This is a genomic window from Sunxiuqinia rutila (assembly GCF_050589705.1).
Classification (GTDB): domain Bacteria; phylum Bacteroidota; class Bacteroidia; order Bacteroidales; family Prolixibacteraceae; genus Sunxiuqinia; species Sunxiuqinia rutila.
Window position 1 is genome coordinate 1 of sequence record NZ_JBNGOT010000012.1, and the last position, 57671, is coordinate 57671.

Annotated in this window: 35 protein-coding genes; 1 reads left to right on the forward strand and 34 read right to left on the reverse strand. The window is 41.8% G+C overall.

The annotated features are described in order from the left end of the window. The 26 genes from ACRD6K_RS14835 to ACRD6K_RS14960 all read right to left on the reverse strand — a co-directional run. Nucleotides 1–674: IS256 family transposase (locus ACRD6K_RS14835; protein ID WP_430973874.1), on the reverse strand; the 674-nt coding region annotated here is incomplete at its 3' end. Beyond that, a complete protein-coding gene (locus ACRD6K_RS14840; RefSeq protein ID WP_430973875.1) occupies nucleotides 668–1147 on the reverse strand; it encodes a sulfatase-like hydrolase/transferase in 480 nt (159 codons plus the stop codon). The genes ACRD6K_RS14835 and ACRD6K_RS14840, both read right to left, overlap by 7 nt. Nucleotides 1148–1188: 41 nt before the next feature. Continuing rightward, the gene (locus ACRD6K_RS14845; RefSeq protein WP_430973876.1) at nucleotides 1189–2574 is read right to left on the reverse strand and encodes a sulfatase family protein; all 1386 of its coding nucleotides are present in this window, start codon (nucleotides 2572–2574) and stop codon (nucleotides 1189–1191) included. Between the two features lie 37 nt (nucleotides 2575–2611). After that, a complete protein-coding gene (locus ACRD6K_RS14850) occupies nucleotides 2612–3982 on the reverse strand; it encodes a sulfatase family protein (protein ID WP_430973877.1) in 1371 nt (456 codons plus the stop codon). 12 nt (nucleotides 3983–3994) lie between these two features. Next, the gene (locus ACRD6K_RS14855; protein ID WP_430973878.1) at nucleotides 3995–5089 is read right to left on the reverse strand and encodes a glycoside hydrolase family protein; all 1095 of its coding nucleotides are present in this window, start codon (nucleotides 5087–5089) and stop codon (nucleotides 3995–3997) included. 294 nt (nucleotides 5090–5383) lie between these two features. Further along, complete coding sequence (locus ACRD6K_RS14860; RefSeq protein ID WP_430973879.1) at nucleotides 5384–6841, reverse strand: sulfatase; 1458 nt, start codon at nucleotides 6839–6841, stop codon at nucleotides 5384–5386. Between the two features lie 202 nt (nucleotides 6842–7043). Beyond that, nucleotides 7044–8474, reverse strand: a complete 1431-nt coding sequence (locus ACRD6K_RS14865; protein ID WP_430973880.1) for a sulfatase-like hydrolase/transferase — start codon at nucleotides 8472–8474, stop codon at nucleotides 7044–7046. Nucleotides 8475–8683: 209 nt separating this feature from the next. Beyond that, nucleotides 8684–9781, reverse strand: coding sequence for a cellulase family glycosylhydrolase (locus tag ACRD6K_RS14870; RefSeq protein WP_430973881.1), 1098 nt, complete (start codon nucleotides 9779–9781; stop codon nucleotides 8684–8686). Between the two features lie 25 nt (nucleotides 9782–9806). Continuing rightward, nucleotides 9807–10889 carry a glycoside hydrolase family 43 protein gene (locus ACRD6K_RS14875; protein WP_430973882.1) on the reverse strand — a complete coding sequence of 361 codons (1083 nt, stop codon included), beginning with the start codon at nucleotides 10887–10889 and terminating at the stop codon, nucleotides 9807–9809. 24 nt (nucleotides 10890–10913) lie between these two features. Beyond that, entirely contained in the window at nucleotides 10914–11894 is a 981-nt protein-coding gene (locus tag ACRD6K_RS14880) for a glycoside hydrolase family 43 protein (protein ID WP_430973883.1), read from the reverse strand. 19 nt (nucleotides 11895–11913) lie between these two features. Next, nucleotides 11914–12939 carry a family 43 glycosylhydrolase gene (locus ACRD6K_RS14885; protein WP_430973884.1) on the reverse strand — a complete coding sequence of 342 codons (1026 nt, stop codon included), beginning with the start codon at nucleotides 12937–12939 and terminating at the stop codon, nucleotides 11914–11916. 3 nt (nucleotides 12940–12942) lie between these two features. After that, on the reverse strand, nucleotides 12943–14997 hold the full coding sequence (locus ACRD6K_RS14890) for a beta-L-arabinofuranosidase domain-containing protein (RefSeq protein WP_430973885.1): 2055 nt from the start codon (nucleotides 14995–14997) through the stop codon (nucleotides 12943–12945). A gap of 92 nt (nucleotides 14998–15089) precedes the next feature. Next, nucleotides 15090–16076, reverse strand: coding sequence for a family 43 glycosylhydrolase (locus ACRD6K_RS14895; protein ID WP_430973886.1), 987 nt, complete (start codon nucleotides 16074–16076; stop codon nucleotides 15090–15092). A 163-nt stretch (nucleotides 16077–16239) separates the two neighbouring features. Beyond that, a complete protein-coding gene (locus ACRD6K_RS14900; protein WP_430973887.1) occupies nucleotides 16240–16941 on the reverse strand; it encodes a DUF3823 domain-containing protein in 702 nt (233 codons plus the stop codon). A gap of 12 nt (nucleotides 16942–16953) precedes the next feature. After that, nucleotides 16954–18837: a RagB/SusD family nutrient uptake outer membrane protein gene (locus tag ACRD6K_RS14905; RefSeq protein ID WP_430973888.1), complete on the reverse strand. Its 1884-nt coding sequence runs from the start codon at nucleotides 18835–18837 to the stop codon at nucleotides 16954–16956. A gap of 20 nt (nucleotides 18838–18857) precedes the next feature. Continuing rightward, nucleotides 18858–22235, reverse strand: a complete 3378-nt coding sequence (locus ACRD6K_RS14910; protein WP_430973889.1) for a SusC/RagA family TonB-linked outer membrane protein — start codon at nucleotides 22233–22235, stop codon at nucleotides 18858–18860. Between the two features lie 192 nt (nucleotides 22236–22427). After that, nucleotides 22428–23507: a FecR family protein gene (locus tag ACRD6K_RS14915; RefSeq protein ID WP_430973890.1), complete on the reverse strand. Its 1080-nt coding sequence runs from the start codon at nucleotides 23505–23507 to the stop codon at nucleotides 22428–22430. A 159-nt stretch (nucleotides 23508–23666) separates the two neighbouring features. Then, nucleotides 23667–24221 carry an RNA polymerase sigma-70 factor gene (locus ACRD6K_RS14920; protein ID WP_430973891.1) on the reverse strand — a complete coding sequence of 185 codons (555 nt, stop codon included), beginning with the start codon at nucleotides 24219–24221 and terminating at the stop codon, nucleotides 23667–23669. A 279-nt stretch (nucleotides 24222–24500) separates the two neighbouring features. Then, nucleotides 24501–27002 carry a glutaminase family protein gene (locus ACRD6K_RS14925; RefSeq protein WP_430973892.1) on the reverse strand — a complete coding sequence of 834 codons (2502 nt, stop codon included), beginning with the start codon at nucleotides 27000–27002 and terminating at the stop codon, nucleotides 24501–24503. A gap of 516 nt (nucleotides 27003–27518) precedes the next feature. Next, a complete protein-coding gene (locus ACRD6K_RS14930) occupies nucleotides 27519–28508 on the reverse strand; it encodes a DUF4973 domain-containing protein (RefSeq protein ID WP_430973893.1) in 990 nt (329 codons plus the stop codon). Nucleotides 28509–28529: 21 nt separating this feature from the next. Next, nucleotides 28530–30584 carry a RagB/SusD family nutrient uptake outer membrane protein gene (locus ACRD6K_RS14935; protein ID WP_430973894.1) on the reverse strand — a complete coding sequence of 685 codons (2055 nt, stop codon included), beginning with the start codon at nucleotides 30582–30584 and terminating at the stop codon, nucleotides 28530–28532. A gap of 11 nt (nucleotides 30585–30595) precedes the next feature. Then, entirely contained in the window at nucleotides 30596–33706 is a 3111-nt protein-coding gene (locus tag ACRD6K_RS14940) for a SusC/RagA family TonB-linked outer membrane protein (RefSeq protein WP_430973895.1), read from the reverse strand. 25 nt (nucleotides 33707–33731) lie between these two features. Beyond that, the gene (locus ACRD6K_RS14945) at nucleotides 33732–35114 is read right to left on the reverse strand and encodes an IPT/TIG domain-containing protein (protein ID WP_430973896.1); all 1383 of its coding nucleotides are present in this window, start codon (nucleotides 35112–35114) and stop codon (nucleotides 33732–33734) included. Between the two features lie 716 nt (nucleotides 35115–35830). Further along, the gene (locus tag ACRD6K_RS14950; protein ID WP_430973897.1) at nucleotides 35831–36772 is read right to left on the reverse strand and encodes a FecR family protein; all 942 of its coding nucleotides are present in this window, start codon (nucleotides 36770–36772) and stop codon (nucleotides 35831–35833) included. A 61-nt stretch (nucleotides 36773–36833) separates the two neighbouring features. Then, a complete protein-coding gene (locus ACRD6K_RS14955) occupies nucleotides 36834–37421 on the reverse strand; it encodes an RNA polymerase sigma factor (RefSeq protein ID WP_430973898.1) in 588 nt (195 codons plus the stop codon). 93 nt (nucleotides 37422–37514) lie between these two features. Beyond that, complete coding sequence (locus ACRD6K_RS14960; protein WP_430973899.1) at nucleotides 37515–39065, reverse strand: glycoside hydrolase family 43 protein; 1551 nt, start codon at nucleotides 39063–39065, stop codon at nucleotides 37515–37517. Between the two features lie 445 nt (nucleotides 39066–39510). Between ACRD6K_RS14960 and ACRD6K_RS14965 the strand changes: the two genes are divergently transcribed. Beyond that, a complete protein-coding gene (locus ACRD6K_RS14965; protein ID WP_430973900.1) occupies nucleotides 39511–41322 on the forward strand; it encodes a glycoside hydrolase family 2 protein in 1812 nt (603 codons plus the stop codon). A 774-nt stretch (nucleotides 41323–42096) separates the two neighbouring features. Here ACRD6K_RS14965 and ACRD6K_RS14970 read toward each other — a convergent pair. The 8 genes from ACRD6K_RS14970 to ACRD6K_RS15005 form a co-directional block, all read right to left on the reverse strand. Then, entirely contained in the window at nucleotides 42097–43476 is a 1380-nt protein-coding gene (locus ACRD6K_RS14970; RefSeq protein WP_430973901.1) for a hypothetical protein, read from the reverse strand. Nucleotides 43477–43584: 108 nt separating this feature from the next. After that, the gene (locus ACRD6K_RS14975; protein ID WP_430973902.1) at nucleotides 43585–45390 is read right to left on the reverse strand and encodes a family 43 glycosylhydrolase; all 1806 of its coding nucleotides are present in this window, start codon (nucleotides 45388–45390) and stop codon (nucleotides 43585–43587) included. Beyond that, nucleotides 45390–46184, reverse strand: a complete 795-nt coding sequence (locus ACRD6K_RS14980) for a carboxylesterase family protein (RefSeq protein ID WP_430973903.1) — start codon at nucleotides 46182–46184, stop codon at nucleotides 45390–45392. Before ACRD6K_RS14980 ends, ACRD6K_RS14975 begins: the two co-directional genes overlap by 1 nt. Before the next feature lie 47 nt (nucleotides 46185–46231). Further along, nucleotides 46232–47797 (reverse strand): sulfatase family protein, encoded by a 1566-nt coding sequence (locus ACRD6K_RS14985; protein ID WP_430973904.1) that lies wholly within the window; start codon nucleotides 47795–47797, stop codon nucleotides 46232–46234. A 63-nt stretch (nucleotides 47798–47860) separates the two neighbouring features. Next, nucleotides 47861–50182 (reverse strand): beta-glucosidase BglX, encoded by a 2322-nt coding sequence (bglX, locus tag ACRD6K_RS14990; RefSeq protein WP_430973905.1) that lies wholly within the window; start codon nucleotides 50180–50182, stop codon nucleotides 47861–47863. 107 nt (nucleotides 50183–50289) lie between these two features. Then, complete coding sequence (locus ACRD6K_RS14995; protein ID WP_430973906.1) at nucleotides 50290–51765, reverse strand: RagB/SusD family nutrient uptake outer membrane protein; 1476 nt, start codon at nucleotides 51763–51765, stop codon at nucleotides 50290–50292. 100 nt (nucleotides 51766–51865) lie between these two features. Then, complete coding sequence (locus tag ACRD6K_RS15000; RefSeq protein WP_430973907.1) at nucleotides 51866–54880, reverse strand: SusC/RagA family TonB-linked outer membrane protein; 3015 nt, start codon at nucleotides 54878–54880, stop codon at nucleotides 51866–51868. Nucleotides 54881–54898: 18 nt separating this feature from the next. Then, the gene (locus tag ACRD6K_RS15005; RefSeq protein ID WP_430973908.1) at nucleotides 54899–57469 is read right to left on the reverse strand and encodes a glycoside hydrolase family 2 TIM barrel-domain containing protein; all 2571 of its coding nucleotides are present in this window, start codon (nucleotides 57467–57469) and stop codon (nucleotides 54899–54901) included. Between the last annotated feature and the right edge of the window lie 202 nt (nucleotides 57470–57671).

A 57671-nucleotide genomic window follows, 5' to 3' on the forward strand; every position in this document is an offset into this window, starting at 1 on the left:
TGTACTCCCCGGTTTTGAAGATCGGTCAGCACGCTAAGCCAGAATCGCGCACTTTCGCTCTCCGAAATATACATTCCTAACAAATCTTTCTGCCCGTCCATGGTATGCCCCAAGATGATATAAACCGCCTTGCTGATGACCTGCCCATTCACCCGAACTTTAAAGTGCATCGCATCCAACCAAATAATGGCGTAAACGGCTTCTAAACGACGTCCCTGCCATTGCTGAATCAAAGGAATAACCTTGTCGGTAATGGCACTTAACTTCCCCACCGAAACATCCATGCCATACAGATCAAGCAAATGCCCCTGAATGTCGGCATAACTCAGCCCCTTGGCATAAAGCGACAGGATGCGGTTTTCAAAAGCTTCTCCAATAACAGTCTGGCGCTTGCGGATCAACTCCGGTTCAAAATCACCGTTACGGTCACGTGGAGTTTCCAACTCAAAACTCCCCTGATCGGTTTTGATCGTCTTGCGGTTATGCCCGTTACGACGATTCGACTCTTCTGAATCCTTTAAATGATTATCCAGCTCGCCATCTAAGGCCCCTTCCAGAAAATCTTTAAATAAAGGCAATAAAACATTATCCGGACCACTCATCCCTTTGCCGGACTTAAGCCCTTCAAGCGCCTCTTTTTTGAACTTCTCGTAATCAAACTTTTCTTTTACCATATCATGTAAATTTTAAAACATTCATTTTTGTTTACATGACACAGTTTGTTGAACACTCTCCCCAAATGCCATTTTCCAGTCATCAATGTCTGATAACCATTCAATTTTAGCATTTCAGCTATCGTTACACACTCCTTATTCAAATACCCCTGATATCCAGGCAGCCCGTAGTTGTGCTGAGTCGGATTATTTGGCGTATTAGTCATATGTCCAATGCCGGTTTGGTGTGGATAAAGCCCAGTCATTAAGGACGCACGCGTCGGACAACAGCGCGCTGAGTTGTAAAACTGTTTAAAACGCACGCCCTGACTGGCCAATTTATCAAGATTCGGAGTTTGAACTTCGCCTCCATAGCACCCAATGTCCGAAAAGCCCATATCATCGGCCATAATCAAAACAATATTGGGCTTTTGAGCGGCAGAAACACTCAGCGTCAAGGATGAAACCAGTGTCAATAATGCAAATTTATTCATAGTTCAGGATTCTTTATATTTATCGATTGGGCTTCATCTCATTACTTTCCGGCTTTACTCTGAGTATTCCAATGTTGGTGTTCTTTAGCTTCCATTTCTGTTCTCTGTCCATGGTCATCGCAATAGTCCATCCACTCCCTCAACACTTTATCCATTCTCTCAATAATCGGTTTACTTTCCGGGCTCTCGGCCAGGTTTTTCATACAGTATTTATCCTTTTCCACGTCATACAACTCCACGCCAGGGCGATGCTGGTATCTATTGGTCAACCACCTGGCATTTGGGTCAGTCTTTGCCTTTTCTTGCCAAATTTTAAACAAACGACCGGCTGATTCCGTGTTTTGAAAAGTAGCTTCGGGTGTCAAGTTCACGATGTATCGATATTTTTTGTCAGCAACAGATCGAATTCCGTAATAGTCACTTCCACTGTAAATTCCACGGGTTGTTTGCAGCGAAAAAGTATACTGTTTATGCTCTGCTGCATTTCCTTTCAGGATGGGTACAATACTCCTCCCATCCAACTGAGTCGTAGGTTCTAGACCTGCGATATCCAGAAAAGTGGGCACAATATCAACATATTCGACAATTGCATCTGATTCAGTCCCCGATTTAACCACCTCCGGCCACCGAACGATATAGGCAGAATGAACGCCAGCATCATAACACGTCCATTTTGCAAATGGGAGACTGTTGCCCTGTTCACTTAAATAAACCACTACCGATTTATCTGCTATTCTGTGATTATCCAGCGTTTTAAGCAAGGTTCCAAATTCATTATCCATATAATTAATTTCAGCCAGGTACTTACAAAACAGCCGGCGGGTTTCCTTTGTATCAACGTAATATGGAGGAAGTTCAATTTCATCTGGATTAAATAAATCCGAGTTTCCCTTATTCCATGGGGTGTGAGGCTGATTAGTGGCAACAACCAGACAGAACGGTTGATTACTCGATTTACATACTTGGATAAAAGAATCAACCGCAGCAAAATTCAGGTCATTACTCTTTGTAAGGGGAGCATGTAAATCCCATGGAAAAACGGATTCTGGTTTTACATGCGACTTGCCGATCAAAGCGACCTGATAGCCTGCCGGCTTCAAATGCTGAACAATACTCAACGTACCTTCTTTCGCCATCGTATGATTTGGATAGGCACCGGTTCTTACAGGCCACAAACCGGTTAACAGGTTGTGTCGGGTGGGCGAACACATCGGAGCTGCCTGAAATCCATTGGTAAACCGCATTCCCTCCGCTGCAAATTTGTCAATATTAGGAGTTCGAGAATCTTTACTCCCGTAACAACCGATGTCAAAATAAGTACAATCGTCGGCCAAGAATAAAATAAGATTCGGCTTTTCTCTAGTTTGACCGAACAAGGACAATATAGAAAACGCAGCAATTGTTGTTAGTGTTGATTTTTGTTTCATCCAAAATAGAATTAAAGTGAAAACTTGTTCTGTTGAGTTAATGGATTCCTAATTCATGAGGTGTCGGTCCGGAAATAGGATAAGGTGTTTGGAAGGCCTTTCTGCTATCGCCTTGTTGATCCATCCATTCCTCAAGGATTTGACGCATTTTGTTTATTTGGTCCTGATGCTCATCGCTGTCAATCAGGTTTTGTTGCTCCATTGGGTCAACCTCCAAATCATAAAATTCCTCCGCTGGACGAACATAGTATTTATGAATAATTGCTGCCGCCCGATCGTCATATTTTGCAGCTTCATCCCAGGAATCCCAATAAGCACCAGCATTAGGTTTCCTCAGGATATCAGAATGGTTGGAATGATAATTTTCAGGATACAGGTTTAAAATGTATTTAAACCGATGGTCACGTATGCTTCGGATTGGATAAACATTCATTTTTCCATCACCACTGTGGGTTGTAAAAATATATTCCCTGAAATGATCTGTTTTCCCTTCCAGTACCTTTTTAAATGATTTTCCATCCAGACCAACAGGCATCTTACTTCCAGTCAGATCAAGCAGTGTCGGAAAAAGGTCAATCCAACTAACCATGGCATCTGTTCGGGTGTCAGGCTTAATATGCCCCGGCCAAACTACAATTAACGGAACCTTTATCCCGGCATCATACAGATTCCATTTCCCAAACGGCCATTGACCTCCATGATCAGCTGTATATATGAAAATAAAATTGTCTCCAAATTGATGCCTTGCTAATTCGTAAATCTTCCCCATCTCCTGGTCCGCACCTGTGATGTCAGAATAATATCGTGCCCAAAGGTTTCGTGTTTCAGGCGTATCTATGAAATAAGGCGGTAACTTCAGTTCATCGGGTTCATAGAGTGTTTTTGAAGTCCAAGGAACATGAGGACGTCTATCACCAACCATTAGACAAACTGGTTCATCCATTTTAACAGAATCCACGTAGTTCGTGACATGGTTTGCCAGACCAGTCATTCCTGAATGATAAAAGTCAAAACCACATTCCCAATTCATTTTCATATGAGCAACTTTTCCAAAAGCCAGGACTTTATATCCCTCTTCCTGAAGCTGCTGAGTCAGCACAGGAATTCCCGGCTTAGGATAGGAGTGATTTGCCTCTGCTCCATTGCGGGAAGGCATCAAGCCAGTTAACAGAGCTGCACGGCTGGGAGCACAGGCCGGTGAAGCAATAAAGGCATTATCAAAAACAATCCCATTTTCTGCAAGACGATCCAAATTGGGAGTATTCAGGACCTCAGCCCCATAGATAGAGGCATCCAATTGGCTTTGATCATCCGTTAGATAAATGACAATATTGGGACGGTTCTTGGCATAAGCATCTAACTTAAACAACGAGATCGTTACCAAGGAAGCTGTGACCAATTTATACATAGTATCTAATTTCTAGTTTAAAACAATTGATTTATCTCTATCACAAACAACCTGCCCGTTTAATACCTCAAGTTCTGCCATTTGCAAAACACTTCTTCGATTCATGGTTGGTTGTTTAAAAATGGGGACCCGCTCCTTGCCTTTTTTCTTTTCTAAATCATATCGGCGCCAAGGTTCGACATGATAAAAAATGAACGCCCTCCCATCTTTTACTGCGACACTGCAATGTCGTGCCATGGTCGTATCAAACTTGCGTGAACCACCTTCCTTTAAGATTGTCCCTTCGAATTTCCAGTCTTCACCATCAGCTGATTTGTACACAAACAAACCATTATGTGGGTCCGTAATCAACCAATAGCTATTCTCCCAGTAGAAGATATAAGGCGCTTCTTCAAAATCAGCCCCTGTTGCAGCAACATTAAAAACATCGCTTTGCGAAAAACCAAGGTTTTCCCAATGTTTAAAATCAGAGGAAACTAAATGGTATAGTTCATTTTTAGAAGCACCTCTCTTCTTTCCCTTAAACCAAACATGAACCCAATCCCCTTTCTTATATACCGTTGCATCTAAGGCGGTAATTGTTGAATCATGCATATCTCCTACCTTTTGCCAACCATCAACAGGATTATCAAGTGTCGTTTTATAATGAACGATTCTCCCCGGACCGCCCCAAGCTCCTTGGGTTGGCAGAGTATCTGGTTTGTAGGTAACAAACATGTGTAAAAACTCATTATCGGAAATAATGGCTGGTGCCCAAAAAGTTTCACCGGCATCTTTATCGCCACCAACGCCATCGAATTTACAATAACCCTCAAAATTCCATTCAATGAAATCGACTGATGAAATCACCCCAATTGGCGTACCCAAAAATGTATTTTCCTGATTCCCTTTTCGAGCAGTATAATAAATAAAGTATTGCTGGGCTGATTCATTCCAGGTAACCTCGGGGTCACAAGATCCATGATAATTAGGATCAATAAAAACAGGAGCAGGAGCCTTCAATTCGAGATTATCCGGATGGGCAGATTGAGCAAATAACATTTTTCCATATAGAAAACAGCATAAAGATAAAATGAAGACTCGCGCATAAGCTGGTTTAAACATCATTTCTTGGTTTAGAGTTTTTATGATTTATTTGTTCGAGTCAAATGAATAATTTCAGTACACGAACCATCTGTTCGTCTCTCCGTTTCAATCTTGTTTCTGGAGGTTCACCAACCAGAATTGAGGGTTTGCTCAGATCTTCACTTATATCAAATAGATAGAGATTCAATCCATATACAGCTAGGAATTACCCGAACTGAGAGCTAAATAAGAACTAGACTGTCCTTTTCCTAAACGCCAGGGATATCTGCCCTTCGACCTTAAAGCCCCAAGCATGTATGATCAAGCTAGTTTCTGCTATCTCTTATTTTTTCGAAATTGCCTTTTGCCTTCAGGATGGGTAGCCAAAATAGCTTTCAATTCTGCTGCTACCTTTTTGTTCTCACCATAAATATTCTTTGTTTCCAGTGGATCATTCAAATAATCATACAATTCATACCCCTTCTCCGCTTCTGAATTATTATTACTGGTCCATTCAACGAGCCGATACTGTTCAGTTCTGATGGCACGGCCCAGATATCCGTCTTTCGGAAATGCATGATAAGCATGATCCCGGATACGCTTATTCGTATCTTTTAGGACAGGTACCATGCTCATTCCATCAATAGGTTGAGGACCTTTAGGTTTATCCAAACCTGCCAAGTCCGAAAGAGTTGGGTAAATATCAACAGTCTCTGCAATTTGATTAGTGGAAGTATTTGGCATAGCAACACCTGGTGCCACCATAATCATAGGAATGATATTGGCCTGTTCGTAATTAGTATGCTTAGTCCAATAACCATGATCTCCCAAGTGCCAGCCATGATCACCCCAAAGAACAATAATCGTATTTTCAAGCATGTCCAAACGTTCAAGTTCATCCATTACCCGACCGAGTTGAGCATCCATATAGCTCATCGAAGCATAATAGCCATGGATCAACTTTCGGATTAAGGAGTCAGCATAAACATATTGGTCTGAAGGAATGGGCTTAAACTGGTTAATTTCGCCCCCTCTTTTGGTAGCGTATCGAGGTGCTCCTTCCGGGTCTTTTTCATACTCAGGCATTGGCAATTCTTCGGGATTATACATGTCCCAATATTTTTTAGGAGCACTAAATGGCAAATGAGGTCGGGCAAATCCAATGGCTAAAAAGAAAGGCTGTTCTGGTTCTTTCTTTAATTCACGTAATCGATCAATAGCATGTCTGGCTACGCGTCCGTCGGCATAGGCATCATCAACAACATCAGGTGATTCCCAAGCCGCTCCCCGAGGCAATTTCCAATTCGGTGGAAAATCTTCGTAATATAAGTTGGTATTTTCAAAATATGCTTCTTCTCTGGTTAGCTCCCGGTTTGTACTTTCGGGCACCAAATATTCAATCACCTTTTCTTTATAATGAGGGACACTCCAAGATGCTTCATCGTTGGTATTGCCATGCCCTATATGAAACACTTTTCCCATCGATTCCGCATGGTATCCGGCATTCATGAAATGTTGCGGCAGGGTGACTGCATCAGGGTAAGCATCGCGAAACTCGGATCCGAAATGGTACAGACCTGTACTTGTTGATCGGGCTCCCAGCATAATATTGTAACGTGATGCCATACATACTGCCTGGTTACAATAGGCTTTATTGAAACGCACCCCGCGGCTTGCGAGTTTATCAATATTTGGACTAATCGCAACCGGATCGCCATAGCAGCCTAAATTTGGTTTTAAGTCATCAACCAAAAATAGAATAACATTTTTACGACTTTCATTTGGTTGTGCCATGACCTGCTGACTATGCCCAACACTTAAGCTACAAAGTAAAACTGCAGCCCCAAGTGGCTTTTTGCTGCTAAAAAATAATTCCTTGTACATCTTCATATTGTATTTCTCTATTAACTTTTCGTTTAAATTCATCCTTTTCGAGCAATCCCATATTTAATGAATCAGGAGATTTAAAAGTCTCCTCCCAATAGTATCACTCCTTTTAAAGTTTATACTTCGTTTTATCAATATCATGTGGGTAATGGTGATACCAATCAAGCAATTTTCTTTTCAACTCAATCGTTAACTCAGGCATCTTTTCTACCAGATTGTCGGATTCTCCAATATCCTGCATCAAATTATATAGTTGGATATTCGTACCATCTATGTCCATTAGCAATTTGTAATCGCCAGAACGAATTGCCAGATCCGGATTATTTTCTCCATCATATCCGGGTCGATCAGGAGGTCTGATCCAAAAAATAGGCTTCTTCCTGAGGATTTCTTTTTCACCCTTCAAAACGCTCAACATACTCTGTCCATCGTATTTAACATTCTGGTTTGGCTCTGCGCCTGCCAGCTCCATAAAAGTCAGAGGCAAATCAATGGCTGCCATCACTGTCTTTTCATTAATGGTGCCCGCTTCATTTTTGTCAATTTCATCCGGCCACCAAACGATGAAAGGTTCCCGAATGCCACCATCGTACAAATAGGTTTTAAATCCGCGCAGAGGTGCTGCATTGTTGACTGCCATATCAGGCCCGTTGTCACTGGTAAAAACAACCAATGTGTTTTTAAATAAGTCCGGATCTTTCCTGAGAAAATCAAATAGCCGCCCCATTTGGCGATCCATTTCTTGCATAACCCCCTGAAAGCGGGCCTTTGTACTTAAGTCACCTCGCAAGGCAAGTGGTGGTTCCAAAGGCGTATGTATATCATCAGGCCATAAGTTTATGTAGAAAGGTTTTCCGGCCGCTTGCGCATGTTTAATGGCCTCAAGAGTTCGATCAACAAAAATTTCGGTGAAATTTTCCCGCTTGGCCCAATGAATTTCTCCTTTTCCAAGCGCTGCCGACTGCTTTTCAAGCCCGCGGGTACTGTCTTTTAAATTGAGGGTTTCATAAGTAGCCAGATATCGCTCACCCAATCCTTCAAATTGAGTAACCGATTCATCAAATCCATACTCAGTGATCATCGGAACATCAGCTATATCTCGCCCTCCCCCCATATGCCATTTACCTATATGAGCGGTGTAGTAGCCTGCAGCTTTTAAATTCCGGGCCACTGAAGGTGCTAAGGGATTCAAACAATGATTCATCCCACGCTCTTTGTTGTCCCTCTTTGCACTAATATATGAAGTCACCCCCCACCGGGAAGGATATTGCCCTGTAGTAATAGCAACACGTGAGGGAGAGCAAATGGGTGAATTCACATAAAACTGATTGAACCGAATCCCTTCTTGAGCCAAACGATCGATATTAGGAGTTTGCACTTCCTCATTGCCATAACAACCTAAATCGCCATAGCCCATGTCGTCGATAAAAATCAGTAAAATATTCGTTTTCTCCTGGGCAAAGCAATAAATGCTATTCAGTCCTAAGAGTAAAAACAGAACCAACTTATTCCAAATGATTCGTGTCATCTTTTTCATCATATATCTTCTTTTCGTATTAAAAATACCAGCTTTTATTTATTCCTTATTAACTGACTTTAATGCAAGCAGAGGACTAGTCAATATAAATTTCACTCCACCTCCGGCATTCTGGTGTATCGATCACACATAGAATTAGGAACCGATGAACTGCAACACCAGCAAGTAGCAATCACCCTAAAATGAATAACATTCCCTCCTTTATTTTAACCTTACTTTTCGAGTGTTAAGCTTTTAATCAAGTCTACCTCCTCTTGTTTATATGGAGTCCCATCGGGATGAAAGATCTCATGAAACCATAGAGGGGGCTCTGAACCATCTGGAATTGGCTCGCCCCAGGAATATTTGGTATTTGATTTTCCTGCTACCAATCCCCAGTTAATGGCCCCGACATTTTCCTTTTTCAAAATCGGCATAATATTCTGAAATAAGCTATTGTTGCGACGAGCCATGTATTCGGTACAAACCATTGGACGGTTATAGTTTTTCAAAGAATCAATTGCTAATTGATGCTTATCCGGCCCTTCATAATTATGGTAGGTTATTACATCAGAATTTTCAAGCTGAAATTTATTTAATTCTGAAAGGGATAAGTTCCAGACACCAACAGACAAGGGCTGTGAAGGACGAATTCCCCAAGCCCATTCAAACACTTTTTCAAGCAACGGCATGGATTTGTTGCCATATCCTGAATTACCGGGTTCATTGTATAAGTCCCACATCACAACCCGATGATCGTCCTTAAACGAGGTAAGAATATCTTTCACATAAATTTCAAGGGTGGCTATCAGCTCAGGCTGCTCATGAAGCAGGTCTCCCGGATCACGTACCCAGCCAGAATTATGAATGCCTGGTTTTGGATCAGGTTGCTTTCCGGCTTGGTAAGTGGCATTCCAACAATCATCAAAGAATACAAAAATGGTTTTGATTCCATGGCTGTCTGCAATCTCCAAGTACTGGTTCATGCGATCTTTCATCCCTTTCTGATCCACTTTCCATACAACATGGTGTAAGTATACCCGCATGCAGTTCATTCCTATATCTTCAGCCCATCCCAACTCACAATTAATGGTTATCGGATCAAATGTTTCTGCCTGCCATGTCTCCAGCTGATTAATTGCTGTGCTGGGATTGAAATTACAGCCACGAAGCCAGCCATGTTCTTTCCCCCAAGCCTTTGCTTGCTCTGCCGTCCATGTCTTCTTCACCAAATCCTCGGCTGTTTGTTTGTTCTGTTTTGCCTCATTTTGACATGCCAGTAAGAGCAACACCCCGGCCAGCAGCATAAAAAAAGAAAGTGTTTTCATCATGTTTAGATTTTTGTATTGACTAATTTTATTCCTTCTCAGCCGCTTCAATTTCCACCTCACCCGAAGGACGATCAATTTCTTTTCCTTCCGGAACAGGGGTTCCAAACATAGGTGTTCCATCTAAATTCCAGGTGAAAGACTGCATGCGTACATTGCGATTCCAACCGGGTTCGGTTGTTTTTTTAGAGTGATAAATGATCCAGTCTTCAGTGCCATCGGGGGACTTAACAAAAGAAACATGTCCTACCCCATACACCTGAGCCGTTCCTTCGAAAACCGGGCCTTTTTTTGTCCAATTGGCCGGATCTAACAAATTACCATCCGGATCATTCAATTGTAACATCCCCTGTCGGTACTCTTTTAGCCACGACTCACGGCAAGAATATACCACAAACACCTGATTGCCATTTTTAAGAATTTGTGCCCCCTCATTCAAATTTAGCGGACCACCGGTTTCCCAGTCTTCCTCCGGCGAAGAAAGCAAAACGCGCGTGCCTTTAAGCGTATAGGGGTTCTCCATTTCCTGGATGTACAAATGTTGTGGAGTAGCGTCTGTATCGCACTGTTCTTTCCAGCCCGACCAAATGGCAAAAAGTTTTCCTTGGTGTTCCAAAACGGTCATGTCAATTGCCCATACATTGCTCTCTAGGTTTTGGGGGTTATCACCAGTATATAACATCCCCATGTCTTCGTAATCGCTAAAAACATCGTCTGTTTTAGACCGTAATACACCTGTGCGCTGATGAATAAAGGGAGGCCCCGAAAAACCGGCAGCATAATAAACATACCAATGTCCTTCAATAAAGTGAATCTCGGGTGCCCATACACAGTTACTATTCCAACCACTGGCTGGGGCTTGCCAAATCCGCTTTAACTCCCCTTTTCGAGTTAGGTATTTAGACCGTGAAACAAAAATCGCGTTATTCGCAGAATAACAATACACATAATCATCATTCTGCTGAGTCATCCAGGGATCAGCTCCATCCCATACCGGGTTTGCAAAAGTGCTTTTCACTTGCTCTTCAGACGCTTCAATATCTGAAGCACTGCATCTCACGAATGAGAAAAGCACCAATAAAACGATAGTGAGAAAATTCGTTCTAATCATATTATTCGATTTTCTAAATTGATTCTATTCTTCGCTTAAAACAGGTGTTTGATAATTTTCATCAATCACCATCACTTCCTGTCCGTTCTCTTTTTCAAAACGTACTGTACTGATATACATGTGGCGCGGATGAATCTGATTCTGGCTGTTATGCGCATGAAACACAATTCGCAGATTTCCTTCCTTGTCGGTAAACATAGCACTGTGCCCCACACCAACTAAGTCTCCCGGTTTTTGAAGAATAGGATTCTGAGCATATTTTGTCCATGGTCCTTTGATGTTTGTTGCAGTGGCAAACCCAATCCCATAAAACGGACTTTCATAACTATTAGCTGAATAGGTCATGAAGTAAGTGTCTCTGTGCTTAATCACAAATGCTCCTTCGTTCACCCGGGGCCAAACTTCTTCCCAACTTTGAGAAACATTGATGCATTGGGACATGGTTTCAGCTTTAATCTCAATTAAGTTGTCTTTCAGTTCAGCCATCCAAATGTTCAAGCCATCATTGAAACGATCAAACAGAAGATAAGGAGATCCATCGTCATCAATAAAAAGGCTATTATCAATGCACTTTTCGTCTTCAAGCATGGGTTTTAGTATTTGCTGTTTGAAGGGCCCCAGCGGAGAATCGCTGATGGCCACGCAAATGTGCTCATCAGCCGAATAGTACATGTAAAATTTGCCATTGACCCGATATACTTCAGGAGCCCAAAACCAACGGTCAGCCCACACATCTGACTTATGTAAAGCCAGTCCTTCGTGAACACCAACTGGCCCCTGCCAGCTTTTCAAATCACTGGACGAATACACCTCAATACCATCAGTTCCATTTGTTCCATAGGCGTAGTAGGTTCCTTCCCAAAGCATGATAAACGGATCGCCCAAGGGAATCTTCCTTGTTTTTTCAATTTTATTCCTGATCGGGCTACAATAAGAAGAACTACCCGAGAATAGTAGTGAGAGCGTTACCAGAAAAAGGGATATTGTAAAAAGTTTCTTCATCATTTCAGCTTTAAAAGATCACCTAATCCATATTTGCCAAATAAAAATGAAACGGTTGGTTCCGATCCTTCACCTCCAATTTGCCATCGTTGACCACTAATTCTGCCACTTGAATGGAGGAACGTTTCTCGGCATAAGGATATTTCCCATCGGCATCCAGTGTAGCAGCAGAATGCTTTTCCCTTCCAGGATGCGTGAAATAGAAAATATATGCCTGATCATCTACAACCAAGACGTCGCCATGCGCACCGCTCGGAGTATCATCCGGTCGGCTGGACGAACCTGCCAAAATTGGCTCTCCTTGTTTCTTCCAGTTTTCCAAATCATCCGAACGATAAACGCCCATCCCTGACCACTGATCCGTCACCATCCAATACCATCCGTTAAATTCGAAAACCTTGGGGCCCTCATGTGCCCGGTCAGCAATCACCGGCTTATCGCGCCAGGTCCAGTTGAACAAATCATCACTTTCAGCCAGCCACGACTGGTTGTTGTCTTTATACCACATTTTCCATGTTCCGGATTTATCCTGAAAAAGTGTGCCATCAATTACATTATCCGATGATAGTGAAAGAAGCCCTTCATAGTTCCAGTCCCAAGCGTTCTCACTGGTATAATGGGCCATTCGTGCTTCTTCGCTCCAGTGATTACGCACTCCTTTGATATAGGCCAGGAAGAGGTGATATTTTCCATTGGCATAAACCACATCAGGAGCCCAAAAAGTATTCTTGCCCCGCTCAAACTCCAGGTCAAGGGTTCCTCGATAAACCCAGCTTTTCCCATGGTCGGCTGATGAAGCAATCGCTATGCTGTTTCCATAACAGTAGGCAACATCAGCCGTATTTTCATTGGCCCGTCGCTGGGTATACAACATCCACCATTCTTTTTCATGCTGATTCCAAAAAACGACAGGATCTGCAGAGCCATCATACACCGGGTCTCTAAAAAGCGGGGCGGGAGCTTGTTGAATGTTTTGGGCCCAACCATCTGAAAAAGCGAAGCTGAGCAAAAAAAAACTACTGATCAATATCTGAAGCAAGTGATTCATCTCCTAATTATTTAAGAATGGAAAAGCTGAAATTCGTAAGCGCGCAGCCCCCATCGGAACCAAGGTAATATCTTCTACAGGTTCACTGGTCTTTACCGGATACCTTGGCTGAACATCAACCAACCCGTATTGATCAATTTGCCAGCCAAGGAGCTGGCGCCCTTTTGCCTGAATCTCGATTGGCGTATTCTCCAACGAGAAGGGATAATCATTGTCAGGCCATTCTTTGCGAACAATTTTCAATGAACTTTCCAAGTTCCTCTTATCAAGTATCAGCCCGTAATTCCATGGACTTTGTGGAGTAATCGTATAGGCAGGCCATTTCTCAGGATCGGCATCCTTTTGCCATTTCGAATCACCGATAGCTGATTCGATACTACTTATTTTTCTGTATTCTTCATCAATTTTCAGAGAAAAGGTAAGTGGCCCGTAATCGACCGAAACGCTGTTTTGATTCACGGCCCAAGTACGCGAGGATAAATTCATTGGTAAGTTTAGGGTGAGTTGGTCTCCATCAGTCCATTCACGATCGATTTTAATGTATGAACCGGCCTTCGTATTTACCTTTACTGATTTTCCATTCAGTTTAAGTGAAGCATTTTCACACCAGCCAGGGATACGCAGATAAAATGGGAACTTTACATTTTCCTCCATAGTCAGACTAAACCGAATATCTTCTTCAAACGGGTATTTGGTTTCCTGAGTCAACGTAATTTCAGTTCCATTACCAACTTGAGCTGTAGACACACTTGAGTTATACATTATAGCCGCTAAGCCATTGTCATTACTGGCCATCACCAAGTTCTGCAGATAATACGGCAAAGCATGTCCATGATTATGCTGACAACAGCGACTACTAAAGGGATTCATAGTTAAAAATGGTCCTCGATTATCAATACCAGGATGATGGTTTTCGGCATCAGCGGTTACTCCATTGGGGCAAGTGATATAGCGCAGTGATTTCATATCACTGGTAAAAGCAGCCGTAAAACTATTAAATAAAACATCTTCACAGTTGTCCGCCCAGAGAGGATCCCCAGTTATGCGCATTAGGATGCCGTCAGAAGTCATTTGTTCTGCAAATCCGCAAGTTTCAGTTCCCTGGCGTGGGTCGATGTACCCCATGCGTGCATTTTCATCTGAACCAAACATGCCCCCGGGCACCTGCCCAAACGTGCGACGAATCAAATCGTGAACATTGTAGGTTGCTTGAAAGTGAGCTGAGTCGCCCGACTGCATAAACCAAGTAGCAGGCTCACGAAAACACTGGGCAATATTCACATTGTGCCAGTTGGGTAAAGTTGATTTCCGGGTCCAGTCTGCCGTATTGCGATGGATCTTTTCTGCAAGTTTGAGCAAAAAGGGATCGCCGGTACGATTGTACAACCAATATACACTATAAAGGTTGTCGCCTCCCCGGCTGTTTTCCCAATAGCTTGACAAAAACGCTTCGTCAGGGACTGTCATTTCAAACTTAAAATAGTTGGTCATAAAATCGATGACACGCTGATCTCCTGAGTATTCGTAATAGTTCTGCAAAGTAAACAACACGATCATATTCGACCAGTAGTCCAGGTGTCCACCTCCTACCCTAACTTTCGGACCAAACCAGCCATCTTCCTGCTGACTTTTCAGGATAGCTTCAATCCACACCATTGCTTCTTCCTTCATTTTTGAATCATTAAAGATGAAAGCCATATCTGCATAACCACGCAGCCAGTAGGGGACTTCTTCCCAACCGTGATCACCTCCTTCAGATAACCACGCATTATTTTCTTTTTCAAGCCAGGCACTAATCTCACCCAAGTGCCCACAAAGTCCTTCTTTTTGCAACTCCATCAATTTCAATATCCACCCTTTGGGTTGAATACTTCCCATAGGCAATTTGATAAAGTGAGCGGATTGCAATGGAGCTCGATTACTATGATAAAAATCATTTTGCTGCTTGAGGTCCGGATGAGCAACAACGGTTATTTGCCCTTCAGTAACTTGTTTCTGACAGGAAAAACTAATTAAAATAGCTATTAAAAAGACTATGGAACGAACGATTTGTTTCATGTTTAGTTTGATTTAAAGTTTTCTCTAGTTACTATCTAATTTAAATACCATGACAAGCACCTAAGTACTCATTGTATCTTCCTATTTCGTAATCAATCTTTCAATTTTGGTCCTGTTTCTGTCCATAAAACTTCTTTCTTTGAAATCTTCCAGCTTTTTCCAAAATCATCATTTCCCTGAAAAAACAAATAAGTACGACCGTCCTTATCTTCAAAAATATGCGGATGTCCAGATTCGCAAGAATTCCATGTCCCAGGATCCCCATTGGCCAAAAATGGTTTATTACTCAGTCGCTCCCAATGAACTCCATCTCCGCTTACAGCAAGTCCAACCTGCTGAGGTGCATTATTGTATGCTCCAGCATAAAACATATACAAACGATCACTGCGCTGAATAATAGAGGCCCCTTCTACACAGCGTCCCTCCCACGGATACTTTGGGGCAAGAATTGGCTCAGTAGTCAGTTGTGTCCAGTCTTCACGATTAAAGTTCGTATTTAACGGAGCTGCAGCTACTCCTTGCATCTGAATAGTCATGCTGGTGTCTCGAGTCGCGAAGTAGAGTAAATAATTATCATTGAATCGAATCACTTCAGCATCAATGGCGCGGCCGCAATTCCAATCGCCTGTTGGGCGAAAGACCGGATTGGTTGGATTTCGTCTGAAGTGAATTCCATCGGAGGAAACTGCATGGCAAATTGCATCATTCTTCCAGTTACCATACGTTTGATAGAACAGGTGGATTTCATCATCAATAACAAGCGCCCCAGGCGCACACAACCCTTTTTGCTCGTAATCGCCATCAGGGAGTATCTCACCAACTTTCTCCCAATCGGTCAAGTTAGAACTTTGGGCAATCCCAATCGCCCATCCATTTGTTGTATCATTATTTCCCTCAAAAGGAGGAATAGAGAAATACATGAAGTACTTGTTATTAAACCTGACAACATGTGGATCTTTGGAGAAAGGAACTCCCCGTCTGCTAGTATCTCCAAACATCATGACATTTTGGTCTTGAGCACTCCCGTATTGGAAAACAAAACAGGAGAATACAACAAATAGAAACAGTAATCTTGACATGCTCATTATTTTATAGTTTTTCCGAACTTTTATGCATTAAGCTATTTCACGCCAGATTCAGGGATAAGTCAATATAACACAAACAGTATTGCTTGATGAAAGTACACGAAAGGGCCATCCGCGATATTTAAATCCGAATGACCCTCTTATCTCAATTTCTAAATTATAAATCAATTTTCTGAACCGCAGAGAAGATCATATCTTCAACACCTGCGATCTTCAAACCTACCCGTGCATAAACATAGTTCTGGATTGGAGTAAGTTCTGGTACAGTCGCGCTCATGCTAATAGAGCTGGGGTTTGCTATGTCTCCGCCACCAATTTCAGCACGGGCCACAAAGCCACGGAAGTCCACAAACTGGGTTTTACCGATGTACAGATTGACACGCTCAATGTCGCGGGCACCCGCATCCGTAATGATTTTCTCTGCTTGAAAAGTCGCTGTGACATCACGTCCGCTTGCTGAAAATTGAGCATTGCGAATCATATAATAAGGCTCAACTTCAATATCCAGGTTCATATCTCCACGCAGATTAACCAGAATGGTATCTGAACCCGTGGCTGAATTCACAACATTGCGCCAAGGTCCTTGAGCATAAGGAATAATCAGCTTGTAAGTTCCATCGAACAAAAGGGCCGAGAAAGAGCCATCCTGATCAACCGTGACATCGATGGGAACATCTAACTGCCATCCCGGTTCCCACAATTGAAATGTTACATCATTGTAACTAACATTTATGGGGTCGCCATTATACACAATGGTTCCCTGAAGCTTTGATTCCGGGGCATCGTAATTATCCCACTCACAGGAAGTAAGAAAACCGACTACGACTCCCAATAATATGATTAATTTTATTTTCGTCATCTTTCTATGTTTTTATTGGTTCGGGTTCTTAACAATTTGTGGATTGTTATTTCTGATATCATCATTGATAAATGAATAGTAGTTGCCTAAACGGAAACGATCAGCTCCAGTAACCTGACTGGGAATAACCTGCTTAAAGACATACTTTTCATTGTTCGGACTACCTGGTTCATAATATTTGTATGGCCACAAACCAAATACACGGGTACTTACTTCGTCTGCTTTCCAAGGTTGCTCTGTCAATGGTGTTTTTTCTCCATTCCAGACCACATGAGCCAAACGCCAGCGTTTCATATCCCACAACTGATGTCCTTCAAAAGCGAGCTCAACTTTACGTTCATGAGCAATGCGGTCAAAAGACACATCAGCTGCAGTCAGGTCTATTGCAAATCCAGCGCGACGACGTATTATATTTAAGTACTCTGCAGCTGTATCGTCATCACCCAATTCAAAAGCAGCCTCCGCAGCGTTCAAGTACACTTCGCCCAGACGGTAGCGTACCCACCAGCGATCACTTTTCAAACCACGTTGTCCTGATCCAGTTGCCGTATCCATAAACTTACGAACATAGAACCCGGATTGGGCACTAAACTCACGACCATCAATAGGGCCATCAAAACCAACTACCTGACGGGGAGTGTCTGTTCCGGGAAGTTCTTTCCGCTGACCAAATTCATCGCCTGTAACAATAGTACCATCCGCCAAAATATAGCCAGCCCAAATGTCCAGGTCTTTTCCTTTAAATTTTGAGCCGGGCAACATGACTGTTCCTGCCAAGCGGGCATCACGCCCCGCAAACATATCCATCGGATTATCAAAATAGATGTAATCATCGCCATTCATGGTCTCAAAAGGCTTAAAAGTATTATCCAGCATCTCAAATGACTGAACCAAGTTTAACGAAGGATTGGTACGACCGCCTTCCAAATCTTCGGCACCTGACCATGGCTGGTTCCATAGAGTCCATTGGTTAGAACGTCCATCTGCACGCTCACTTTGCACATAATCGCGTACAAAAATTACTTCTGGATTATTGGCTTTATCGATAAACAAACTGGAGAAATTTTCAGACAAATCTTCCTTTTTATTATACAGCGAATAAGGACCATTCTCGATTAACTCTTCGGCTGCATCCAATGCAATAGTATAATAGCCGTCAGCCATGCTCACCGGAATGCCAACCTCTCCACCCGGTAGCGAAACACTGGGCGTACTAACCCCATATTTGGCAATGGAAGCTGCGTAAAGCGCCACCCGTGATTTCATTGCCAATACTAAACCTTGTGTAGCCCGGCTCTTAATATCAACATTATTGGGCAGGTCATTCTGAATATCTTCCAATTCACTGATAATGAAATCATAGATTTCAGACTCCTTTGCACGTGGGTGTTCCAAGTAAGAAGCATCACCGCTAAAATCATAGGTTAAAGGTTCCAGAATTAATGGAACTCCTCCCATACGTTTTACCAACTCAAAGTAATTGACGGCACGGAGGAATCGGCCTTCAGCAATAAAACGTGCTTTTACTGCCGGATCCAAGCCATCAGTCAGTTCTGAGCTTGCTTTTTGAATATACAAATTAAGTTCGCGGATGTAACTATAATTCCACAGGCCCCAGTCACCATAGCCCCAGTCGTTATTTTTATGCCGCCAGTAATCCCCAAAGTTGGAAGCAAAGGCTTCGTCAAAATCAGCATATGTCCACCAGCTATTCACAGACTGGTATTCAGGAATCCGAAAGTACAAATCAGCTACAACAGACAAAATAAGACTTTCATCTTTCCAGACCTGATCATCCAACAGGATGTTGGTCGGTTCCCTGTCCAGAAAGTCATCATCGTTACATCCCCAGGTGAAGACAAACAACAAGATTAGTATATAACTCAATTTTTTCATGTTCAATTTCATTTTTTAGGTTAGAAAGAAAGGTTAACACCAATATTGACCATTCGATTTTGTGGATATTGTAACCCATTAGGCTCCATCACCTCAGGCTCTACTCCCAGTTTTTTCAGGTTATCAATAGAGAACAGGTTGTAGGAGTTAACATACAAACGGGCTTTTTGCATGCCCACTTTCTGTACCAGATACTGTGGAATGGAGTACCCCACTTCTAAAGTTCTTAAACGAATGTAACGAGCATTGGTCAACCAAAAAGTTGATTGCTTATTGTAGTTATTGTGCCAACCGGTATTAAATCGTAAAGCCGGATATTTGCCCGAGAGCCATGGACTATTCAAATCAAAAGGATCTTCACGGTGCCAACGGTCATCGTAAAACTGGCTCAACAGGTTACCTGTATTTTGATAGGGCCAGCGAATTTCCCAATTTTGATTGTAGGAATAGGCAGAGCCTCCAGAGAAATCTGCTTTCAGATCAAAACCTTTGTAATCGGCACTAATATGAAAACCGAAGTTTACAATAGGGTTCCGATCCCTTGGGAAACCAATGGGGCGTTCGTCTAAACCGTTGATCCGTCCATCACCATTCACATCTTTGTAAATCAAGTCACCCGGCAACATGGTGCGGTTTCCTTCTCCATCGTTGTTAATGGGATAGTTATTGATTTCTTCAAACGACTCAAATTGGCCGATCACTTCATATCCCCAGAAAATACCTGTCCATCGATCTTCAGATGAGTTCCGGTAATGATCCCAGGAGTTTCCAAAACGAGGCTTATAAGACTCCAGAAATTTTTCACGAGCAAATGAAATATTTCCGCCAACGGTATAGTTCAAATCGCCAGTTTTTCCATTGTAAGCAATCGATGTCTCAGCTCCCATTATTGCATCACTGTTGACGTTTTCGTCCGGTAAAGAATACCCCACTTCGTTGGGAATCAAAATATCATACTTACGGCCACGTAAGCCTTCGCGTTTCCGGTAGAAATAATCAACCGTACCGCTCAATTTACCATTCATAAACGAATAATCGGCACCAATGTCGGTAATGGTACTGGTAAACCAGGAAATGGAAGTAACAGGAACACCTCTGTCACGGGCTCCGGTAATAATCTCACCATCCATGACCACCGCTTGCGAAGCGTAATCATAACCTGTCAGATAGGCAAAATTCCCAATAAATCTGTCATCACCAGAACCAATTCCCATATTAACGTTGTCATCACCCAGTTCTCCGTAAGAAGCGCGTAATTTCAAGTCCAGACTACTCTCTCCCAGTAGGTTTTTGGCAAAATTTTCATTGGTAATTCGCCAGCCTATTGATCCGGAAGGGAAAAACCCCCAACGTTGGTCTGATACAAATTTCCAGGAGGCATCTTCGCGACCAGCGAGTTCCAGGTAATATTTATTGTCATAATTGTAATTGAAACGTCCGATATAACCAATACGAGCACTCTCTTCATCAGAATCATTGTAGGTATCCATATCCGGAAACTGAAGCAATGGCAAGGCATTGGTTTTTGGTACGGCATGAACCCAAACATCCAAATCGCGTCGTTCAATCCGTTCGTTTACAAAAGTAGCAGCAATGCTATGCTTTCCGAAGTCTTTGACGTAGTTGATTTGTCCTTGCAAAACGGTCTCCAGTACTTTATGTGTTCCACGCTCCCTCCAAGGATTTAGGTTCTGAAAGGTAATCCGGTATTCATCCGTTTCCGGGAAATAAGAATAAGCATCATAAGTGTATTCATGACCATTCATTAAGCGATCAGCAATGTAATGAGAATAAGTCCCTTTCACTGTTAAGCCATCTATTGGAATATCATACTCACCGGTGAAATTCAGTTGCAATGCTCTCCAGTCTTCAGTCCAGTAACCAGACTTCTCTTTGGTTAGCAATCCCCAGTTTTCGGCCATGTGTCCAATGTTATTAATGTATTCCGGATTATCATTGGCATATGGTCGTTCCGTCGGGCGGTTGCGGAACAAAGCAAAACGAGGTGCCCAATAGTCATCACCACCAGGGACACCCGGGTTATCGCGAGTTTCAATACGACCATTAATCGAAACACCAACTTTTATACGATCGGTAATCCTCGCGTCAATATTAGACTGGAAATTGGTTCGTCCAAATGTAAATTCACGCCCCAACATAGAATTCTGATCCAGACGTGTAACTGATAAATAGTAGTTGATTCTATCAGATCCACCCGAAGTACTAACGTTAATGGAAGTTTGTGGAGAGTTTGGCTCGATAATGAAATCATACCAATCGAAACTCTTATAACCATATTCCGTTCCTGCCTTCCACTTGTCCAATTCGTCTGGTGTAATGTTCGTACTTCCATCCAGGTTCATTTCAGCATAAGCTTTACCAAGCATCCATTCATAAGCACCTACTGTTTCCGGGAACCGGGTCCAATTTTGCCAGCCGGTATAAGCATCTACATTAATGGTATTTTTAGTGCCAAGCTTTCCACGCTTGGTAGTCACTACCACTACCCCATTTGCTGCCCGCACCCCATAGATTGCAGCGGAAGCATCTTTCAACACCGTAATACTCTCAATATCATTTGGAGAAAGGTTATTGAACTGTCCGGCATCCTTTTGAATGCCATCAATAACATACAAGGGGTTCCCCATATTACGAATCTGAATCGTAGCACTGGCTCCTGGACGTCCATCCGGCATACGGAAAGTTACGCCGGCAATTTTACCGGCTAGGGCTCCCGAAACAGTAGTTGAATGTACCCTGTCCAGATCTTCCGCAGTTACACCGGAAATAGCCCCGGTTAACGACTCTTTCTTTTGAACACCATAGCCAACAGCTACCACTTCCTCCAGTCCAATAGAAGATTCACTCATGGTAATATTAATCACACTTTGACTGCCCACTTCTACTTCCAGGGTCTCCATTCCAACAAAAGAAAAAACAAGCGTTGTCACTCCGTCATCCAAGTTAATGTCGTAGCTACCATCCACATCAGTAATGGTTCCCTTCGTTGTTCCTTTGACTACAACAGTTACTCCTGGCAGTGGTTCTCCACCTTGGTCAACCACCTTTCCAGTGATCTTTTTCGCCTGGGCAATTTGGGTAGATGTTAAGACTACCAAGTCATTCTCCAGAATTTGATAACTAATGTTTGAACCTTTAAAAAGTTTGTCCAAAACTCCCCTAACATTCTCATCTTTAACTGTGAAATCAACGATCTTATCAATGTTCGTAAAATCATCATTAAAGAAAAAACGAAAGCGACTTTGGTTCTCAATCTCAGTGAAGACTTCTCTGATGGATTTTCCACGATAATCGCCATCGAACTTAGCATTCTGCGAATATACAGAGGCGTTTACCTGGACCAGAAAAGCCAAAATAAAAATGGCTGTTAGTTTCATTACAAGCAATGTTTTTTTAAGCTTCCCCCTCGCAGGGAAAACAAATCCAACTCGATTTTTTTTCATACATTTGGTTTGTTAAATGGGTTACAATAGATGCGTGCAGCAGCGACCAACTTATGCCGCATCAATTAAAATTTAACTCAATCATTTTTCAAAGGGAATAGATGGGCTTATCTGTTCCCTTTTATTTTAATTCTTTTTAAAATTTCTGGTTCTTTTTAAATCTTTGTTTATCGTTACTGTTTTTCCTTCTATTTTGTATGAAATCGGCGAAGTAATGGTAATCACATCCATTACTTGTTGCAATGTTTCATCCTGAAGAGTTCCTGAAAATTTGTAATCCGCAACCTCGCTCGACTCAAATTCAAAAGTATAGTCATACTTTCGACCTAAAGTGACAACCAGGTCTTTCAAGGACTCACTCTCAAAGATTAGCTGATCATATTTCCAGCCAATGAGCGAGCGTGTATCCACATTTATCAAAATAACCATCCGCGGATCACCATTTTTTATGGCATCTTCCCTGCTTTTGTAAAACGTAGCTTTTGAATTTGGATTTAAAAACACCTGCTCGCCAATCTTTTCTGTTTCGTGATTCAATTTCACTTTCCCATTGACTAGGATTGTCTCAATCGTTTGCTCCTCTTCATATGCCTGAACGTTGAATTCGGTACCAATGGCCTCGACAATAAAGCCATGTGCATTCACTCTGAACGGAAGTTGCTTATTTTTAACAACCTCAAAATAACCTTCGCCAGTTAATAAAACATTCCGCTCATTCTTATTAAAAGCTGTAGAGTATCTCAGCGTACTTCCGGCATTGAGCCAGACTTTAGAACTGTCTGGTAAAATAACTTCTGATTTTGCTCCAAGAGGAGCTGAAATTTCACAGTAGAATGTAGGTTCTGGCTCACCTTTGCCTTTAAAATTGCTTACCACTATGCCACCTATCAGAAATGAAAAAATAACAACTGCAGCAATTTTCAGCACTCTTAAATAAAGCGGAATCAAACGACCTCTTGATGCCTGTTGCTGAATTTCTATCTGCCGCTGAACTTTTTGGTAGGTTGCTTCGCTAGAAAAATGACCACTTGTAGAAAAGTTGTTTTCTTCCAAACTCTGAAGCATTTGCTTTTTAAGTGCAACAGCCGATTGCTCCTTTTCAAAAAAAGCTTCCAGTTCGTATAACTCCGACAAAGAGCACTCCTCTTCATAGAATTTCTCAAGCAACTGGTTAAACCGGGGGTCTATGTATAAATTCTTCCTCATTGTGCTAATAGTACAAGAAGCCTTTATAGAACACTCAAAAAAAAATTAAAAAAATTACATTATTTTTTTCACGAATCAGATTGGCTAAAATGATTACAGGAAATATGGAGTTGTCTATGAATTTTTGATACCCCAAAATACGAAATGCAAAACAACACCTTAACAGAATTGAAGAATACTGTTACTAACACAAAAAAGAATAAAAAGATACTCCCCTTTTAGATTCTCTTTTAAAAACTTGGTGGTCCGGTAAATTTGATTTTCAACTGTCCGAATTGATAAGCCCAGCTGCTTTGCAATCTCTGGGTTTGATAATCCATCAATACGGCTTAATTTGAAGACATTTCGTTGCTGTGCTGGTATTTTTTGCAGAAGTAAACCAATTCGATTATCCAATTCACTGAATAGTAGTTGAGATTCAGGGCTATCTCCAAAAGAATAATTAGAATTCAAAATATATTTTTCATACTTCTGCTTTACAACCTGATGCTTCATATGATTAAATACCCTATTGACGGTCATCTGATAGAGAAAGCTTTTAAATGATTTGTCTTCGTCAATATCTTCCCGTATTTCCCAAATACGCATAAAAACATCCTGCACAATTTCCTCTGCTGTAAAAGAATCTTTCAGATAAGAAAAAGAAAATTCAAAAAGTCTTTCACTATAGGTTACAAAAATCTCATGAAAGGCCTTGACATCTCCCCTCTTCATCTTCAGAACCAAATTCCGATTGATATTTGAAGCGTTTTTTGACAATTGTTAGACTGTTAAATTAGAAAGCAGCCACAAAAATAACAATAAATAAATCAAATTAATCATAACTCATCCCTCCCCTATGAAAAGCACCATAAAGTCGATCAATTTGTATGGTACTTAATACAAAACACAATAAGTGCTCGCAGCATCCTTCTGCCAACAAGCTAAAGCCGCCAACAAAAGAATAGCTGCAAACACTATTACTACTTACTACTACTCTTATTTTATTAAATCTTACTTATCCAATAATTTTATAAAATATCCGCCAACAACTGAACGAGCCTGAAACCCGACCTGCTTAGCACTAGGGGTTTCATACCAATCCGACATTGGGACCCGATCTGGTGTTTCGGTTACAAAAGCATGCAAGGGATCAATAAACTTTTGAAAAGTTTCCTGATCATTTGCCAGAGTTGCTGTCCAAACAATCCAATCCGACTTCGTGTAAGTTCTACGGTTATCCAAAGGCAGACCATACTTATTTTGCTTGGTTAAATAATAAGCCACTTCAGTTTGAGCTACCTCTGAGGGGAAAATTCCAAGATCCATAATTTTATCCCATACCAGATTATACTTTTGGCTCCAGGTTCCGGGCTGGTCAAATGTCAATCGATAATGATCTCCATCGTCTGCCATTTTCATCCATTCCTGCGCCATTCGCTTTGCTTCTGTAGTATATTTTTTTGCGATCTCTTTCTTCCCTAACATCTCTGCTAAACGACCATAGCTGGCAATCCCCATAATCGCTTTTACCGACAGGTTTACATTATGAGCAAAGTGACCTGCAAAATCATCTGTGCACAATTGGTTGTCCGGATCAAGTCCATTCTCCAACAAATAATTGGACCAGGTAGTCAGTGCTTCCCAATGCTCTGCAGCATAATCAGCATTTCCTTCCATTTCGGCAATGGCCGCAGTTAAAATTACCATATTACCTGATTCCTCAACCGGCATATCGCCACCATAGGTTTGCCCATTGGCCAACGGATAGGTACCCACATCATGAGCAGCAAAAGGTTTATTCCACTTGCCACTTTCGGTATAATAAAAAATCGGATTTAACATCCCTTTCAGCAACTCAGGATTATATTTTAAATACAGCGGGGCAGACGGATAGGTCACATCAACAGTACCAATGGAACCGTTGCTGAAGTTTTCTTTTGACAAAAACAAGATGTTACCTTCCGTATCTTTTACCAGTTTGTGAGCTGCAATACTTTGGCGAAAAGCCAACACACAAAGATCGGCATAGTTTTTACCACCTGCAGTAAGAGTCTCTTCCCACAACTGGTTATCAAACTCAGCACAGCGGTTCATTACCTGCGTATATTCAGCAGAGGCTGCCTGTAATGCATCATTTATTGTGAAGTTACCATCTTTGGTCCACCAACCTTTCAGGTTGTCTCCAAAGTACTGAATTGATTCCAGATCATCATAGGCAAGCATCACATAACCAGCTTCCGTTTTAGAGCCAACTGCTCCAATATCATCAACATAAACCATAGCAGGCATTTGCTTTACCGGTCGTGTAATCATGCTACTAACGCCAGAGACTTTTCCTTCTGCTTCAAAATTATGCTTTGAAGTAAAATAGTCCTCAATGGACACACTCGCATTTTCCCGCTGATTGGTTGCCAGGTAAACATATCCCCAATCGATACGAATATTATCTCCCTTCTTCTCCAAAACAGGCTGCTCAGTGGTTCCCGCTTTTACATAATCAATAGGTCCGGTCTTTCCCTTAACAACTTCCACTTCCTGAGCAGGCACATTTACAGCCCATTCCGGAGTAGCTTCAATATAAACCTGAACGTCATGTTCAGCCCCATCATTCGAAACCACTTGATAGTTAATATAATTCACTGGACGCGATAGTAAATCCAAATCATTTGGTAATAAAGGTGAAACAAATTGAAGATTCAAATTAACAGGGCCGCAGGCAAACTCATAATGAGTTTGTGTGGCAGATAATGAGACACTTGTTTGAGTTGCTGTTTGCCTGAAAGTATTCTTATCAGAGCTCTGCTGGAAAATCCCAAAATCAACATAGCCGCCACCTGTGCGATTATGACAATGTGCAGCAATAACATTTTTCTCCCCAAGTTTCAATAAAGAACGATCAATTTTTAAAATTACATTGTTATGCCATTCATAAGCGGTTTTAACTAACTGTTCTCCGTTTAAATACAACTCAAAAATATCGTCATGCGAGTAAATCAGGTAAACATCTTCATCTGGAATATTCGCAGGAATAGTAAACTCCCGACGAACCCAAATATCCTTTGTATCCCAGACCGTTCCGAGCGATGGCATTTCTCTGGTGCCAAAAGCACCATTACCAGTCATCCATGAGGCATGATTAAAATCGACTTGTTCCCACCCTTTTGCGGGTGCTTTTTTTGTATATTGTCCTTTCCATGGCTCATAGTTTGCCATTGGCACAATGGGTATCCAAGGTACATTTACCTCTCCCAGAAAACGATATACTTCCCCATCAACACGAACGGCTCCTATCAGGGAATGTGTCTTTCCTGTCCAGTGTTTTACAGGTTCATCATACAGTTTATCAGTCATTGACCATGCACTAGTGTATGGATCTATTGTAATCAGTGGATATGCCGGAGCTCTAAACTTTGTCACTGTGGGTACTTGTAATACTGCCTTCGGTTGCGAACAAAAAGAAAATGTCAGCCCTAACAATAGAATTACAAAAACAAAATATTGTTTTTTCTTCATCTCAAAATTGATTTTTATTCTTTAAATACGTTTTTCATGTCTTTAGTAGCCTACTGCATCCAATACAGCTTTTAAGAAATATCTACTCATTCGTTCTTGAAAAAAACAACAAAAGCAATCGTTTCATTCATAAACTAGAATTCATATAAGAATCCTGAACGTTATCATTACGGACCTGTTTTTTGATCATGTCAAATGAAATTTCAATAATAATTTTCGTCCAACATCATTCTAACTCTCAAGAGATTGATAAAATACAGAGAACTCATCACCTAAGGCTCTTGACAATAAGAAATAGCTAATCCCAATCATCGAAGCAATCCGTTCTGGTAAATATGAAGCTGGATCAATAAAAATTCATCTTGAAAAGATTACGCATTAGAAGGCTTTCTTGAAGAACACACAACTCGATTCACCAACATAAATGCAAACAGAGAACATTTCAAACAGACAAAAAAAGGATGTTGCTGTACGCAAGCAGCAACATCCTTAATTGATTAAAACAATTTTCTTTTATCACCACTCAATGGCCTGGTCTTCATCAGGGATTTGAGTATTAATCTTACGTTCCAGAATCAGAGAACCACGGACCGTATAGGAAATCGTTGCGTTTGGTACTGACGTATAGTCCGTAAAGCTATAGTCTATCTTACTAATGGTAACATAGCGATGCAACAAATAAGGACGAGTAGCATCCATTGTTTCTTCCACGGTAAATACCGGAGTACCATATACCTGAAACTCCATATCCGGATTATCAGCAGTAAGTGTTACTCGCTTAGTCTGCTCATCGAACGAAGCGTAAATCTTATAATTACGTCGATCAGTGCGGTCTTCATCTACGGTACCTGCATAAAAGAATACAGTATTCTCATCAACGACGTGGACTGGAATTTCGCTTTTCACAATAGCAGCGTCGTCTTCGTAGCCTCTAAGATATGTCTTTAAAGCCGTCCCACTATAGATTCCCGAATAATCATTGAAAGGCATCACACGAAGCAACGCTTTTTTATAATGCTTCCTTGGATGAGCAATATAATCATACGATGGATCATCCACTACAGTCAAAGGCAGCATCCACTTGTCAACCAAATCAATATCCTGCAATGAAAAGTTAATATTCAGCAGAGAGGTATTCTCTCCTGCTTTGACATCAACATAGTCTGGCATTCTAAAATATTCACTTTGCAGTTGCCTGTAATAAAGCTCAGTACGACTCTGAAACTGCTCCATATTCAAAGCTTCCAAGGTATCCGGATCAACTGTCACATGAACAGTCATATTTTGGTCATTGGTGGTCGAACCGCTAACAATTACTGGTAACCGATAGGTTGAAATGCTATCTTCTCTGTAGCGAACATAAATACGCGTAACGCCTTGCTCGTTTAGCGGAGCTTTAAACGAAACGTAACGCTCGTATTGTTCATCTGTCCATTCATCGTTGCACGAAATGCACAGCATAAATCCGGCAAGAAGGCACAACAACATAATATATCTCTTTTTCATATGCTTCTATCATTTTTAAAATTAGTCATTATAAGTCCATCCCGGATTTTGAGTAAGACGTTTGTTACGTTTCAACTCGCTATGCCTAATTGGCCAGAACCACATTTTACGAGAAAAAGTTGACTGAAGTGTCCATTCAGGAACCGGCGTATGAAACAAATCCCTCTGATCGCTGGTCATCAACACATTGCACCCATAAATTGGCAAAGACTCTTCAACTGGAGCATCCTTCCACCGACGCAGGTCATAGTAACGCTGCCCTTCGCCCAGAAGCTCGATTTGACGTTCGCGTTTTATTGTTTTCCGGAACTCCTCTTGGCTGGCATAAACCTCATTCGGATAATCTGGCACACCACCGCGAATCCGGACAGGGCGAATCCCCTTTTTCATCTCATTAACATCGCGACTAATCGTGTATGTCGTGCTACCATCCCAAGAAGGAATATTGTACGAGCCGGTCAACTCGTTTAAGGCTTCAGCATACATCAATAGAATATCTGCATAACGAATCGCTGGCTCGAGTTTCGGCACAATACGACTAATATTCCCATCCCGATAGGTATCACGTGGGTGTACAAATTTCATTACACCAATGCCGGTACGGAGCCAAAACATGGTATTGGTGTAGCCGTTACCGTCACCTCGGTAGTAAAACACTTGCTTTTCCTTGTTCCAGCTATCCGGCTCATTTTCCAGGTGCCAAACACTTCCATTGTAAGCTACAGATGCGTAAAAACGAGGTTCACGATTGGCATATTGCAAAGAAACGCCTGCCTTCAAAGGCTTATAAAGACCATTATCCACATCTTCCTGCGTCACATAACCGGATAAGCGCTCACTTCCGTCTCCACGTCCAATTTCTTTATCTTTACCTGGAGCATCAGTTCCGTCATTCAAGTAATAGGCATCAACCTGCTTTTGGGTCAGGCCATGTGTGTTCCATCCGTTTGCTACCCTAGGCAACTGATGGGCCACCATCGCCTGCCCTTTTTCTCCTCCATTGTCTCCACGCGTAAAGATCAACTCTGGATTTTCAGCGCCAGCAGTACCATTAAACACCGACCTGTAGGATTCAAATGGATCAATGTTCTTCCATCCTTCCGGCCAGTTTTTATCTGAAAATTCTGCATCATAAGGCGGAACTATTGTAGGAGGATAAGAAGAGTTGCCCGTTTCACGGAAGCTGGCCGTATACAACTCATACACTCCAAGCTCCATCACATCTCTGGCAGCTGCTGCAGCCTTTGCCCACTTCTCTTCGTCATAGGTTGTCGACAACAGTTGGTTTCCTTCATCATCCACCAATTCCATGGCATAATTATCCGTGTTGCCATTCATCAAGGGGCTTGCAGCATACAATAATACCTTGGCACGGGTTGCCAAGGCTGCCCCACGTGTTGGACGAGCGATTGCCAGGCGGTCGCGACTCACTTGCAAGTCCTGAGCAGCCAACAACATTTCACTGGCAATATATTCCGCACAAGCTTCATAGCTACTTCGGGGAGTCGCTACCTCCTCATAACTATCTGTATAGTCAATTCCTTCATCCGGTAGTAATGGAATAGGTCCATACTTGCGAAGAAGAAGCCAATAATAGTATGCCCGCACAAAACGAGCCTGTGCTTTATAATCAGCTATTTCTTCCAAAGTCATCTCCTCGTTGATATCAATGTTGTGGATGAAAGTCGTAGCGTTGCGAATACCCCTGTAAGACTGTAACCAAGTACCTTGCTTTTCATTCTCAGAATACATTCCGGTGTGAAACTCGTTATATGACAACGCCGAGGCATTGCTAATGTCATAATTAGCATCGCGGTCTCCATAATACATGTCATCGGCAAAGCAATGTGGCGTATATCCTTTACTGGCCACGTCAGCATTCTCATCTCTCAAATCAGAATAAGCGTGCGCCAGCCATTCTTCCGAATATTGCTTACTTGAAAATGCTTTCTCCAATGTCATTCGATCTTTAAAATACTGATCAGACTCCAGATAATCAGCGCAGGAAGATAGGAATCCTGTTCCCAACACCATAAATAATAGAAGATTCAGTGTCTTCTTTGTATTTCGTTTCATTTGATAAGTTTTTACAAATTAATGTTCAGTCCAAATGTGATTGATTTCGTCAATGGATACTCTTCTCCTCTAGGATTAGCCATTTCAGGATCCCAAAGTTTAAATTTAGACCAAGTCAGCAAGTTAGTTCCCACAACAAATACACGAATATTGTTACAATGCAATCTGTTAACCACTTTCTTGGGAAGCGTGTAGCCCAAATCGACTGTTTTAAGGCGTAGGTAGGCACCATTACGCAACCAGTAAGTTGACTGGCGATAATTGTTCCCATTTCCTCCAAAGCTCAAGCGGGGGTAGGATGCGTTAGGATTTTCAGTAGCAGGATCACCAGAAATCTCAGAAGAAATCCAGCGATTCTCTCCCATCAAGTCTTTCAAAACAGTTCCCCATTCACCTTCGCTGAAGGCATAAACCGTTTTACCATAAATAAAGAAGCTTGATTTTCCAGCCCCCTGGAAGTGAACATTGATATCTAATCCCTTCCATCTGGCAGATGTGCCTATCCCATAGATCATGTTTGGCCGACGGGTTGCGCCAACAGCCACACGGTCGCCATCGTTGATAACACCATCTCCGTTAACATCTTTGTACTTGATATCTCCCGGCTGGTAAGGACCAAACTGTTGTTCTGGGCTATTCCGAATATCGTCGTAGTCTTCAAATAGCCCCAAAGCAATTAAACCACGGGCCTGATCAACACGATAACCTCTTTCCATTTGATAAGGATAAACATTATTCTCTTCGTCTCGTTCCAATATTTTGTTTTTGCTATAGGTGATATTTCCCCTGGCAGTCAGATCTACAGCTCCAACTTTTTGCTTATACTCAATCCGTCCATCAAAACCTTCTGACTTCACTGCTCCCACGTTGGCTCTTGGAGCACTTTCCAAGCCTACCATTTGCGGCAAAAAGTTACGTGCCATATAAATGCCTTCACGCTTTTCTTCAAAGTAATCGACATTGGCAATCACTCGGTTATCAAATAATGCCACATCTAAACCAAGGTCACTTTTAGTCGCTATCTCCCAAGTCACATAAGGTGACGCTACTTGCATGTATCGCAGCCCATTGTAATTCCTATCAAAGGAATAGTAAGCCCATTCATAGCCCGAAGTATAAATCGGATCTCCATTGTCATTATATCTCTCTATGCCTCCTATTGTGTAGAGATATGGGAAGCGTTCATTGCCCATGTTGTCGTTACCCACTTTCCCATGTGAATAACGAATCTTAAACATGTTGATCCATTTGAGATTATTCTTCATAAAGCGCTCTTCCGCCACATTCCATGCAAAAGAATAGGCCGGGAAGAATCCAAATTGGTGTCCTTTAGCAAAGTTTTCAGAACCAGTATAACCAAAATTGAAATCAGCAAAGTAGCGATAACTCCAGTGGTACCCCACCCGTCCGGCAAGGCCCTGGTTACGTTCTGAAACACCATTTTTCAAATCATCTCCCAGATTTTGTGTCCTTACAAAAGCATCCTGGGTATACTTAACTGTCCCACTAAAGTGATGCTCTTTCAATCCACGATCAAAGTTGAACATCAAATCCAGAAACTCTCTACGGTCCCCAGAAGAACCGCTTTCCTGATACATCTCCCGAGGATTAGCAATATGTGTAAACACTAAATTTCCTTCTGAATCGCGTGTGCGTTCTGCTCTCCACTGCTCTGGCCATTTGCGGCGGTTAATGTTGTTGTAATTATTGGTGTCATATCCAAAACGTCCTGTGAAACGAAGCCCGTCAGTGATGAAATTTAAGTTTTGCTCCAACGACACATTGGTTTGTATCTTATTCTCCCAATGCTCATTAAAACCCGTTTGAGTAGCGGCTACCCATGGGTTCGTTTTATTACCAGTCCCTACGGCAGGCACATAGCCATTCGAATATTCGATAGGCGTACGAATGGGAGAATATCCAAATAACTCTCCCCAAACATCACCATCACCCAGGCCTGGGCTGTTACGCTTTGCCAAAGAACCGGAAACCCCCACTTTCAGCAAAGTAGTTTTCGTGATATCCAGGTCAGTATTCAAACGATAGTTCCAGCGTTGATAGTTCGCATTGGTGTCATAGTCATCGCGAAGTGAGCTGTCTGTATTATACATCCCTTCTTCTTCCACATAACTGGCAGAAACATAATAACGAGCTGTAGATCCACCTCCATTAATATTAAGGTTAGCCCGATGACTCATTGCGCCATCTCGAAGCAACAAGCCTTTCCAATCAACATTGGGGTACAAATCAGGATCTAAACCCAGGCGTAGGATTTCGAGTTCTTCAGGCTGATAGATGGGAGCCTGATTACGGGTAATCCGCGACTCATTTAGCAAATTGGCATAGGTATTTCCATCGACAAAGTCTGGTGTAATGGTCCGGGTGTTGTAGGAACTCTCGACTTTCACATCAATGTTAACCTTACCGGCATTACCTCTTTTGGTGGTGATCAGTACAACGCCATTAGCACCTTTCGAACCATAAATAGCTGTTGCAGAAGCATCTTTCAATACGGTAAATGATTCAATATCTTCAATATTTAACTCATTCAAATCACGCTCAAATCCGTCAACCAAAACATAAGCTCCTGAACTGGCTCCAAAAGTTGATATTCCACGAATCCAGAACTCCGAAACATTTTTCCCTGGCTGACCAGAAGTAGTCATAGCCATAATTCCCGGTACATTACCCGCTAAGGCATTGGAAAGATTAGAGGATGGACTTGATTTCAGGTCTTTCATGTCAATGGTAGTGATTGCTCCAGTTACCGAAATCTTTTTCTGAACCCCGGCACCGGTCACAACAATCTCATCCAATACACTATCTTCGGACTCCTTCATCGTAATGTTTACAGTGCGCTGCTCCTTGATGAGCAGGTTTACTTTCTCAAAACCGATGTAAGAAAAGGTCAGTTCTTTGTAAGCAGGCATCTTAATCTTGTAATTTCCGTTACCATCGGTAATCGTCCCCAAACCGGGAACATCAATTACATAGACACTTACTCCTACCAATGGTTCCTTATTCGTGTCTGTTACGACACCTGTTACTTCAACGGTCTCCTGAGCAAATACGCCAATAGAGAAACCGAGAAACAACATACCTAATATTAAATATTTAGTCATAAAATTAGTGTGTTTAGTTTTTAGGTTATTCATCCTCTAGGGCAATTTTACGAAGGCGGCGGTTCTGATGATCAATCACATAAAACGCTTTTTCAGCCTCATTGTATGCCAAGCCTGTAGGTTGATCAAAACGGGCTTCCTGGCGCAAATCACCATCAACATAGCCCCATGGATCGGGATTAATGCTGGAACTTCCACGTCCGGCAAATGTTGTAACCTTACCTTCTGGAGTCAGAATACGGAGATCATGATTATGCTGCTCCGTAAAGTAGAAGTCATACTCATCATCTTGCCCCGCATAGTCTGGATTTTTTACAAACACACCTTGGTACGGATTTCTTAAACGGGCTTTTGAACCTACCCCATCTTCCCAACCTGCAGCTCTTGGTTCTCCACAAACCAAATATGGCTGGCTGAATCGCTGTTCTTCCCAGTTATAATCGGTGCGTAAGATGTAATGCTGATTGACAACAACAATATAGGCATAGTTTCCTGATGGATGAATCTGAACATTGAACTCCCATCCATTATCTTGAACTAGGAATAAAGTTTCATAATCCTTCGTTCCTAATCCGGCATCGCCAACAATTGGCTTTGAGTTCATGACATCGAAACGGTAAAATTCGCCTTTTTCATAACCATTGAAATACATTTCGCCGTTAACCGGATGCACAGAAGCTCCATTACAAGCTCTGGATGTCGTCAAAATTTGCGGATCTTTGAAACCATTAGACCGAGACATAATTGAGGAGCTAATCCCATTGGGATCCCACTGGTCGTGTGACACAATCATATACTCGCCATCTTTGGAGAACTCCAAACTGCGAAGGCGCCACCAGTTTCCTGCTGAAGAGGTTAGGTGCTGTGCAACCGTACTATCTTCGAAGTTAATCAGGTAAATACCAGGACCATGGTCATAAGCGACATAAAGATGTTTCGGATTTTTGGGATCAAACTTCATAAAAGCAGGCTCACGGAATCCGGCTACGTTATCAAAGTGACCTTCAATCCAGCCTTGATCATCCCTTTCGTTTCTGAATCCAGCCAGCGTACTGACTATCATCTTCCGCTCATAAGCAAATACCTCTGATCCTTCAGCTAAAGGTTCAGGATCATCGCCCATATAAATTTCGATGTGACCATCATAGGCTTTTTCAGGAACTATACAATAAATGCTCTCGCTGTTCACACCAATAACAATGGCTTTTTGTCCACCAATGTATACGTGAATCAGTTCTGGATCATTACCGAAGTTTTCGCCATAAATGACCAATCGTTGTCCCACGCCTCCTGATTTGGGAGTAAAGTCTGAAACAACAACTGGTTTCGATGGATCAAAAGCCTCTGATAATGGAATCGGATCATCTTCATTGCAGCTTAGCACGCTAAAAACAATGAATGCTAACATTATACAATGAAAGCTCTTAACTTTCATTTTAAAGAAACTTTTCATTTTCATAATTAGCTTAGGTTAATACAATTAGAGAGACTCGAGTCAAGAAACACGTAGTCTTGACAGACCTACGTTCAAAATAGCCAATATTCAAATGGCTAGTGGTAAAATAAGATGAAAGACCTCCTTCGTCCGATTTAGACGAAGCTCTACATTTTGTCATTTTCTTCATAGTTAAATTTTAGTTTAGTTAATTAATAATTATTAATTGAACATCCAGTTTCAAAAGCTCATATCTATTATCATAATAATAATCAGCAGGTGATAAATTTTTGATTCAAGCCATCAAGAAGACAAGACTTTAAATAAAAATCAGACCACTAAAAAGCTTCCACAAAACTTTTTATGCTTCATAGGAGAATTGGCATCAATTAATACCCTAAAAATGATTGGGGGAGAATTTTCCTCAGAAAAAATAATTTAGATCGTTCGTTTTTCATAAATTTGGTTTTTAATACATACTAATTAATGCTATAACCTGTCAGTTCAATAGCATTAGTTGAGTTATTTAGTCTTAAGAGGAGTAGATTTTGGCGAATCTACTCCCTCTCTGTTCTTCTGTATAAATCCTTAATTTATATTTAGCAATATTCTTTCCTGACTTTAATCAGAATAAAAAACTAAGTTTCTTCAAAAAGCCAACCATGTCATATCTTGCTCCGGAATTCGTTCTAAAAACGACACTCTGTTTTTGGCATATGGAGGATTACCAAATCTTCTCTTCCTTGGTCGATTATTTTTTCTAGCAAATCAATTTTTTTATACATAATTTGATCGTTTTTCCATGACACTAACGGTTTAGGATCAACATTCGGACTAATCACCAATCGAGGTTGTCTATGACTTAATATAGCCTTACCGGGCTGTTTATAGAACGTTGCTTTATATTTTCGTCCAAGCGAAACATCACTCGTGATCATTTCTGTTCGATGATTAACCCATGCTTTCCCTTCAACCAAAATTGCTGTTATTGTCGGCTCATCCTGATAAGCTTTAACATTAAATTCGATTTCTCCTCCTTCAATTAATAATCCATAAGCATCAACCACAAAAGGTTGCTGCTTATTCTTAGCCACTTGGAAATATCCTTCTCCTTCGAGATAAACTAAGCGATTATCTAAATTAAACCCGGCTGAATAGGTCAATTTACTACCCTCATTGAGCCATACCACAGAACCATCAGGTAAAATAACCTGTGTTTTTGCATCCGAAGGAGCTACAATTTCATAAGAAGAAACCAAGTGATTCTCCAATACTTTATTTTCATTTATAAAATAAGTTATCAAACCACCGACAACAAACAATAAAACAAAACTTGCTGCAGCTGGAATTAACCAAAAGAGCGTCCTTATTCTTTGTTTTTGCAAATGATGCTGTTTTTCATCCAGTTTGCTTTCAACACTTCTAAACAGCTTATCTTTATCGAATGTGACCAATTTTCGAAACTCATTCGTTTCTAGTTCTTCATACATTCGATCTTCAATTTCGGAGCTTGTCGTCTTATCCTTAACTAATTCCTGTAATTCAAGAAATTCCGATGTAGAAAGGTCATCTTTCTTATACTTATCAAGCAAGCACTTAAACTGTTTTCCTATGTACAACTTATTCTTCATCTTACTACTTTTACAAATACTCATTCAGAACTACTCACAGCTATTGTTAATTTTTATCCTTTCAGAATACCAAAAGTCCCATCAATAACAAAAGCAAATGTTCTTCAGCCAAGCGTTCTCTTAAAAACTTGCTTGCTCTGTAAACCTGATTTTCAACCGTTCGGACCGACACCCCCAGTTGTTCAGCAATTTCTGCATTTGAAAAGCCCTTTAGCTTGCTCAATTCAAATATCTTCCGTTTCTGTTCTGGTAGCTTCCCCAGCATCTTCAACAAATTAGCTTCTAACTCTTTTTGACTCAAACTCTCTTCAGGAGTTATGGGATATTCTGGTTCTAATTTCAGAACATAATCTTCATATTTCTGGCGAACAATTTGTCGCTTCAAATGATTAAAAACCTTATTGACAGTTATTTTATAAAGAAAACTCTTGAATGATTTCTCTACATCTATCTCACTCTTTATTTCCCAAAGCCGAAGAAAAACATCTTGAACAATTTCTTCGGTTTCATTTACATCTTTTAGATAAGAATATGCAAAATGAAAAAGTCGTTCGCTGTAGGCATTAAAAACCTGCTGAAAGGCTTTTCTGTCTCCAGCCTTCAGTTCTCGAATTAGGTCTCGTTCGATATCGTTAGATTTTATGGCCAATCCTTTTCGTTTTAATTCATGTTAGGCATGTAATCAACTTTAAACAACCATTTTACTTTTTTCAGGCTAACTGGCTATTCTAAAATTCTTTTGTCATCTATTTATAAGCTGAACATTTCTAATGTTAACAAACTCATTCGTTTCCCCCTTGGATACCAATCCCCAGCGAAGTCCCATTCCCCAAGGAACATAAGCAGATACATCTACCGAATCAGCAATAAGATCCCATTGCTCACCATCTGAAACAGAAAATTGCAAAAGGTCTCCATTGGTAACATTCATTTTCAACTTGATCAAATCATCGTATTTTTCTGTTGGCACAGCTTCATATACATTTTTCTCATACCCTGAAGTGATCCACACTTCAATCAAGTCATGCCCAACTGAAATCCCCACTCCTGCCATTGGAGCCCCAAATCCATTGTTCGTAGCACCAATTAAAAGAATTCCTCCTTTAACCCCCACTCCACTAACTCCTAAATCGATGGTTGCTGTTACTTCAAAGTTTTTAGACTTAACGGGCTGCGCCAACAAACTTCCAAGCAAATCATTCTCGGAAGATGCTGCAAGCATTAAGCCATCTTCACCAGTAGCATAGCTTAATGCCTGTGTGGTACGCCATTGCCAACAAGGCTCTAACGCTTTTGAGAAATCATCAAAATAATCAATTCTATTATTCTCCAGATTTACTTTAGTTTCTGTTTTGAAATAGGGCCAGTTATCCTCCGTCCAATAGATTTTATCCAACAATCCTTCACGCCCAATATAGTCGCCTCCATCAGCATTGTAGGCGTGGTAAAGCAAGTAATAATCCTGATCTTTCGTTACGACATTCCCTGTTCCAGGGCATTTCCAATTCTCATTATCAACCAGAATAGGGTTTGCTGCAGCCTTTTCCCAAGGTCCCAGTAAGCTTTTTGACCGGGCCACTCCAATTTTATAATTACATGCTTTATCACAACAGTTTCCAGCTGAATATAAAAGATAGAAATAATCCTCGCGCCGAAAGACACAAGGACCTTCAACGATATGCTCTTCCCATTCCTGATCATTTCGGATAAGTTCAACTTTTTTTCCAGTAACAGCTTTACGATCTTCTGAAACAGACTGCGCATAAATAATGGCAGGTTTTCCTGGAGAATACACTTCTTTCCAAATTAAGAATAGATTCTCATTCTCATCGCGTACTTCAAAGGCATCAATTGTCTCACAATCATTAAATAACAGAGGGCCGTGATCCGTGAATGGACCATCAGGGGTATCTGCACTCGCTACAGCAATAGTTATTCTATTGGTAGACTTTTCACGTCCAGTGTAATAAACAAACAGCTTTTGCTGCGCCTCATCATAAGATAGTTCAGGTGCCCAAAAATTATTATGTCCCCAATCAGGAGCTCCTCCCGGGAATACGTAAGAAACAAGTTCCCAATCGTACAAATCATCTGATTTGTAGATAGGAAATAAAGGGGACCATTCATTACTGGTGGCTGAAGCAAAGTAGCTATCGCCAATCTTCACTACCGACGGGTTTGGATTGTCTCCAGGTAAAACCGGATTAAAAGGTGTTGTTGATTTTTCGAAAGAGCAACAATATAAACTGATTACCGAAACCAAGATCCATAAAATTTTAAAACTTATTCTCATTCAAAAAGATTATATGTAAGTGAGCTCCCGCCGGAACTAATTGTTGTTAATACAACGCAGAATAGAAAATTACTCACGCAAAATATATTTTTTTAATCATTACTCCAATCAAGTTAATACGCCAACAGGCACAACGACGGACAAACATATCCTTTACACGAAATAAAAGTTTACACAAAGAACACTAAGCAATCATCCCTATTTTGTTTTTGTGATGAGTACTTATCCTTCTTTTCATGTAACAACATCAGATATTAATTCTATTGATAATTAATATCTGATGTTGTAAGATTAAAAGTATTAAAACGCCACTGAAATAAACTGATAACCAAACACTAGTTGTTTTTACTACTTTAATCAATGAGTAAGTAAAGGCATCAATTTGTATTGAACAGTAGTAAGAGAAATTTAAAATAGATAATAATCCATTCAAATCATTCTAAACATGAGAAAACCAATTTTAGTAATTCTTCTTCATTTATTGTTAGTAAGTGCCTATGCGCAGTGGAGCCCTGCAGGTGATAAAATCAAAACATCCTGGGCAGAAAATATCGATGTCAATCATGTTTTGCCGGAATACCCTCGTCCATTGATGGAACGGACCGACTGGAAAAACCTCAACGGACTTTGGGAGTATGCCATCCAGGAAGTGGGAGCCCCGGAACCAGCAGACTTTGATGGTAATATCCTGGTTCCTTTTGCGGTTGAGTCCAGTTTGTCGGGCGTCCAGAAGCGCGTGGGCGACAAAAACGAACTGTGGTATAAACGCAACTTCACAGTGCCTTCAAACTGGAAAAACAAGCAGATTTTGCTTCATTTCGGAGCTGTAGACTGGCGGTCTGAAATCTGGATCAATAACATCAAGGTAGGTACGCACGAAGGGGGCTATGCGCCGTTTTCATTCGATGTAACTCCTTTTCTGAACAAATCGGGTGACCAAAAACTGGTGGTCAAAGTGTGGGACCCTTCGGAAAGAGGCTACCAACCGCGAGGCAAACAAACCAGCCGTCCTGAAGGAATCTGGTACACCCCGGTTACCGGAATCTGGCAAACGGTTTGGCTGGAACCCGTAGCCCAAAAACACATTGCCTATGTGCGCACAACTCCCGATATCGACAACAATCGTCTTTCCGTTGAGCTGATTTCAAACGGAACCAACTACAGCGATTTATACCAAGTTGAGGTGTTTGATGGCAGCACAAAAATTGCCACAGCCAAAGCATCGGCCAAACAGGCTGTCGACATTGCAATCCCCAATGCCAAATTGTGGGATACTGAATCTCCCTTCTTATACGACCTGAAAGTAAGCTTGCTAAGCAATGGCAAGGAGGTTGACCAGGTGGACAGCTATTTTGCCATGCGCAAAGTTTCCACCAAGCGCGACGAGCATGGGATTGTACGCCTGCAACTCAATAACAAGGATGTGTTTCAGTTTGGCCCGCTGGATCAGGGTTGGTGGCCGGATGGCTTATACACCGCCCCAAGCGACGAAGCCTTGAAATACGACATTGTAAAAACCAAGGACTTCGGCTTCAACATGATCCGCAAACACGTGAAAGTAGAACCTGCCCGCTGGTACACTCACTGTGACAAACTTGGAATTCTGGTTTGGCAGGATATGCCTAACGGAGATCGTTCGCCACGTTGGCAAAACCGCAAATATTTTGACGGAACGGAGTTGAAACGAAGTGCTGAATCGGAAGCCAACTATCGCGCTGAATGGAAAGACATCATGGATTTTCTGTATTCCAATCCATCCATTGTATGCTGGGTTCCTTTCAACGAAGCTTGGGGACAGTTCAAAACACAGGAAATTGTGGAGTGGACCAAAGCTTACGATCCCAGCCGATTGGTGAACCCCGCAAGTGGTGGTAACCACTATCCTGTAGGCGACATGCTTGACCTACACAACTACCCCCATCCGGAAATGTACTTGTATGATGCGAACCGGGCGACGGTATTAGGCGAATACGGCGGGATTGGCTTGGCTTTGGAAGGACACCTTTGGGCTACCGACCGCAATTGGGGCTATGTTCAGTTTAAGAATTCGAAGGAAGTGACCGACGAATATGTGAAGTATGGCGAGCAACTTCTAAAACTTGTTAAAGCCGGCTTCTCGGCCGCTGTGTACACGCAAACCACTGATGTGGAAGGTGAAGTAAACGGCTTGATGACTTACGACCGAAAAATCATTAAAATTGAAGAAGACCGTATCCATCACATAAACCAGAAAATTGTGAACTCGCTCAAAAAATAGACTAAGAACCGGATAAAGTAAACACAAAAAAGCCCCGGCAAAACGTCAATGCGTTTCGCCGGGGCTTTTCCTTTTTGAGCAAGAAAGAATTTAGATAGACTGTTAAGGAAAGGCAAAATGCTGGACAAAAAAAGAAAACTAATTTTGTTTCTTGGTTATCAGTTTGTACTCTTAGTGTAAGAAATATTCTTTAATATTGTTGTAGGTGTTTTATCGAGACCATAAGAAATACCACCGACCTGGATATGCAACAAAAACTGTACGCCCAGTTAAGAAGCACACCGCTGCCCTCTGCTTATCGGCCACTTGCCTGTATCCGTTTATTATTTTGTATCTTAAACTCAAATGCCTACTTCTTTTGTTATACCGGGTTTCAGTCCAGCAAAACAAGATTAGTTTAGCATGTTCCTGATCAAAGAATCTTTGGTGATAAACCAGTTCAACTTTAATTGTTTTAAAGAAGCTCTAGGCAACAGATACCCAATGCACATGGCTGCTTTGATGTGGTCGCTATAATGACCTTTTTCAGTCGTCAGCAGCCTTTCCGGTCCTTGATGAATTGTGCGCGTAAAGCATACAATTGTGAAATGGAATTTACCGGCGACTTCCTTCAAATTTCATTTCACAATGGACACCCTTGTCTCAGGCTAACACTTCCCTCCATCAAGGCAGGTTCCCTAGAGTTATCGCACATGCCGGGCGAACAAAAAAAAGGTGCAACGAAACTTTGTTCCGCTGCACCTTTCTCAAAAATCCTGCAAAAGCAGGTATTAACTATTTTCGTCGCTGATAATTTGGCTTTTCAGTACTAAAGAAGTCATTGTATTCCTGAAAAAACTCAACGCCCAACATTTCTGGCAAAGCTGCTAAACCAAGCAACATGCATGCATAATCAACACCTTCAACTTTTGAAGGACGCCAATTCAAATCGCTGTAGCTGTATTTCCAAAGGATATAATCACCACCATCTGAGATACCTTCACGAGCTGGCAAAGCCATTTTCCCTAATCCACGTGGATCGCGATACATCGCTATCAGATCTTTACGAACTAAATCCGGCAATACAGGTGAATACCCCGCCAGAGCACTCAAGGCTACGTTCATTCCTTTATTTCTATCGCGCTTAGTTCCCACATCTTCGAGAGCACAAATACGATCCACGCAATAGCCTTCCTCTAACTTTCCTTCTCGTTCACGTAGACCAACACCTGCCGTTGTACCCCATTCGTAGGGCTGTTTACCCATGTCATCCAAATCAGTTCTGTCGTGCCACCAGGCACGATCGGCCAAGGCGGCCTGACGCATGGCTTCCTGATACCATTTACTGGTAGAAAATTCATGCACAAAAATATAGTTAAACATGAAGGTAAAATTCGAGGTAAATTCACGTGTCACCTTTAGATCTGTCGGCACTTTAAATGTGTCTCCCGAGCGCGATGTATAGGTTGCATACGGGAGGTTTTCTGGCGTTCCATACCATTCGTTCCACAGTTTATTTGCCGGATCATTTTTCCTTTTTGCCTGATTTTTAGCCATCCATGCTACAAGCATATATTCATTGTAAGGCAATGTCCAATTTCCTGCCGGCGAACCATCAGTCTTCATTTTCAACGAAATTTGCCCCTTGGTCCAATCTCCCACAAACAACGACTGATTAACCATATTAAATAGCTCATCGGCATATTTTACTATTTGCTCATTCTCGTTAAAATAACGCTTGGCAAACAATACCCCTCCAAGCATCAAATCAGTATCAATAGGACTCCAGTCTTGTCCCATGGCCTTACCTGTTTCGATATCGTAAAAATGAATAAAACAGTTCTCTGCGGTTCGCTCCAGCTTTATTCCTTTATCATTATAGCCTAATACCGACTCTAAGGTTTCAACGATCTCCTCTTCGGCCGATGTTGTCCAGCCCATTTCGGTTGCAACGCATTGGGCAACCAGCCCCATACCAATATTGGCTGCCGAACCGCGATTGGTTTGGCCATGTGTACTCACAAAATCATGGTACAATCCATTATCGGCGCGAAGCATTTGATAAAACTTTACGGTATTATGCAATAGTTCTTCTATAATTTCCTGATCGTTTTTTTGAGCTTTTGCACTCCAAACCATCATTGTCGCAACAAGTATCAGAATTAGTTTTTTCATCTGTCTATAATTTATTTTTCAATGGTTCTATGCTACTTGCCAAATTCAATTTTACTCGTGTAGGAGTTTATTGCTCATGGCTCGTATCACACTATCCTTTTCTCTCTATTAATTAACCTGTATCGGTTTGGTGTAACTTGAAATACCATTCTCGCTAAAGGCTTCAATGGAAAAATAATATTCCGTATCGCGGTCTAAACAACGCATAAAATGCTCGGTGTCCTCATAGATTAGCCAAGATTGATACAGCTTATCGGGTGCAACTCCCCAGCGGATGTTATAGCCCTGTGCCCCTTTTACCGGCGACCATTTGAGCGTAATGTTTCTTCTGTCCTCTTCGCGCTTAACTGTAAATCCCTTAACAGCAGATGGCTTTTTACCAAATCCTTTACCAAAAACCCTTATTTCAGATATGGCTAAGTTTTTACCAGGGACTTTTACGTTATTGTAACGTACATATCGGGCTTCAACAGGCTGGTTCAATACAATGTATGCGTTGGGTGCATCTTTATAGCTATTGCTTCTATCTACTACAGTTTGCCATTCTTTCCCATCGTTAGATACTTCTATGGTAAACTGATGACGCAAACCTTCGGTACGTGTATAAATACCAGATTCGTGATCGTGATAGTTTAGTTGAAACGCATAAATTTTCCCCGGAGCACGCATCTGAATTTGCACCCACTGTTGATTGTCATTCGCATTGGCCACCCAAAACGACTTTGGACTTTCGTCAGTTAAAACATTTGACACAATCTGTCCTTCGGCAGTTTTCTCCAATGGCATCTCCGTAATATCGTAATTGCCATCGGTTGATGTACTTTTCTTAATTTGCATCATAGCGGATGACACCGTTGTTTTACCTTTATATGAAAGCAACATCCAACCACAATGCTCACCAGCTTTGGTTGGATGATTTGGTGCATACCGTGGATAATCACCATAGTGGGTATTGGAATACATCAGGTCTTCATCATCGAAGTAGGTTGGGAACATACACAAACGTCTTTCCCAATGCGAATTAGAGGCCAAGCCCATGGTGGCAAAGTGCCAATACTGATTGTTTGTTTGCTTCACGGTGATGCCGTGGCCAGCTCCATTGGTAAATCCTCCCGGTTTGAAGCACATGGGATTATTCTTCATATATTTAAATGGACCAAGAGGTGTTTCTCCCACGTATGCACCATCCCCATATACATTAAACTGCGTACCAGGAGCCGCATATTGCAAGTAGTATTTACCATTGTGCTTGGTCATGGAAGCACCTTCCATATACCCCTCCTTTAACGTTGGGTGAAAGTTATTTTCGCCAAACTGCTCCCAACCATGCTCTTCCTCTACCAGGTTAATCAAATCTTTCGTTACACCAGTTTCAAGCATGCGATCATCTTTATTCAGCATCTTAACACGTAGAGGATGTACGTTTGAGGAGCCCCAGTATAAATAGGTTTTACCATCATCGTCGATAAACAATTCCGAATCCTGGATATTCATGGAAATTGAAGCCGTAGGCGTCCATTTACCACTTTTCGGATCGTCGGTATACAATATACTTCCGTAACCGGCTGGATCTCCGGCAAAATACAAGACAGAATCCTTATAGTTGAATGCGGTAGGCGCGTTACAGCCTTCAAAAAACCACTGTGCAGGCTTTATGAACTCCCAATTCACCAGGTCGGTTGAATGCCAATAACCAAATGAACGGGTTACAAACATGTAATATTCTCCACGAAACTCAACAACTGCCGGATCGGCGCCTGAGCGGTAAGAAATATTTCGGCTGGAATTGTAAACCATGTAGGTATAGTCAATATCCAACGGATTACAATACGTTTGAGGTACAACCTCTTGCGCATTCAACAGGGTCGTAACATACATTAACCCCCCAATCAAAGCGTATGTCAATTTATTCATTAGTTTTCTTTTTGATTTTTAAACATCCATTTTAATAATTTTGGTTCAGCCAGAGCCTTATCCCAACTATTATGATTCGTATTTGGGTAACTGGTATAGCGAGTACGTCTATTCCCTTTATGCACTGTTTTGTATACCTCATAAGAGTAATGATGTGGCACCACATCGTCGGCCTCACCATGAAAGAACCAAATTGGCAGGTGCTTATAATTATCGGCAATGCGACAATCATGTCCCCCACAAATTACGGCAGCTGCGGCATATTTTTCTGGCCAACGGTGTAAAAATTCAAGGGTACCAATACCTCCCATTGAGATGCCCATAATATAGATCCGATTTTTATCGACAGATGGGGTCTCCATATACTCTTCTACCAGTAAATTAACCATTTCAGCCGGACGCGGAGCCACTTTACTCACGGGGAAATTAAATACCCAATTTTGCTGTGCATCCCTATTTTTCGTGCGGGCTGTCCACATCGTATCCACCGGACACTGCGGAAAAATGACAATGGCCGGGTATTTTTTGCGAAGCTTTTCATTCAAAAACAGATCGCCACCTAAATTTAGCTGACGCTCATTATCACTTCCCCGCTCTCCTGCTCCGTGCAGAAACAATACAACAGGGTATTGCTTGTTTTCGTCGTAATTGTGAGGATACAGAATACGGTACAACAAGGTATCATTCTCATGAATAAATTCTCTTTTTTCGTATTGAGAAACTTGCTGCGCTTTTACAGACCAAGTAGTTGAAGCCAGAAGTATCAGCGCAATTACTAACAATGACTTTTGCATGTTCAAATTTTGTAAGGTACAACGCTTAAAATATTACAATCCAATGCTTACTGCAAATATTTTTGAGGCACCTGGTATTCGTGAATCAGTTTCTCCAGTTCGGCATGTAGCTCAAGCTGAATGTCATTATATTCGGCTAATCCGTAGACATTATTCATTTCGGTTGGATCGGCTTTTAAATCATACATTTCCCAAACATTATCCTTGTAGAAATGAATGAGCTTATAATGTCCCATTTTCACCCCGTTATGCGCCTTCACACTATGAAACCCGGGGTACTCATAGTAATGGTAGTACAACGATTTCCGCCAGGGTTTTGCCATTGGGGTTCCATCAATTAATGGCAGCAATGAACGTCCCTGCATTTCTTCCGGAGTAGTCACACCAGCCATATCCAGAAATGTGGGTGCGAAATCAATATTTTGCGTCATCGCTTCCACTTTTTGTCCTTGCTTGGGGGCAAATGGGTCGCGGATAATTAAAGGCATACGGAAGGATTCCTCATACATCCATCGCTTGTCAAACCAACCATGCTCTCCCAGATAAAAGCCCTGATCGGAAGTGTAAACGACGATGGTATTCTCCAGCAGTCCTTTTTCTTCAAGATATTCATAAATCTCTCCCACACTATCGTCAATTGAACGGACACAAGCCAGGTAATCCTGCAAATAACGCTGTAACTTCCAAATCGCCTTTTCTTTATCGGTGCGTTCGGTCTGGTAAAAATCATCATTGCGTTCGCGATAAGCATCAAGAAATGTTTGTCGCTCTTTTTCGGTCATCCGACCAAAGAAAACCTGGGGCCAACGGTCGTAAAGTAACTGATCACTGTCCACACCATCAACCATTTTCAGATCGTGTCCTTCGTAGGCATGTTGGTAAATATTCATCTCCTGAATTTGAGCCGCTTCGCGACCTTCGTAATTATCGAAGTAGTTATCGGGCACAGGAAATTCGGTATTCTCAAACAAGCGGTAATATTTTTCATCAGGAATCCAGTTCCGATGAGGAGCCTTATGCTGCATCATTAAAAAGAACGGCTTGCTTTCGTCGCGCTCTTCGAGCCACTTTTTAGTGAAATCCGTAATCAGGTTGGTTACATACCCCATAAACTGCTGCACCGTATCCTTGGTCACAAAATCGGGATTATTGTACTCGCCCTGATCATTCAGAATCTGATAGTGATCGAATCCGACCGGACGCGTATTCAGGTGCCACTTGCCAATAATAGCTGTTTGGTACCCATTGGCTTGCAAAATATTGGCAACCGTTGGCTGATGCCCATTAAACTTGGTATTGTCATTTCGCATCAAACCATTGGCGTGCGAGTGTTTTCCGGTAAGAATAGTTGCCCGACTGGGGCCGCAAATCGAGTTGGCACAGTAATTCTCGGTGAACAACGCACCTTCGTTGGCCAGGCGGTCAATGTTGGGTGTAGGCGCCAGTTTGGTAATTGGGTGACCATAAGCACCTATTGCCTGCAGCGCGTGATCATCCGATATAATATAAAGAATATTGGGCTTGGCACTTTTTCTATCTTTCGACGTGATGCCGCATGAAGCTAGCAGAGCCACATTGAAGGATAGAAGTATTGTTTTTGAAAAGTATCGCATAATGTTTTTGCTTTACGTGGTAATATCTTATATAAAAAAAGCCCCTTGCGGGGCTTCCCTCAATTAATTGTATTTGAAGTTTGCATGATTTGATTCGTCAGCTGAGCTTGCCCCAATCCACAGATTAAAATCACCGGATTCAGCAACCGGCTTAAGATCTAGACCGAGGAATTCAATGGTCTTTTCATCGATGGTAAACTCAATGGTTTTCCGTTCGCCTTTTTTAAGGGCCACTTTATGGAAATCTTTAAGCTCTTTAACCGGACGGGTTACCGAGGCTGTGATATCCTGAATGTACAACTGGACAATTTCTTCTCCATCAAAATTACCCGTATTGGCAACTTCCACGGAGGCCTTAATCGATCCTCCTTTAGAGAAGGAGTCTTTATCCAACTTCAAGTTACTGTACTCAAAACTTGTATAGGATAAACCATATCCAAAAGGATACAATGGCGTGTTCTCCACATCGATGTATGATGAACGATAATCTGCCGGACGCTCTGAGTTATATGGACGTCCCGTATTTTTTGCATTGTAGAAAATAGGTATCTGACCAACGTTACGAGGGAAAGTCATTACCAATTTTGCTGATGGGTTGTAATCTCCCGCTATAACATCCGCCACGGCATGACCGGCCATAATACCAGGAAACCAGGCTTCAACAATCGCGTCCACATTTTCAGCTTCCCATGATAAATCCAACGGACGTCCGTTGAATAATACCAGCACAATTGGCTTACCTGTCTTTTTCAGTTCTTTTAGCAGTTCGCGCTGATTTCCGGGTAAAGTAATATCTGTACGACTAGCTGCTTCTCCTGACCAGTGAAAGTTTTCTCCCATTGCGACCAAAATCACATCGCTGTTACGAGCTACTTGAACAGCTTTGGCAAAACCGTTTCTATCAGCACTATTAACAGGCGTTATTTTTTGTGTTCTCCGATCGAGTAAAGGCAATTTAGTACCTTCAGCATAGTTAAATTTGACGTTGGAACCAGCATATTTAGCATTTAAGCCTTCGCGTAAGGTTACCGATTTTTTGCGGTCGCCTTTCATGGCCCATTCTCCATTCAGGCTTTCACGCTCATCAACAAACGGTCCGATCAAAGCAACACGTTTAGCTGACTTTTTATCTAATGGAAGAACATTGTTCTCATTCTTCAACAGGACAATGGATCCTTGAGCAGCTTTATGCGCTAACTCCAGCTTGTCTTGGCTCATTATTTCTTCTTTCTCGCGCTGTGCATCGCAATAACGATAAGGGTCATCGAACAGTCCCAGTAAAAATTTCATCTCCAAAATACGGGCAACGGCAACATCAATCTGCGCCTCTGAAACTTTGCCTTCTTCCACTAATTCACGCAAATGCCCAACAAAGGCCTCGCTAATCATATCCATGTCAATGCCGGCATTTAAGCTCAGTTCTGCTCCATGTTTCAAATCTTGTGCGTACCCATGGGCAATCAGCTCCATGATTGCTGTATAGTCGGTTACAACCAACCCTTTAAAATCCCATTGCTTGCGTAAAATATCGGTATATAAGTATTTGTTACCGGTGCATGGAACGCCGTTTAAATCGTTAAAAGCGGTCATAAAGGAACCAACGCCTTCGTTGATGGCTGCTTGAAAAGGAGGGAAATAAGTTTCATGCAATGTGTGCTCCGAGATATCCGTGGTGTGATAATCGCGGCCTGCCTGTGCAGCTCCATAAGCTACAAAATGCTTGGCACAAGCAATCATGGTGTTTCCTTTATCTAGCCCGGTATAATTATCAATTCCCTGAAAACCTCTTACACGGGCCTGAGCCACTAAAGACCCCAGATAAACGTCTTCCCCGGCACCTTCCATAACGCGCCCCCAACGAGGATCGCGCGCAATATCAATCATAGGCGCGAAGTTCCAGGCTACGCCTGAAGCAGTAGCTTCTTCAGCTGCTGCCCGGGCCGTTGCTTCCATCAACTCCAAATCCCAGGAACAGGCCTCTGCCAAAGGAATAGGAAAGGTTGTTTCCAATCCGTGTATTACATCCGCTGCAAATAGCATCGGGATCTTCAAGCGCGAGTGCTTCATGTTCTGCTCCTGCAGCATTCGCACATAGTCGGCACCAAACACATTGAAGGTACTACCAATCATCCCTTTTTTAAGGTACTCCCCTGATTTATTATCACTTACCTCTCCGGTTGGCGCAAAGTTTCCGGAATACTGATTCATTTGGCCAATTTTCTCATCAAGGGTCATCAGTGACAGTACTGAATCCACTTTATGCTCAATTACCGGATCACCACTGTAGCTTTTCCACATCGTTTTATACTCTTTGGGCTGCGAGCAAGCTACTACTGCCAGAAGTGAAACAGCAAGAGTTCCTTTATAGATAATTTTATTTAACATAGCGACTTCATTTGTGTTTAATGTTATCTCGAACGTTTATTTAAAATTTGGTATTAAAAAAGGTAGAGGAGTACCCCCCTCTACCCTATACTAACAATGATTGATTATTATTCCTGAACAGGAGCTAACAAATTGGGGTTCAAATCCTCCTGACTGGTTGGAATTGGTAAAAACTCGTGTTTACCAGCAACAAAACCAGGTAATACATCAGCGGCTTTTCCGGTGCGAACCAAGTCGTTAAAACGCTCGCCCCACTCCACTGAGAATTCCGCACGACGCTCATCAAGGATATCTTCAATAGTAGGGTTACTGATTGGCTCTAAACCAGCACGCAAACGTACCTCGTTAAATGGTGTAGCTGCATCGCCCCCCACTTTTACTTTGGCTTCGGCATTCATCAGCAACACATCAGCATATCGCAAGATGCGAATGTTGTTGTTCGAACCATAATCGTTCCGTCCTTCGGTGATTTGAGATTTAGGAACATAGGCTTTACCGTTATAATGCGCTTTAATGTCCATATAATCAGGTTGAAATAAGTTGATATTATCTCCGGCTGGCGTTACAGCATCTGATTCCAGAACTGCTACATCCCAACGTTTTGTCTCACCTCTGTCTTTCATAAACTGAATAAATTCAGGCTCCAATAACATAAAACCCCATCCGGAAATAGGTGCTTTATTATTACGTGGCCCCTGGTGCTGGAACCAAGCTCCTCCATAAACCTGGTCACCGCTTCCATTGCCAAAATCAGTAAACTGCAATTCATAAATTGACTCTGAACATAGTTTTCCAGGGATCTTAAATAAATTGTAGTAATCTTCGTACAAGCGATATCCACCATTAGCGATAATTTCATCAGTCAAGGTTTTCACCAGCTCGTAATTACCTTCCAACAAAGCGACTTTAGCTTTTAATGTCATTGCTGTGTACTTGGTAACTGCCCCTTTATTTACGGGTTGACTTTCGGGAAGGTGGGTAATGCAAAAGTCCAAATCTTCGTGAATCGCTGCACGCACTTTGGCCTGACTGCTGCGGTAAGGAAAAGCAAAGTTTACATCTTCCGCATCAATAAGAGGCACATCGCCCCATAGGTTCGAAATCATGTAATAAGCTAAAGCGCGGTGAAATACGATCTCAGCCTCATACTGATCGGCCAGTACTAATTGATCATCAGTAGTCAAGTGCTCCCGAAAACGATTCAATAATTCGATGTTATTATAAGCTCCAATAACGATCTGATAATAAGCATTCCAGGTGTTATTCAAGGCCCAGAAGCCTTTCACTGCATCATAATTAAAGTTCTCGATATCCAGATAAGTACCCTGGTCGGCAACAGAGCCACCACCTTTAGTTACCTCATCGTTACGCACATTTAGTAATGGCCATATTTCCCATTGAGCCAGTTTGCGACGTGCATTGGCATATACGCCAGATACAGGTGCATACATTTGACTAGAATCGGTATAGTCGATGTCTTCTGTTGGGATGGTGCCTTCCTGAACAATATGCAACCAGTCCTCGCAGGAAGTTAACATCAGTACTCCCAATAATAATACGATATATTTATTAATGTACTTCATAATTGTTTATTTCTAAAACAGTATAGCCTATGCCTGCCCAACTCAAGATTTACTCAAAAATAAAACGAGCATTTGCCATCTGTTAAGTATTGGAAATTAATTAAAATGTTACGCGCGCTCCGACAGTGAAAACCGACGGTATTGGATATACCTGCTGATCGATACCTCCTGGCACTTCAGGCGTAAATCCATTGCTGGAAAAGAAAGTGTAAGGACGATCGGCATTCACAAATACTTGCGCTGCACCAATATGTGCGCTTTCCATCCATGCTTTTGGCAAATCATAAGACAAGCGCACATTCTGAATACGGAAATATGAGCCATCTTCCAGGAAAAAGCTATTCAGTCTTCCTGTATTCCATGGATTAAACATTCCTGCTGCTGAAGGCGTATTGTTGGTCGAACCTTCGCCTGTCCAAATCGCATCCACTAAATTAGCATCCAGGTTATTGCTTCCATGCTTATTAATATCTGCGCGTCGGCGGTTGAATATGGTAGCACCCTGAACACCTTGGAAAGTAGCCGATAAGTTGAATCCTTTGTATCCGGCTGAGATGTTGATGCCATAGGTAAAGTCAGGGTTTGGACTTCCTAACAATGTTCTGTCATTCCCATCGATAACACCATCATCATTCCTGTCTACGTATTTGAAATCGCCAGCAGTTAACCCATTGGCTTTTGCAATTGGATCGGCATCAATCTCAGCCTGATTTTGGTACACTCCAGCAACTTCCCAGCCGTAGAATGAATAAACTTCATGCCCTACCACATGGCGTTGTGGAAATTCTGCAGAGCCCGTTTCGATATAAGGGTTACCATTTAAATCAACAACCTCGTTATTGATAGTTGTAATGTTAGCACCTACAGAATAGCGGAAATCTTTTCCAATATTATCCGACCAATTAATCATGGCTTCAAAACCTGAGTTGCGAATAGTTCCAATATTCTGTAAAACCGAAGGGTTACCAAAGGCTGCACGTGGACTCACGACTGCATTTTTTGTATCGCGCCGGTAGTAGTCAGCTTCAACACTTAAACGGGAGTCAAACAGTTTTGTGTCGATACCAATATTTGTTTCGTTTACTTCTTCCCATTTCAGGTAGCTAAAACGTGAGTTGTTGATCATTCCGGGAACAAGGACGCTGTCAAAAATTCCAGAATCACCCAGGCCACCAGTTGCAATTGAAGCAAAACCATCATTGGAAGGAACCCGGTCGTTACCAAGTATACCCCATGATGCTCTTACTTTAAGGTAATCAAACTTCCAGTTTTTTAATCCACTTGCAAAGCTCTCTTCTGATACGACCCATCCTGCACCAATTGAAGGGAAATACCCCCACTTCTCCTGGTACTTCGATGATCCATCAGCACGCATTGTTAATGAAAGCAGGTATCTATAATTGAAGTCGTATGAGAAACGGGCAAAAGCAGACATTCCTCTAAAACGGGAACCGCCATCATATACCCGACTTGTTTCCTCATTACCCGAATCTAAATAATCATCATTCATCACGCCTTGAGCAGTACCTCTCATCCAACGGTAGTTTTCTTCGCGTACAGAAAAACCAACCATGGAGGTTAAATTGTGTTTGCCCCAATTGTTTTTGGCTGTAATTGTATTATCCCAGATGTAGTCGTAGTTCCAGTTGGTTGTTTTGCTCAATGCATTGATCGTCTGCTCATTGTTTCCAACTGCGTACTCAGGAATAAAATGGGAAGCAGCTCCGTAACTAAAATCGGCGTTAAAAGCCGATCGAAAAGCGATATCTCGCGTTTCCCAAGGCCTTAGCTCAGCATAAATATTGGGTAAAAAGCGCGTAATAGCCGACTCATTATCGCGATTATAGTGAGCCACTGCCACCGGGTTATTATAATAAGTACTGTAGCCCAGGTTATGTGGGTTACCAAACTTCACCGGATAGCCCTCATCATCAGGTAACGATTCATCGTAAACCGGAAACATTGGGTTGCTCACATAAGCCTGAAACCAGGCTTGGTTGGTATCAATCATGCGATCCTCCTGAGTTAACAGGGTACCAAAACCAACCTTTAAACTTGAGGACACGTCATAATCCACCTTTGCTCTTAAGTTAATCCGGTTATAGTTGCCATCGGAATCCATTATTCCATCCTGACCATAATAACCTAAACTAAAGGCATAAGCCGACTTATCGTTACCACCGGTGAGCGATACATTGTGGTTATGAACAGGAGCGGTCGTTCGAATTAACTCATCGTACCAATCGGTAGAAACAGATGGTACGCCGTTTTCACCGCCATATCGCTCAATGGCAGCATCTACCTGGTTGATATAGCCCTGTACACCTGAAGCACGCATAAAGTCTGCATACTGCGATGAGTTAGCCATTTCCAGGCGCTGAGTTACAGATTGCAAACCATAATAACCATCATAGGTAATATTCATTTTTCGGTTCTTAACACCACTTTTTGTAGTAATTAAAACCACCCCGTTGGCAGCACGCACACCATAAATGGCGGCAGCAGATGCATCCTTTAGTACGGACATACTTTCGATATCATTCGGACTCAAAAAGTTAATGTCGTCCAAGAACATTCCGTCAACAACATACAATGGGTTAGTTCCCTGAAGGGTTCCAACTCCACGGATAGTAACTGAAGGTCCGGCACCCGGAGCACCTGAGTTAACAATGGTAACACCTGCCACTTTACCTTGAATTGCACCCATTGGTGATGATGTTGCTACGGAAGTAAGCTCATCACCTGAAATGCTTGCAATTGGAGAGGTTAAGTCTTTCGATTTACTTGTACCATAACCTATTACCACAACCTCTTCCAAGTCACTCGTCTCATCCTCAAGCGTAATGGCAAAAGAAGTTTTTTCACCAACAACTAACTCTTGTGTTTTTAATCCAATAAATGAAAACACCAACACATCAGTAGATTGTACATTGTCCAGTTCGAACTGACCATCCATGTTCGATGTGGTTCCATTCATTGTTCCTTTAACCAGAATGGTTGCACCAGGCAGTCCATACCCAAGATTGTCCCGAATTTCACCCGAGACCTTCTTAGCATCCTGTGCCAGCGCAATATTGCTGACCAACAGGAAAAAAATAAGTAGTCGATTAATCATAGAAAATTGATTTTAAAGTTATTTAGCTCTAATTCTTAAGCTGTTAACATATGGTTGCCCCTTTACAGGGGTAAAATTCACTTCTATAAAAGGCTGATCAGTAGCTATTACATAGGTTTTGAGCAACGCGTGGTTGCCTCCTACAATTTGGGCTGGTGAAAAGTTGGTTTCTAACTCTTGCCCATTTAAAACGATATTGAACACGCTAATTTGTCGATCATTGGACGTGCTATTTCCTAAATCGTAAGCGAGCGGCTGACCATAGTAATTCAGATCGGCAAAGCCAAGCGTCAACTCGTAAGTACCTGGCTCTACATCAAACCGGTAAGTCATTTCGCCCTCGCGGCGAGTTTGAAACAGCGGATCGTTGGGAGACCCTTTAATCTCAGCAGTTGTTCCAGGGCGGTCCCCCCGCTTCATTGCCTCCCCATTTATATATCCCCAGCTTCCTTTCTCATAAGGCATGTCTGGCACAAAAACCAAACTTGAACCATCGGCATGGAAGTAGACGTCGCTACCCGCATTGATGCTAATATCTACAATACCATTTTCCGAAATACGCCTTGGGAGATAGCTGACCTCCAGTGTCGTAAAATCGTTGACCTCTTCACCATTAAACAGTCCTTGTACACTAAGCTTATGAATTCCCTCGTTCAGCTCTGCTTCCCACTGTGCAGTGAAGTTATTCGTCTCTTTTTCACCAAAACTAACGTCATTGATTCGTAACTCCACTTCCTGAAGATTACTGTACACTTTGATCACTTGCTTGCTATCCGAATCGAGTAGCATCCGTTGCTGCCAGTCTCTTGTGCCCAAATGCAGTACAGGCGTATTATCGCTTAAAAATGCTTTTTGGTAGAAGAATACATCCTTCAACTCACGGTTGCCGTACATGAGCCCTTTATTGTTGATGCGTGGCATGGATTCGTTGCGCAAGGCTGAACTAAAGTCCACCAAGTTCCACATGGCTCCTCCCATTATATAGGCAGAGTCGCGAATAACCGGCCAATAATGCTCCATAAATAATTGCTGATACTCGATAGAAAAATCAAACTTCCGAGGCTTTAAAGTGTGTATACGCTTGTCTGATCCGGCACCAAACTCAGAGATGATCAATGGACGTTCAGGATACTCCTGGTGTTGCTTCGATACAAAGTTTTCAACCCCTTCCAGTCCGCCACCATACCAACCATCGTAGAGGTTCCAACCCGAAATATCAGCTATGCCGGCTAAACCAATTTCATTGTATAATGTCGTTCCATGGTAAGCCATAACTGTTAGGCGATTAGGATCTATCGATTTACAAGCCCTTTCCAGGTGCTTTGCCAATCGCACGGTTGCTGCATAACGTTCCTGGCGTTCACTATTATCTTTTACACGGTGAGGCACCTGTATAATTGCCTCGTTCATATAGCCCCACATAACCACCGAGGGATGATTATAATGCTGGCGTACCATTTCTCGAAGTTGTCGTTCTGCATTATTAACCAAATCAACCACAGGCACTTCTTCCCACACCAAAAGGCCATACTCATCGCAAGCATCAAGAACTGCTTCTGCTTGCGGATAATGGGCTAAACGGATAAAGTTAGCGCCCATCGATTTCAATGTCTTTATATCATCCGTATGCTGTACATCAGACAAAGCAATGCCATACCCTTCGCGGTCCTGATGACGACTGGCTCCCATCAGCTTGATTCGCTTACCATTTAAATAAAGCGCATTGTCAGCTCCTATTTCGAACCAACGCCAACCAATCGTTTCTTTCAGTTGATCAAGAACTTTACCTTTGTTGTCTTTTAATACAACATCAAGCGTATATAAATTTGGTTTTTCGGGCGACCAGAGCATGGGCCGCTTCAGCGTAGGTAAAGTAACCTTTAGTTGGTTACTCCCCTTTTTTATTTTTTTCCGAACTGATAAATCAAACACGGCTTGCTTCTTAGGATCAAACCCCTGAACCTCAACCGTTACAAACTCCTCATTACGCGATGTATTATTAATGGATAATTGCAACTCCCCTTTGGCCTGTTTATCAGATACCTCATCGATAGAAAAAAGCAGTCCCTTTCCACCAAGACTATCCAGCTCAAAACTAATGTCATTCTTTTCAATGAGCCAAACCGGACGATAAACTCCACCAAATATGGTAAAATCACCACTTAGCGGAGCCAAATTATCATTCGTATTATCGACGATTAAGCGAATATCGTTCGTTGAATTGTATTTTAAATGTGGTGTAAGGTGTACATAAAACCCGGTGTAACCGCCAGAGTGTGTAAGTACATGGGTGTCATTTATTATCACATCCACTCTTGAGTTCACTCCTTCGAAATACAGATATTGCTGAGTCTTTTCAGAAGTTTCCGAGACAACAAAGCGCTTGGAATATTCGCCTATACCCCTGTAGTAGTTTTTGCTGACATAAGCATCATCATTCCAATGGTGCGGAAGTACTACTTGGATAGAATCCTTGCCGTCATCCTGTTTTTTAAAAAACCACCCTTCGTTAAAAGATGTTTGGAGTACCTGAGCATAAACAGCTCCAAACTGACTTATTACAAACAGTGTTAATAATAGCTTCTTCATTGTATTAACTATTCATTTGCCTGTAAAAATGAACAATTGCTATTAAAGGCTATTTTTTTACTATACATCAAACACACATCATCCTTTTAACCACCTCCCTACTTACTTGTAATACTGAATATTACACACACAACATTCATCTCAAAACACCCCCAACCATTCACCATTGATAACACTCAATACATCACCTTTCATACATCAT

Bases quoted from the DNA above. Each gene is read 5' to 3' on its own strand.
- ACRD6K_RS14855 (WP_430973878.1), bottom strand. From the start codon at position 5,089: ATGATGTTTAAACCAGCTTATGCGCGAGTCTTCATTTTATCTTTATGC.
- ACRD6K_RS14870 (WP_430973881.1), bottom strand. From the start codon at position 9,781: ATGATGAAAACACTTTCTTTTTTTATGCTGCTGGCCGGGGTGTTGCTC.
- ACRD6K_RS14920 (WP_430973891.1), bottom strand. From the start codon at position 24,221: ATGAAGAGGGGAGATGTCAAGGCCTTTCATGAGATTTTTGTAACCTAT.
- ACRD6K_RS14935 (WP_430973894.1), bottom strand. From the start codon at position 30,584: ATGAAACGAAATACAAAGAAGACACTGAATCTTCTATTATTTATGGTG.
- ACRD6K_RS14970 (WP_430973901.1), bottom strand. From the start codon at position 43,476: ATGAAAAAACTAATTCTGATACTTGTTGCGACAATGATGGTTTGGAGT.
- ACRD6K_RS14840 (WP_430973875.1), bottom strand. From the start codon at position 1,147: ATGAATAAATTTGCATTATTGACACTGGTTTCATCCTTGACGCTGAGT.
- ACRD6K_RS14850 (WP_430973877.1), bottom strand. From the start codon at position 3,982: ATGTATAAATTGGTCACAGCTTCCTTGGTAACGATCTCGTTGTTTAAG.
- ACRD6K_RS14865 (WP_430973880.1), bottom strand. From the start codon at position 8,474: ATGATGAAAAAGATGACACGAATCATTTGGAATAAGTTGGTTCTGTTT.
- ACRD6K_RS14940 (WP_430973895.1), bottom strand. From the start codon at position 33,706: ATGACTAAATATTTAATATTAGGTATGTTGTTTCTCGGTTTCTCTATT.
- ACRD6K_RS14885 (WP_430973884.1), bottom strand. From the start codon at position 12,939: ATGAATCACTTGCTTCAGATATTGATCAGTAGTTTTTTTTTGCTCAGC.
- ACRD6K_RS14960 (WP_430973899.1), bottom strand. From the start codon at position 39,065: ATGAGAATAAGTTTTAAAATTTTATGGATCTTGGTTTCGGTAATCAGT.
- ACRD6K_RS14975 (WP_430973902.1), bottom strand. From the start codon at position 45,390: ATGAATAAATTGACATACGCTTTGATTGGGGGGTTAATGTATGTTACG.
- ACRD6K_RS14895 (WP_430973886.1), bottom strand. From the start codon at position 16,076: ATGTCAAGATTACTGTTTCTATTTGTTGTATTCTCCTGTTTTGTTTTC.
- ACRD6K_RS14930 (WP_430973893.1), bottom strand. From the start codon at position 28,508: ATGAAAAAGAGATATATTATGTTGTTGTGCCTTCTTGCCGGATTTATG.
- bglX (WP_430973905.1), bottom strand. From the start codon at position 50,182: ATGTTAAATAAAATTATCTATAAAGGAACTCTTGCTGTTTCACTTCTG.
- ACRD6K_RS14995 (WP_430973906.1), bottom strand. From the start codon at position 51,765: ATGAAGTACATTAATAAATATATCGTATTATTATTGGGAGTACTGATG.
- ACRD6K_RS14845 (WP_430973876.1), bottom strand. From the start codon at position 2,574: ATGAAACAAAAATCAACACTAACAACAATTGCTGCGTTTTCTATATTG.
- ACRD6K_RS14880 (WP_430973883.1), bottom strand. From the start codon at position 11,894: ATGATGAAGAAACTTTTTACAATATCCCTTTTTCTGGTAACGCTCTCA.
- ACRD6K_RS14890 (WP_430973885.1), bottom strand. From the start codon at position 14,997: ATGAAACAAATCGTTCGTTCCATAGTCTTTTTAATAGCTATTTTAATT.
- ACRD6K_RS14905 (WP_430973888.1), bottom strand. From the start codon at position 18,837: ATGAAAAAATTGAGTTATATACTAATCTTGTTGTTTGTCTTCACCTGG.
- ACRD6K_RS14860 (WP_430973879.1), bottom strand. From the start codon at position 6,841: ATGGCACAACCAAATGAAAGTCGTAAAAATGTTATTCTATTTTTGGTT.
- ACRD6K_RS14950 (WP_430973897.1), bottom strand. From the start codon at position 36,772: ATGAAGAATAAGTTGTACATAGGAAAACAGTTTAAGTGCTTGCTTGAT.
- ACRD6K_RS14900 (WP_430973887.1), bottom strand. From the start codon at position 16,941: ATGACGAAAATAAAATTAATCATATTATTGGGAGTCGTAGTCGGTTTT.
- ACRD6K_RS14980 (WP_430973903.1), bottom strand. From the start codon at position 46,184: ATGCAAAAGTCATTGTTAGTAATTGCGCTGATACTTCTGGCTTCAACT.
- ACRD6K_RS14915 (WP_430973890.1), bottom strand. From the start codon at position 23,507: ATGAGGAAGAATTTATACATAGACCCCCGGTTTAACCAGTTGCTTGAG.
- ACRD6K_RS14910 (WP_430973889.1), bottom strand. From the start codon at position 22,235: ATGAAACTAACAGCCATTTTTATTTTGGCTTTTCTGGTCCAGGTAAAC.
- ACRD6K_RS14965 (WP_430973900.1), top strand. From the start codon at position 39,511: ATGAGAAAACCAATTTTAGTAATTCTTCTTCATTTATTGTTAGTAAGT.
- ACRD6K_RS14925 (WP_430973892.1), bottom strand. From the start codon at position 27,002: ATGAAGAAAAAACAATATTTTGTTTTTGTAATTCTATTGTTAGGGCTG.
- ACRD6K_RS15005 (WP_430973908.1), bottom strand. From the start codon at position 57,469: ATGAAGAAGCTATTATTAACACTGTTTGTAATAAGTCAGTTTGGAGCT.
- ACRD6K_RS14875 (WP_430973882.1), bottom strand. From the start codon at position 10,889: ATGATTAGAACGAATTTTCTCACTATCGTTTTATTGGTGCTTTTCTCA.
- ACRD6K_RS14985 (WP_430973904.1), bottom strand. From the start codon at position 47,797: ATGCGATACTTTTCAAAAACAATACTTCTATCCTTCAATGTGGCTCTG.
- ACRD6K_RS15000 (WP_430973907.1), bottom strand. From the start codon at position 54,880: ATGATTAATCGACTACTTATTTTTTTCCTGTTGGTCAGCAATATTGCG.
- ACRD6K_RS14945 (WP_430973896.1), bottom strand. From the start codon at position 35,114: ATGTTAGCATTCATTGTTTTTAGCGTGCTAAGCTGCAATGAAGATGAT.